This is a genomic window from Fibrobacter sp. UBA3629 (assembly GCF_002374005.1).
Taxonomy (GTDB): domain Bacteria; phylum Fibrobacterota; class Fibrobacteria; order Fibrobacterales; family Fibrobacteraceae; genus Fibrobacter.
This window is the reverse complement of the sequence record NZ_DFLC01000019.1, coordinates 1-57,671: the sequence shown is the minus strand read 5'-3', so window position 1 is coordinate 57,671 and position 57,671 is coordinate 1. Positions and strand designations below refer to the sequence as shown.

General features: G+C 55.5%; 49 protein-coding genes and 2 tRNA genes. 19 read left to right on the top strand and 32 right to left on the bottom strand.

What is annotated here, in order from left to right; all coding sequences use genetic code 11:
• Positions 1-101: 101 nt before the first annotated feature.
• Positions 102-2,363 (top strand): formate C-acetyltransferase, encoded by a 2,262-nt coding sequence (gene pflB, locus B2310_RS06750; protein ID WP_173382905.1) that lies wholly within the window; start codon positions 102-104, stop codon positions 2,361-2,363.
• Between the two features lie 91 nt (positions 2,364-2,454).
• On the opposite strand, the gene B2310_RS06745 is transcribed toward pflB, so the two are convergent.
• Genes B2310_RS06745 through B2310_RS06720 form a run of 6 tightly spaced genes read right to left on the bottom strand, consistent with a single transcriptional unit; the run spans position 2,455 to position 6,422 of the window.
• On the bottom strand, positions 2,455-2,913 hold the full coding sequence (locus tag B2310_RS06745) for a hypothetical protein (RefSeq protein ID WP_290729866.1): 459 nt from the start codon (positions 2,911-2,913) through the stop codon (positions 2,455-2,457).
• A 3-nt stretch (positions 2,914-2,916) separates the two neighbouring features.
• Complete coding sequence (locus B2310_RS06740) at positions 2,917-4,068, bottom strand: glycosyltransferase family 2 protein (RefSeq protein WP_173366089.1); 1,152 nt, start codon at positions 4,066-4,068, stop codon at positions 2,917-2,919.
• Entirely contained in the window at positions 4,065-4,556 is a 492-nt protein-coding gene (locus B2310_RS06735; protein WP_290729864.1) for a thioredoxin family protein, read from the bottom strand. Before B2310_RS06735 ends, B2310_RS06740 begins: the two co-directional genes overlap by 4 nt.
• On the bottom strand, positions 4,553-4,894 hold the full coding sequence (locus B2310_RS06730; protein ID WP_290729862.1) for a hypothetical protein: 342 nt from the start codon (positions 4,892-4,894) through the stop codon (positions 4,553-4,555). Before B2310_RS06730 ends, B2310_RS06735 begins: the two co-directional genes overlap by 4 nt.
• A 26-nt stretch (positions 4,895-4,920) precedes the next feature.
• Positions 4,921-5,841, bottom strand: a complete 921-nt coding sequence (ftsY, locus tag B2310_RS06725; RefSeq protein ID WP_290729860.1) for a signal recognition particle-docking protein FtsY — start codon at positions 5,839-5,841, stop codon at positions 4,921-4,923.
• On the bottom strand, positions 5,841-6,422 hold the full coding sequence (locus B2310_RS06720; RefSeq protein WP_072809322.1) for an ATP-dependent Clp protease proteolytic subunit: 582 nt from the start codon (positions 6,420-6,422) through the stop codon (positions 5,841-5,843). The genes ftsY and B2310_RS06720 overlap by 1 nt, the downstream gene beginning before the upstream one ends.
• A 96-nt stretch (positions 6,423-6,518) precedes the next feature.
• Between B2310_RS06720 and B2310_RS06715 the strand changes: the two genes are divergently transcribed.
• The 8 genes from B2310_RS06715 to B2310_RS06680 all read left to right on the top strand — a co-directional run bounded on the left by B2310_RS06715 (position 6,519) and on the right by B2310_RS06680 (position 14,584).
• The gene (locus B2310_RS06715; RefSeq protein ID WP_173381142.1) at positions 6,519-7,283 is read left to right on the top strand and encodes a type I 3-dehydroquinate dehydratase; all 765 of its coding nucleotides are present in this window, start codon (positions 6,519-6,521) and stop codon (positions 7,281-7,283) included.
• Between the two features lie 121 nt (positions 7,284-7,404).
• A complete protein-coding gene (locus B2310_RS06710; RefSeq protein WP_173366093.1) occupies positions 7,405-7,869 on the top strand; it encodes a PTS sugar transporter subunit IIA in 465 nt (154 codons plus the stop codon).
• A gap of 50 nt (positions 7,870-7,919) precedes the next feature.
• Positions 7,920-7,994 (top strand) — tRNA-Val (locus B2310_RS06705).
• Positions 7,995-8,097: 103 nt separating this feature from the next.
• Positions 8,098-9,390 carry a TolC family protein gene (locus B2310_RS06700; protein WP_290729858.1) on the top strand — a complete coding sequence of 431 codons (1,293 nt, stop codon included), beginning with the start codon at positions 8,098-8,100 and terminating at the stop codon, positions 9,388-9,390.
• Between the two features lie 204 nt (positions 9,391-9,594).
• On the top strand, positions 9,595-11,112 hold the full coding sequence (locus B2310_RS06695; protein ID WP_290729856.1) for an esterase: 1,518 nt from the start codon (positions 9,595-9,597) through the stop codon (positions 11,110-11,112).
• 192 nt (positions 11,113-11,304) lie between these two features.
• On the top strand, positions 11,305-12,828 hold the full coding sequence (locus tag B2310_RS06690) for a T9SS type A sorting domain-containing protein (protein ID WP_290726102.1): 1,524 nt from the start codon (positions 11,305-11,307) through the stop codon (positions 12,826-12,828).
• 310 nt (positions 12,829-13,138) lie between these two features.
• On the top strand, positions 13,139-13,519 hold the full coding sequence (locus B2310_RS06685; RefSeq protein WP_173381139.1) for an Hsp20/alpha crystallin family protein: 381 nt from the start codon (positions 13,139-13,141) through the stop codon (positions 13,517-13,519).
• 174 nt (positions 13,520-13,693) lie between these two features.
• Positions 13,694-14,584 carry a DUF58 domain-containing protein gene (locus tag B2310_RS06680; RefSeq protein WP_073115520.1) on the top strand — a complete coding sequence of 297 codons (891 nt, stop codon included), beginning with the start codon at positions 13,694-13,696 and terminating at the stop codon, positions 14,582-14,584.
• 3 nt (positions 14,585-14,587) lie between these two features.
• On the opposite strand, the gene B2310_RS06675 is transcribed toward B2310_RS06680, so the two are convergent.
• From B2310_RS06675 to rfbA, 11 genes are all read right to left on the bottom strand, one after another.
• Complete coding sequence (locus B2310_RS06675; protein ID WP_290729853.1) at positions 14,588-15,226, bottom strand: CatB-related O-acetyltransferase; 639 nt, start codon at positions 15,224-15,226, stop codon at positions 14,588-14,590.
• Positions 15,227-15,240: 14 nt separating this feature from the next.
• Positions 15,241-17,205, bottom strand: coding sequence for a GTP-binding protein (locus tag B2310_RS06670; RefSeq protein ID WP_290729851.1), 1,965 nt, complete (start codon positions 17,203-17,205; stop codon positions 15,241-15,243).
• Positions 17,206-17,275: 70 nt separating this feature from the next.
• Positions 17,276-18,193, bottom strand: coding sequence for a hypothetical protein (locus B2310_RS06665; RefSeq protein WP_290729849.1), 918 nt, complete (start codon positions 18,191-18,193; stop codon positions 17,276-17,278).
• Positions 18,194-18,313: 120 nt separating this feature from the next.
• Positions 18,314-18,982, bottom strand: coding sequence for a fibrobacter succinogenes major paralogous domain-containing protein (locus B2310_RS06660; protein WP_290729847.1), 669 nt, complete (start codon positions 18,980-18,982; stop codon positions 18,314-18,316).
• Between the two features lie 26 nt (positions 18,983-19,008).
• On the bottom strand, positions 19,009-19,668 hold the full coding sequence (locus B2310_RS06655; protein WP_173381133.1) for a TatD family nuclease-associated radical SAM protein: 660 nt from the start codon (positions 19,666-19,668) through the stop codon (positions 19,009-19,011).
• 11 nt (positions 19,669-19,679) lie between these two features.
• Complete coding sequence (locus tag B2310_RS06650) at positions 19,680-20,510, bottom strand: pyridoxamine kinase (protein WP_290729845.1); 831 nt, start codon at positions 20,508-20,510, stop codon at positions 19,680-19,682.
• Between the two features lie 20 nt (positions 20,511-20,530).
• Complete coding sequence (locus tag B2310_RS06645) at positions 20,531-21,778, bottom strand: cytosine permease (protein ID WP_290729843.1); 1,248 nt, start codon at positions 21,776-21,778, stop codon at positions 20,531-20,533.
• 140 nt (positions 21,779-21,918) lie between these two features.
• Positions 21,919-22,137 (bottom strand): hypothetical protein, encoded by a 219-nt coding sequence (locus B2310_RS06640; protein WP_173381130.1) that lies wholly within the window; start codon positions 22,135-22,137, stop codon positions 21,919-21,921.
• Complete coding sequence (locus B2310_RS06635) at positions 22,130-23,518, bottom strand: DNA methylase (protein ID WP_290729840.1); 1,389 nt, start codon at positions 23,516-23,518, stop codon at positions 22,130-22,132. Before B2310_RS06635 ends, B2310_RS06640 begins: the two co-directional genes overlap by 8 nt.
• Positions 23,519-23,596: 78 nt before the next feature.
• Positions 23,597-25,660, bottom strand: coding sequence for a family 43 glycosylhydrolase (locus B2310_RS06630; protein ID WP_290729838.1), 2,064 nt, complete (start codon positions 25,658-25,660; stop codon positions 23,597-23,599).
• Positions 25,661-25,825: 165 nt separating this feature from the next.
• Positions 25,826-26,713 carry a glucose-1-phosphate thymidylyltransferase RfbA gene (rfbA, locus tag B2310_RS06625; RefSeq protein ID WP_290729835.1) on the bottom strand — a complete coding sequence of 296 codons (888 nt, stop codon included), beginning with the start codon at positions 26,711-26,713 and terminating at the stop codon, positions 25,826-25,828.
• A 78-nt stretch (positions 26,714-26,791) separates the two neighbouring features.
• Here rfbA and B2310_RS06620 point away from each other — a divergent pair, with 78 nt between their 5' ends.
• Both B2310_RS06620 and ispD read left to right on the top strand, forming a co-directional pair.
• Complete coding sequence (locus B2310_RS06620) at positions 26,792-29,410, top strand: DEAD/DEAH box helicase (RefSeq protein ID WP_173381126.1); 2,619 nt, start codon at positions 26,792-26,794, stop codon at positions 29,408-29,410.
• A gap of 18 nt (positions 29,411-29,428) precedes the next feature.
• Positions 29,429-30,112: a 2-C-methyl-D-erythritol 4-phosphate cytidylyltransferase gene (ispD, locus tag B2310_RS06615; protein ID WP_290729832.1), complete on the top strand. Its 684-nt coding sequence runs from the start codon at positions 29,429-29,431 to the stop codon at positions 30,110-30,112.
• A 63-nt stretch (positions 30,113-30,175) separates the two neighbouring features.
• Here ispD and B2310_RS06610 read toward each other — a convergent pair whose 3' ends face one another.
• The 4 genes from B2310_RS06610 to B2310_RS06595 form a co-directional block, all read right to left on the bottom strand.
• Positions 30,176-31,630 (bottom strand): SO_0444 family Cu/Zn efflux transporter, encoded by a 1,455-nt coding sequence (locus B2310_RS06610; RefSeq protein WP_290729829.1) that lies wholly within the window; start codon positions 31,628-31,630, stop codon positions 30,176-30,178.
• 2 nt (positions 31,631-31,632) lie between these two features.
• Positions 31,633-31,998, bottom strand: coding sequence for an ArsR/SmtB family transcription factor (locus tag B2310_RS06605; protein WP_290729826.1), 366 nt, complete (start codon positions 31,996-31,998; stop codon positions 31,633-31,635).
• Positions 31,999-32,075: 77 nt separating this feature from the next.
• Positions 32,076-35,045: a glycosyl hydrolase family 95 catalytic domain-containing protein gene (locus B2310_RS06600; RefSeq protein ID WP_290729823.1), complete on the bottom strand. Its 2,970-nt coding sequence runs from the start codon at positions 35,043-35,045 to the stop codon at positions 32,076-32,078.
• Positions 35,046-35,058: 13 nt separating this feature from the next.
• Entirely contained in the window at positions 35,059-37,674 is a 2,616-nt protein-coding gene (locus B2310_RS06595) for a carbohydrate-binding protein (protein WP_290729820.1), read from the bottom strand.
• A 321-nt stretch (positions 37,675-37,995) separates the two neighbouring features.
• On the opposite strand from B2310_RS06595, the gene B2310_RS06590 reads away from it, so the two are divergent.
• The gene (locus tag B2310_RS06590; protein ID WP_290729817.1) at positions 37,996-39,876 is read left to right on the top strand and encodes a glycoside hydrolase family 9 protein; all 1,881 of its coding nucleotides are present in this window, start codon (positions 37,996-37,998) and stop codon (positions 39,874-39,876) included.
• On the opposite strand, the gene coaE is transcribed toward B2310_RS06590, so the two are convergent.
• Both coaE and B2310_RS06580 read right to left on the bottom strand, forming a co-directional pair.
• Entirely contained in the window at positions 39,854-40,423 is a 570-nt protein-coding gene (gene coaE, locus B2310_RS06585) for a dephospho-CoA kinase (RefSeq protein ID WP_290729814.1), read from the bottom strand. The two genes, B2310_RS06590 and coaE, sit on opposite strands and share 23 nt — an antisense overlap.
• Before the next feature lie 23 nt (positions 40,424-40,446).
• On the bottom strand, positions 40,447-41,319 hold the full coding sequence (locus tag B2310_RS06580; protein ID WP_290729811.1) for a DMT family transporter: 873 nt from the start codon (positions 41,317-41,319) through the stop codon (positions 40,447-40,449).
• Positions 41,320-41,405: 86 nt separating this feature from the next.
• On the opposite strand from B2310_RS06580, the gene mscL reads away from it, so the two are divergent.
• A complete protein-coding gene (mscL, locus tag B2310_RS06575) occupies positions 41,406-41,846 on the top strand; it encodes a large-conductance mechanosensitive channel protein MscL (RefSeq protein ID WP_290726144.1) in 441 nt (146 codons plus the stop codon).
• Between the two features lie 99 nt (positions 41,847-41,945).
• Here mscL and recF read toward each other — a convergent pair whose 3' ends face one another.
• The 4 genes from recF to B2310_RS06555 are packed head-to-tail and all read right to left on the bottom strand — an operon-like array spanning position 41,946 to position 46,373.
• Positions 41,946-43,064 (bottom strand): DNA replication/repair protein RecF, encoded by a 1,119-nt coding sequence (gene recF, locus B2310_RS06570; protein ID WP_290729808.1) that lies wholly within the window; start codon positions 43,062-43,064, stop codon positions 41,946-41,948.
• Positions 43,061-44,110 carry a hypothetical protein gene (locus tag B2310_RS06565; protein ID WP_173366034.1) on the bottom strand — a complete coding sequence of 350 codons (1,050 nt, stop codon included), beginning with the start codon at positions 44,108-44,110 and terminating at the stop codon, positions 43,061-43,063. Before B2310_RS06565 ends, recF begins: the two co-directional genes overlap by 4 nt.
• Complete coding sequence (locus tag B2310_RS06560) at positions 44,110-45,735, bottom strand: hypothetical protein (protein ID WP_290726148.1); 1,626 nt, start codon at positions 45,733-45,735, stop codon at positions 44,110-44,112. The genes B2310_RS06565 and B2310_RS06560 overlap by 1 nt, the downstream gene beginning before the upstream one ends.
• 2 nt (positions 45,736-45,737) lie before the next feature.
• Entirely contained in the window at positions 45,738-46,373 is a 636-nt protein-coding gene (locus B2310_RS06555; protein ID WP_290726150.1) for a LolA family protein, read from the bottom strand.
• Between the two features lie 107 nt (positions 46,374-46,480).
• Here B2310_RS06555 and B2310_RS06550 point away from each other — a divergent pair, with 107 nt between their 5' ends.
• The gene (locus B2310_RS06550; RefSeq protein ID WP_173366032.1) at positions 46,481-47,599 is read left to right on the top strand and encodes a hypothetical protein; all 1,119 of its coding nucleotides are present in this window, start codon (positions 46,481-46,483) and stop codon (positions 47,597-47,599) included.
• Between the two features lie 32 nt (positions 47,600-47,631).
• Positions 47,632-48,708 (top strand): OpgC domain-containing protein, encoded by a 1,077-nt coding sequence (opgC, locus tag B2310_RS06545; protein ID WP_290729805.1) that lies wholly within the window; start codon positions 47,632-47,634, stop codon positions 48,706-48,708.
• A gap of 49 nt (positions 48,709-48,757) precedes the next feature.
• Here the strand turns inward: opgC and B2310_RS06540 are convergent, their stop codons facing one another.
• Complete coding sequence (locus B2310_RS06540; RefSeq protein WP_290726153.1) at positions 48,758-49,819, bottom strand: hypothetical protein; 1,062 nt, start codon at positions 49,817-49,819, stop codon at positions 48,758-48,760.
• Positions 49,820-49,967: 148 nt separating this feature from the next.
• Between B2310_RS06540 and B2310_RS06535 the strand changes: the two genes are divergently transcribed.
• The 3 genes from B2310_RS06535 to B2310_RS06525 all read left to right on the top strand — a co-directional run bounded on the left by B2310_RS06535 (position 49,968) and on the right by B2310_RS06525 (position 53,289).
• The gene (locus B2310_RS06535; RefSeq protein WP_290729803.1) at positions 49,968-51,398 is read left to right on the top strand and encodes a glycogen synthase; all 1,431 of its coding nucleotides are present in this window, start codon (positions 49,968-49,970) and stop codon (positions 51,396-51,398) included.
• Positions 51,389-51,462, top strand: a tRNA-Ile gene (locus B2310_RS06530). Before B2310_RS06535 ends, B2310_RS06530 begins: the two co-directional genes overlap by 10 nt.
• Before the next feature lie 48 nt (positions 51,463-51,510).
• Positions 51,511-53,289, top strand: coding sequence for an ATP-dependent nuclease (locus B2310_RS06525; protein WP_173366028.1), 1,779 nt, complete (start codon positions 51,511-51,513; stop codon positions 53,287-53,289).
• On the opposite strand, the gene tsaA is transcribed toward B2310_RS06525, so the two are convergent.
• The 4 genes from tsaA to B2310_RS06505 form a co-directional block, all read right to left on the bottom strand.
• The gene (gene tsaA / locus B2310_RS06520) at positions 53,264-54,076 is read right to left on the bottom strand and encodes a tRNA (N6-threonylcarbamoyladenosine(37)-N6)-methyltransferase TrmO (protein ID WP_290729800.1); all 813 of its coding nucleotides are present in this window, start codon (positions 54,074-54,076) and stop codon (positions 53,264-53,266) included. The two genes, B2310_RS06525 and tsaA, sit on opposite strands and share 26 nt — an antisense overlap.
• 160 nt (positions 54,077-54,236) lie before the next feature.
• Positions 54,237-54,599: a winged helix-turn-helix transcriptional regulator gene (locus tag B2310_RS06515; protein WP_290729797.1), complete on the bottom strand. Its 363-nt coding sequence runs from the start codon at positions 54,597-54,599 to the stop codon at positions 54,237-54,239.
• Positions 54,600-54,750: 151 nt separating this feature from the next.
• Positions 54,751-54,990, bottom strand: a complete 240-nt coding sequence (locus B2310_RS06510; protein ID WP_106520534.1) for a hypothetical protein — start codon at positions 54,988-54,990, stop codon at positions 54,751-54,753.
• Positions 54,991-55,026: 36 nt separating this feature from the next.
• Positions 55,027-55,569, bottom strand: coding sequence for a Panacea domain-containing protein (locus tag B2310_RS06505; RefSeq protein ID WP_290729790.1), 543 nt, complete (start codon positions 55,567-55,569; stop codon positions 55,027-55,029).
• Between the two features lie 704 nt (positions 55,570-56,273).
• Between B2310_RS06505 and B2310_RS06500 the strand changes: the two genes are divergently transcribed.
• Positions 56,274-57,623: a hypothetical protein gene (locus B2310_RS06500; protein WP_290729787.1), complete on the top strand. Its 1,350-nt coding sequence runs from the start codon at positions 56,274-56,276 to the stop codon at positions 57,621-57,623.
• The last annotated feature ends 48 nt before the right edge of the window (positions 57,624-57,671 follow it).

Sequence of the window (57,671 nt, the reverse complement as noted above, 5' to 3'; positions counted from 1 at the left end):
ACCGAGAAGCAAGGCCCGTAACACCCCAGAACTGCCCTTTCTTTTTGGTAAATTTGGAAAAAACAAGGACTTTTTGAATAAGGATGCAAAGAAGGTAAAGCATGATTGTCAAGGAAGAATGGGATGGCTTCGTAGGCCAGCGCTGGAAAGAGGACATCAACGTCCGCCTGTTTATCCAGAAGAACTACAAGCAATATGACGGGGACAAGTCGTTCCTCGTAGGGCCGACAGACGCTACAAACAAGCTCTGGAACAAGGTCCAAGACTTACAGAAGCAGGAGATTGCAAAGGGCGGCGTGCTCGACATGGACACCGACGTGGTTTCCAGCCTCACGAGCCACAAGGCAGGCTACATCGACGACGCCATGAAGGACCTCGAAAAGATCGTGGGCCTGCAGACGGACAAGCCCCTGAAGCGTGCGTTCATGCCGTTCGGCGGCATCAAGATGGCCGAAGAATCGTGCAAGAACTACGGCTACACGCCGAGCGAAGAACTGCACCACATCTTCACGGACTACCACAAGACGCACAACCAGGGCGTGTTCGACGCGTACACCCCGGCCATGCGCGCGGCCCGCAAGGCGCACATCATCACCGGGCTTCCGGACACCTACGGTCGCGGTCGAATCGTGGGCGATTACCGCCGCGTGGCACTCTACGGCATCGACTACCTCATCGAGAAGAAGATGGCCGACAAGGCCCTCACCGACGAGACCGACATGTCCGAAGAAGTCGTCCGCCAGCGCGAAGAACTCGCCGAACAGATCAAGGCGCTCCAGGGCATGAAAGAAATGGCAAAAATCTACGGCTACGACATCTCGCAGCCCGCGAAGACCGCCCGCGAAGCCGTGCAGTGGCTCTACTTCGGATACCTCGCCGCCATCAAGACACAGAACGGCGCCGCCATGAGCGTGGGTCGCGTTTCCACGTTCCTCGACATCTACATCAACCGCGACATGCAGAAGGGAATCCTCACCGAAGAGGAAGCCCAGGAACTCGTCGACCACTTCGTGATGAAGCTCCGCATGGTGAAGTTCGCCCGCATCACGAGCTACAACGAACTCTTCAGCGGTGACCCGGTGTGGGCGACCCTCGAAGTCGCAGGTATCGGCCAGGACGGACGCCACATGGTAACGAAGACGGACTACCGATTCCTCCACACGCTCGTGAACATGGGCCCCTCGCCCGAACCGAACCTCACGGTGCTCTACAGCCCGCGCCTGCCCGAGAACTTCAAGAAGTTCGCCGCCGAAATCTCGGTGAAGACAAGCGCCATCCAGTACGAGAACGACGACACGATGCGCCCCATCTGGGGTGACGACTACAGCATCTGCTGCTGCGTGTCCGCCACGCAGACCGGCAAGGAAATGCAGTTCTTCGGTGCCCGTGCGAACCTCGCGAAGACGCTCCTCTACGCCATCAACGGAGGCAAGGACGAAGCGATTTGCAAGGGGCAGCAGATTGGCCCCGAGTACCCGCCCATCACGAGCGAATACCTCGACTACGACGAGCTGGTGCACAAGTTCGACCTCTACCTCGACTGGCTTGCCCGCCTGTACGTGAACACGCTGAACCTCATCCACTACATGCACGACAAGTACTACTACGAGGCAGCCGAGATGGCACTCATCGATACCGACGTGCGCCGTACGTTCGCGACCGGCATTGCAGGTTTCAGCCACGTGGTCGACAGCCTCTGCGCCGTGAAGTATGCAAAGGTGAAGGTCATCCGCGACAAGGAAACGGGACTTGCCCAGGATTTCCAGATCGAAGGCGATTTTCCACGTTACGGAAACGACGACGACCGCGCCGACGATATCGCCGTGTGGTTGCTCAAGACGTTCATGGCGAAAATCCGCCAGAACCCCACGTACCGCAAGTCCGAGCCGACAACCAGCATCCTCACTATCACAAGCAACGTTGTCTATGGCAAGGCGACTGGCACGCTCCCAGACGGACGCAAGGCAGGCGAACCGCTCTCCCCGGGTGCGAACCCGAGCTACGGAGCCGAAAAGAACGGCCTGCTGGCAAGCCTCAACTCGGTGGCGAAACTCCCCTATGAATACGCCCTCGACGGCATCAGCAATACGCAGACCATCAACCCCGCCGCACTCGGAAGCAATGACACCGAACGCACGGAAAAGCTCATGCAGGTGCTCGACGGCTACTTCGGCAAGAGCAGCCACCACCTGAACGTGAACGTGTTCGGCATCGAAAAGCTGAAGGACGCGATGGAGCACCCGGAGAAGGAAGAATACCAGAACTTCACTATCCGCGTATCCGGCTATGCGGTGCGTTTCATCAAGCTTACGCGCGAACAGCAGCTCGACGTGATCGCCCGCCAGGCTCACGGCGTGCTGTAATAACGCTTATCGCAATTATCAGGAAGCCCCCGAAAGGGGGCTTTTTTCGTGCAAACAGATTCCGGTTTGCAAAAATGGGAAGGCAATCTCGTTACAGCTCTATCAGGACACCTATCTGCAAGAAGGCGTACCCGTGCCCATCGTGGTTGAGAAATTCGTAACCGCCCATGACCAGGATGGAAGAATAGTCGCCGTTCTTGATATCGACGCCGCCGCCCGCACGCCAGAACATCTGGTGGCGCTCACCTATCATGTATCCGACATCGCCCGTCGCGACCGGGAGCACCTGCCGCCCGATGGGGAGGCGCACCCACAGACTGCCAGAAAGCGGAACGTAGCCCACGTTATCAAGCTCCTGGTAGCCGCCGCCAAACCCCACAAAGAGCATCTGGTCGATAGGATACCACAGGTGCCCGTAAAAGCTCATGTTGAACTTCGAGAGTTCACTCACATGGTTTACAACTCCACCCTGAACATCCATCGTGAAGGCGTTCGCCGGAATCGCGGCAAACGCAATCGCAAACAAAATAGCAGTCAGGAATTTTTTCATAAGCTACTCGTCGCTGCGGGCTTCGCGAGCCCAGCCGCCGCTCTTTTCGCGGGAGAACGAAAGGAAGAACCCCTTGAGGAGAGCGAAATTCATCGACATGAAATAATAGGCGCTGGGTACGGCCTTAGTGACGCAAATGAGGAACGCGAGCACAAGGAGACCGAACGACACCTGGTAAAACAAGCCCAGGGGTAGCAGCAGTGCATTCAGCACGAACAGGAGGATAATGATATGCGGGGAGAACCAGCGCAGAATCTTGTGCGAAAAGAAGAGGTAGGCAAGCAGCGGCCTGAACGGGTTCAGGAGCGGCAGGTAAGAAAGCAGGTAGTTGAAGTTCGCCCGCCCGATACGCACCTTGCGGCGGAACTCGCCGCTCCCTTCCTTCGACGTCTGCTCCGTTCCGATGGCGCTCGCGACAAACGTGCAGAAATAACCTTTCTGGAGAATCTTCGTCGTAATGAAGAAGTCGTCCATGACGCTCTTCTTTACGGGCAGTTCCGTATAGAGTTCCCGGCGGATGGCATAGAGGGCGCCGTTACCGCCGATGAGCCGGTCCAGGATCCCCTCGAATTTCTTGATTTCGGATTCCAGGTCCCAGTACGAACTTTCGCCCTGTCCAAGCATGGTCCCGCTCTTGTCCGAAAGAATCAGGTGACCGCAGGTGCAACCGATTTTCTTGTCCTTGAAGGGTTCCACCAACTTGCGGACCACGTTCGGGAAAAACATCGTGTTCGCGTCACAGAATACAAGGATATCGCCCTTCGCAATTTTCTGCAGACGGTTGAGCATCGCCGCCTTGCCCGCGTTCTTCGGCGCCTTCACGAGGGTAATGCCCTTGTCGGCGTAGCGCGCGACAATCTCCGCGGTGCGGTCGGCAGAGCCATCGTCGCCAATCAGCACCTCGAGTTTTTCCTTGGGATAGTCGATTTCGAGGATATTCTGGATTTTCCTCTCGATGACGCCTTCCTCGTTGAACGCAGATATGAGGAGCGAGACATTCGGCAATTCGAAATGTTCGTCTATGTGGCGACGGCGGCGTTTGAACAGTTCACTCACGAACGGGAGCGTCACCGGGAATATCCCGTAACAAAGCGCAAGCAAGAAGAACAGCACCCAGTAGGCAACCTGTATGTAAAAAAGGACCTGTTCGTTCATCGCTTGCTCCATTCCTCTTCCTTCGCCAAAAACTGGTACAGGAGAGACTGCATTTCCTGCGGACTCATGGAATCCGTCACTGTCAATATAGAAAGCCCCTTGGGAGCGAGCAGCACGAACGACGGCAAAGTGCTCAATTCCCACACCTGGGTCATGCAATCCTTCACAATCTTATGCTCGCCGTCACACGCAATCTTTTCCTTGGATTCCACGTCAAGCTTCACCGCATAGAACTTGTCGTTCAGGAGAGAGGCGACCGTCGAGTCGGAATAGACGTTCGCATCCATGACTCGGCAAGGGAGACACCAGTCCGCATACAGGTCCACGAAGATGAGCTTCGGATTCTGTTTCGCCTTTTCGAGGGCCTTGGAATAGCTCATCCAATGGACTTGGGGCTTCTGCATGGGCACGGCCGACAATGCCGGAACCGAAGGGACCAGCAGAACCGCACAGACGAGGCCAGCGATGGAGAGGCGGCGCGGGCTCACTTTTTCTTCCCCTTTTTCTTGTCATCCTTGGGCTGTTTCGGAATCCCAAGCAGGGAATCGACATGTTCCACCACGGCCTGCTGGAACGGGACCCAGCTTTCGGGATTTTCAAGCACCTTGTCGCAGGCAGCCGCAAACGACTCCGTGTCGTAGCCGTATTTCTGAAGGATAGTCCGGCGCGCCAGTCTCACGTTCGGAGCCTCCTTGCCATAGGCCTGTTCGGCCATCCGCACCTCGACGAACGCCTTCACCAGTTTCTTATCGACCGAAGGGGCATCGTCGGAGCAGCCCGCCAGGAGCGCAAATGCGCAGCATAGAGGAACAAGGAATTTTCGCACCGGCAACGCCATCGCAATCCGCTCCGTCAGTTTTTCTCTTCCAGCGCGTTCTCGAAAAGGCCTTCCACGTATTCGGCCTTGCTGAAGGGCACCAGCTGGTCGATGCGCTCGCCCATGCCAATCCAGCGGATGGGAATCTGGAGCGAACTTGCGATGCTGAGCACGGCACCTCCACGCGCAGTCCCGTCGAGCTTGGTGACCACGAGGCCCGTCAGGGGGAAGCTCTGGTTGAAAATCTTCGTCTGGTTGATGGTATTCTGTCCGGTGTTCCCGTCTATCACGAGCCACATGTCGTGCGGAAAATCCGGGTTCACCTTTTTCACCACGCGGACTATCTTCTTGAGCTCTTCCATCAGGTAGTCCTTGTTGTGCAGGCGGCCGGCGGTATCAATCAGCACCACGTCGCACCCGCGGGCGACGGCGGCCTGGCACGCGTCAAACGCGACGGCTGCCGGGTCACTCCCTTCCTGGTGCTTCACGAATTCTGCACCGCTACGCTCGGCCCAAGTTTCCAGCTGTTCGATGGCCGCGGCGCGGAACGTGTCGCAGGCCGCAATCATCACCTTCTTGCCTTCGCCTATCCAGCGGGCGGCGAGCTTGCCAATCGTAGTCGTCTTGCCGGCGCCGTTCACGCCAATCACGAGAACCACGTGCGGCTTGCCCTTGAGTTCAAACAGCGGCGGGTCCTTCAATAAGCGCTCCGCCTCGCTCCGCATGATGTCGAGCACCTGCTCGGTGGTGAGCGACTTGCCCAGCGCCTGTTCACGGAGGGCATCCGTCAGCAGGAACGCGGCTTCCACGCCCACGTCTGCCTTGATCAGGTGTTCCTCGAGTTCCTCGAGCGTGTCGTCGGTAATCTTGCCCGCGCCGACAATGCCCTTGAGTTCGCCCATGAGGGCGTCGCGCGTCTTTGCAAGACCGCTCTTGATGGCAGAAAAAAGTCCCATTATACCAAGCTCTCGACCTTGTCGACCAGGCCGTAGGCCTTGGCCTCTTCGGCACTCATGAAGTTGTCGCGTTCGGTGTCGCGGTCGATTTCCTCGATCGTGTGGCCCGAGGTCTCGGCAAGGATCTTGCCCGTGATGCCGCGGATACGCAGCATTTCTTCGGCCTGGATCTGGATGTCGCTCGCGGGAGCCACAATCTCGCCGTGAATGAGCGGCTGGTGAATCATGATGCGGGCGTTCGGCCATGCGACGCGCTTGCCCTTCGCACCGGCAGTGAGGAGGACCGCCCCCATCGAGGCAGCCTGGCCGCAGCAGACCGTAACCACGTCGCTCTGGATGGCGTTCATGCAGTCGTAGATGGCGAGACCGCTAGAAATCACGCCGCCCGGGCTGTTGATGAAGAACACGATGTCTTCGTGGTTCAGGGAATCCAGGTACAGAAGCTGCTTCACGATGCGTTCGGCGCTCTCGTCATCGACACCGCCCCACAAGAAGATGCGGCGTTTGGAAGCGAGGAACTCTTCCGCCTTCTTCATCATTTCCGGAGTCTGGTTTTCTTTCTTTTCGTTGCAATCGGCCATAATAAATCCTTTTTGTTCGGGTATAATTTAGAAATTTCATTTTATTATCGTCCCGGAAGCACGGATTGTAAAGCGCCAAATTCCTATATTTAACGCATGCCCGCGAGCAACGAAAAAATCCTGGTCGGCCTCATCGGCCCCGAAGTCCTCTCCGCCATCGAAGAAGACTCCATGAACCCCGTGTTCCTGGACATCGAGGCATGCAACGCGCTCGAAATCCGCTACGACTTCTTTCCCGAAAAGGAATGGCCCGCGCTTTCAAGGCGCGTGAAGAAGATTGCCCCGGGCGCCATGCAGGTAGGCACCATCCGCCTGGAACGGGACGGCGGCAGGTTCCCCGACAAGGACGCGTACTCGCGCATCCCGCTCTGGTCAAAGATTCTTGCCGAAGGCGATGTGCCCGAATGGCTCGACCTGGAGCAGGACTGCCTGTACGACTTCAAGAACCTCAAGAATCTCGCCGACCTCCGCAAGACAAAGATTCTCGTATCGCAGCACAATTTTTTGCGCATTCCGAACCTGCAGGAACTGGACGACTTCGCCCGCGACTGCCTGCGCATGAAGGCCGACGGCCTGAAGATTGCCGCCATGAGCAACAGCGAAACCGACTGCGAGCGCCTGTACAAGTTCGCGCGCATCCATTCGCAGAATTTCGAGCTCTTCGCCGCGTTCGGGATGGGCGAAACGGGCAAGGCGAGCCGCATCTGGTCGCTCAAGGAGGGGGCGAACCTCACGTACGGGTCAATCGGGCAGGCGCAGGCCCCCGGCCAGGTGGACGTTGCGCACATGGAAAAGGCCATCAAGGCGCTCGAAGACCTGAATTCGCCTTTCGAAACTGCAGATTTGCTGTCAAAATTCTAATAATTCGACATTTCGGCCCCTCTTCGCAGGGTCCAAAAATTATTTTATGAATACAATCTCGAAATTTGTGTTAAATTTTTCTAAAATATAAGTTTGGTGGGATAGAATAAGGAAAAACAAAATGCGACTTTCTGAAAGATTCGTAGACAACTGCATCTTGATCAACTCCGCGAGCAAGACGAAGGAGGACATCCTCAACGAGCTCGTCGACACGCTCTGCAGCGCCTACAAACTTGAACACCGCGACGAGATTTTCGAAGCCGTCTGGAACCGCGAGCAGAGTCGCTCCACCGGTATCGGTTGCGGGCTGGCCGTCCCCCATGCAAAGATCGACTACGTAGACCGCATGTGCATGGTGGCCGCCACTGTCGAGAACGGTCTCGACTTCGCTTCCTTCGACGGCGAACCGGTCTACCTGCTCATCCTCATCGTGAGCCCGGGCAACACCGTGGGCCCCCACCTCAAGGCGCTGTCTTCCGTGAGCCGCCTCCTGGCCGACGGCAACGTGCGCAAGGACCTCATCGCCGCCAAGACCCCGGCCGAGTTCCTTACCATCCTCCGCGGCGCCGAAGACAAGTACCTGTAGTCACCCCTTGACAAGGTCAAGCACCTTTTTTATATTTGCGCTACCATTTTGGACGGTTAGCTCAGTTGGTTTAGAGCGCTGCTTTCACACGGCAGAGGTCACTGGTTCAAATCCAGTACCGTCCACTCGAAGAGGTCCGGCATCGTCCGGGCCTTTTCCGTTTCTGTTTTTTTTATCTTATACACCCCGGACACGCAACGCACCGTTGCATCCGCGCATCTAAATGGCATGAACAACAGAAAGGCTATCATTCTCGCGACCCTCATGACGGCAACCCTCGCCCAGGCCGACACCTGGACGCTTGACGCATGCCTCAAGCAGGCGAAGGAAAAGAGCCTCTCGCTCGAGACCGCGAAACTCCGCGAACAACAGGCCGAAATCAACATCAAGCAGGCAAGCATCGGCAACCGCCCCACCGTTTCGGCCAGCATCCAGAACACGCTCTACGACCACCCCTTCGTCCACAACGAAGACCACTACCGCCTGAGCCTCGGAATTTCGGGCTCGTACACGCTATGGGACGGCGGGGTGAGCGGCGCCACCGTCGAAGTGAACCAGCTCAAGAAGCAGTCCGCCGCACTCGCCACAAAGCAGACCGAACGCAGCATCCAGGAAGGCGTGCTGAACGCCTACATGAGCCTGCTCGCCGCACAGGAGAACCTTCGTACCGCAGACGCATCCGTGGAACTCTCGCAGGCGGAATTCGAGCACTACGGCAAGCTTTTCGAGGCGGGCTCCATCACCAAGAAGGACCTCACGCAGAGCCAGTCCAACGTGTTGCAGAAGCAGGTGGCGCAACTCTCGGCGCAGCTTGCGGTAAGTACCGCGAAAACATCGCTCCGGCAGCTGCTGGAACTGGGCGACGACGCCGAATTCGACATCTCCGCACCGGAATCTTCCATCGCCTCCCCCGATTCTCTCGAACCGCTACCCGCGCTCGCCGACCTCAAGAAGGCGGTCAGGGAGCAGCACCCGGGCCTCAAGTCCGACAGCATCTCGGTTCGCGCGGCGAAGAAGAACACCGAGGTCGCGGGCAAGGGAAGTTCCATCACGGTAACGCTCGGGGCAAACTCCAGCACGGGCCTCCAGGCTTGGGAGTCGGGCGCATACGGCGACCAGCTCAAGTACGGCTGGCAGAATTCCGTATCGCTCGGCATCAACATCCCCATTTACGACGGTGGGTCCACAAGCAACAAGGTGCTCCTCGCGCAGGTCAGCGAATCGGAAGCGCAGCTCGGCATGCAAGAGACCGCAAAGAACCTCGAGAACAACATCGAGAAGCTCTACCTGAACGCGGTGAGCGCCGACATGCAGTGGAAGGCGGCAATACTCCAGGTGGAAGCCGAGAACGAGGCGCTCCTGGTGGCCGAGGAACAGCGGAACGCTGGCGCCCTCACCTACACCGACTACCTCACCCAGAAGAACAACCTCGAGAAGGCGCAGGTGACGCTCGTGAACGCGAAATACACAAGCCTGCTCGCCCGTAAGGTGCTCGACCTGTACCAGGGCAAGCTGGACTAGTTCCAAGGCACCGAAAAAAGTTCAGGAACGCCGGAAAAAGCGGCGTTCTTTTTTTCATGTTTTTCTTTTTTTCGCGTTTCGATTCTCAAAATAGCGTGGACAATTTATCCATAAACTAAAATTTACATGCAGTGGATTTAAACATAAATATGGGTAGATTTGAGGGTGGAGTATTGGGATATTCTAAAAAAAGGAGAGTTGAAGATGAAGAATCTTCTGGTTATTGGAGTAGCCCTCGCGGTATCTGCCGCATCCGCATACACCCTAAGCGGCACCGTCACCGACGGTAGTATAAACGGCCCCGCCATCAGCGGAGCCAAGGTCCAGCTTCTCAAGGAGAACAAGACCGCGACAACAGATGCGGAAGGCAAGTTCACCATTCACGAAGACGAACAGGATACAATTACCCCGCCGCCCGACGCGCTGCACCCCATGCAGGCCCCCGGCTACATCAGCATCAATTCGGGAATCCTCTCTTACTCCCAGAACGGGGGCAACCCCATCCAGGTCAAGATTTTTGACGCCATGGGCAACAACGTGTTTGGCCAGACCCTCTATGGCGCAGGCCAGGTGGACCTTTCCTCCGGAGTGAAGGCGAAAGGAACCTACTTTGCGAAGGTTTCCATGGGCAGCGTGAAGCAGACCATCCGCTTCAGCGCAAACGGAACCTACACCAATTCCTTCGATAGCAAAGGCCGTGCCCTGCTGAAGGAAGTCCAACCGGGAGAAAAACTCATCATCTCCGCCGACGGCTACGACACGCTCTCCATGGCGCTCAGCACGCTCGACACGAATCTCAACATTTTCCTCAACAAGATAACCAGCGGCGAAGAACAGTTCACCTTCGGCTACGCCCTGAAGAACGAACCGCGTCCGAGTAAAGGTTGCGGCACGACGTCAAAGCTGCAGAAGACCAAGAGCGTCGAAAACGGCGACCGCTTCGAAATGAGAGTGGGCAGCGACAACCGCGAATACTTCATCACGCTACCGAAGAACTACGACAACAAGAAACCTTACAAGCTGCTCTTCGCCATGCACTGCATGGGCTCTAACGCCGAGGACTTCGTCCACCACTATCCGGACCAGGACCATCCGTCTCCGTACTACGGCCAGCAGAAGCTTGATACGGAAGGCAACTACATCTTTGTCGCCCCGCGTGGCGATACCGATGGCATGCCGTGGAGTGTCAGCAGCGACAAGGACCACAAGTTCATTGACCAGCTGATTACGACTCTCGAAGAGAATTACTGCATCGATACCACCCGTATCTTCATGACGGGCTTCAGTTTCGGCGCCATGGTCACCAACTCCATGGCCCAGGACATGCAGCACCGCCTGCGCGCCGTGGCCGTGTATGCAACGGCCGACTACAATATCTACCTGCCGCAGAACAAGGGCAAGCCTATCGCCTGGATGGCCGTGCACGGCAAGAACGACGGCACCTGCCAATACAACCGCGCTCGTGACAGTGCACTCAAGCGCATCCTCAAAAACAACGGTAAGGCCGATGCAGATGGCAACTTCACCGATGCCAGCGCAGAAAAGCCGAAGGAAGTCGGCGGCGCCGGCCACCTCTGCTATGATTTCACAACCGTCGACGAACGCTTCCCGGTCAAGTTCTGCAGCTGGAACGGTCAGCACCAGTGGACCGCCTACGACAACGGCAACTGGCAGAACACCTGGGTGCCCGAAGAAGTCCGCAAGTTCTTCGAACAGTTCTAAAGAGTACCTCCATAACCAACCCAAGCGGTCCCCCTTCATCGGGGGGCCGTTTCTTTATCCCTGTAAATTTGTTTTTGTAGACAATTCATCCATGAATAGGGCGGGCGAGCACACGACATTTCATATGTCACGATTTAGATTAGTTTATTGCAAGGTGTAGTTCCTAATAGTTTTTTGGGAAAAGGAGTGTTCATGACAATCAAGGGTTTCAGTCTTTTCACGGCAGCATGCCTCTTCGCATTCTGCGGGACCGTTTCTGCATATACCGTATCGGGAACCGTTTCCGATGACCAGGGCAAAGCCATCAAGGGCGCCACAGCGAGCCTCCTCAAGGAAGGCAAGACCGCTACGACCGACGACCAGGGCAAGTTTACCATCCACGAGGACGAGGAAACGGGAATCAGGCCGGTTACAGGCGCCACCGCCGGCTACATCGGCATAAGCAACGGAATCCTCTCTTATGCGCAGAGCGGCAGCAAGCCCGTCGAGGTCATGATTTTCAACTCGCTCGGAAACCGGGTGTTCGCCCAGACCCTCTATGGCGCAGGCCAGGTGGACCTCACCTCCGGCGTGAAGGCCAAGGGCACGTATTTCGCCAAGGTGACCCTGGGAAGCGCGACACAGACCCTCCGCTTCAACGCGAACGGCTCCTACACCAATTCCCTCGACAGCGAAGGCCGCGCCCTCCTGAAACAGGTGCAGCAGAGCGAATCCATCCGCTTCGTGGCCGAAGGCTTCGACACGCTCACGGTCCCCCTCGGCACTCTCGACACCACGCTCGATGTCAAGCTCGTAAAGACCGCACCCCAGTTCAAGTTCGGCTATGCAATCGGTAACGACCCCACGCCCAGCAAGGGCTGCGGCTCCAATTCCAAGCTGCAAAAGGTCAAGAGCGTCGAGAACGGCGACCAGTTCCAGATCCGGGTAGGCAGCGACAACCGCACCTACTTCGTCACCCTGCCCAAGAACTACGACAACAAGAAGCCGCACAAGGTGCTATTCGCGCTGCACTGCTACGGCAGCAAAGGCGAAGACTTTGTGCACCACGACCCCGACTACGACCACCCCACGCCCTACTACGGCCAGCAGGTGCTCGACAAGAACGGCGACTACATCTTCGTCTCTCTCGATGCGATTGGCGGCCTATGGAGCAAGGGCCAGGCCGACCATGACTTTTTCGCCCAGACACTCACCACCCTGAACGAGAACTACTGTATCGACACGAGCCGCGTGTTCATCACCGGGTTCAGCTACGGAGCCATGTTCAGCTACTCGCTGATGCAGGACATGCAGAGCCGGGTCCGCGCAGCGGCCACCTACGCCGTGGCCGACTACAATATTTGGCTGCCCGAGGGTAACGCGATGAAGAACCTGCCTATCGCCTGGATGAACGTGCACGGCGTGAACGACGACCGCTGCGACTACAACCGCGCCAAGAACAGCGCACTGCCGAGAATCCTGAAGAGGAACGGCAAGGCCGATGCGAACGGCGACTTCACCGACGCGAGCAGCGAAAAACCGCAGGAAATCAGTGGGAACACCGGCCACGTGTGCTACGATTTCAAGAAAGTGGACGAACGCTTCCCCGTCAAGTGGTGCAGCTGGCCCGGAAACCACCAGTGGACCGCCCACGACACGGGCAACATGAGCATCGGCTGGAACTGGGAACAAACCTGGGTGCCCGAAGAAGTCCGCAAGTTCTTCGAACAGTTCTAAAGAGTACCTCCATAACCAACCCAAGCGGTCCCCCTTCATCGGGGGGCCGTTTCTTTTTTACTTCTGCGACTTTTCAAAATGATAAATGCCGGCGTTTCGCACGTGAAACCGGCATGTTTTTTTATGAAATAGGCTGCCATGGTTTTGGCACGGCTTTAGCGCAAAACTGTCGATTTTCTTCGAAAAATGGCAGATTTTCGTTTCCGGATGCATCAGTCACCCGTTTTGGCACGGAGTTCGCTTATAGTAGTGCGAAGACAAAAAACAATGGGTTCCCGCCAAAAGGGCCCGCAACAAAAGAGGTAAAATTATGATCAACGCACAGATTCTCCCGACCGCATTCTATGGCATCCAGAACTTCCTTGACAACTTCAACGCCGAAGCCGCCAAGGGCGAATGCACCTACACGCCGAAGGCCGACTACTACGAGACCGAAAACGGGTTCGCATTGGAAGTCGAGCTCCCGGGCGTGAAGAAAGAAGACATGGACATCCAGGTCGAAAAGAACATCATCACCGTCAAGGCGACGCGTGTCCGCAGCAAGGACGAGAAGTTCACCTTCGAGCGCAGCTTCCGCTTGGCCGACGACATCGACACCGAGAACATCAAGGTATCGCTCGAAAACGGCATCTTGAAATTCGACTTGTCGAAGAAGGCCCAGGCCGCAGCCCGCAAGCTGACCGTCGGCTAATCGATTAAGAATGTACTCCAATCGTTGTTCTCCTTAGAGGGCTCCCGGTTTACGCCGGGAGTTCTTTTTTTGGACTTTCGCGCACGAATTTTGTATATTCACATGAGAAAATGGAGATGCCCTGTCATCCTGGAGGCCAAAGGCCGATAGGATCAAGGCGGGCATGACAAAATAATGCTTGATAAAGAAGTTCTAAAGACCGTGAGCCGCATCGAACTCAGCGTTCGCGGCACGCTCGACACCGTGATGACCGGCGCCTACCACAGTTCGTTCAAGGGAAACGGTATGGAGTTCAGCGAGGTCCGCGAGTACATGCCGGGCGACGACGTGCGTACCATCGACTGGAACGTGACCGCTCGTACCGGCACGCCCTACGTGAAGAAGTTTATCGAAGAGCGCGAAATGACCATGCTTTTGATGGTCGACGCCTCCAGTTCTTCGGAATTCGGTTCCGGCAAGCAAATGAAGGGCGAAGTCATGGCGACCCTCACAGCGCTCCTTGCCTTTGCCGCCATCAAGAACAACGACAAGGTCGGCCTGCTCATCTACACCGACCAGGTCGAACTGTTCATCCCGCCGGAGAAAGGCCGCAAGCACGTATTGCGCCTCATCCGAGAAATCCTTTATTTCAAGCCGCAGCATCACGGCACCAACACGCAGGTGGCGCTGGAATATGCCGGCAAGATTCTGAACCGCCGCGCCGTGGTCGTGGTGATGAGCGACTTTCTGGACGAAGGTTTCGAGAACGCGTTCAAGATTTTGCGCAAGCGCCACGACGTGCTTGCGGTATCGGTGGTGGACCCGCGCGAAATGGAACTGCCTCCCGCGGGACTCGTGGAACTCGAGGACCCCGAAACCGGCGAGACGCTCCTGATTGATACCGGCGATGCGGCATTTCGCGAGGCGTTCGCCCGCGAGGCAAAGCGCCAGGGCAAGGCGACCAAGGAACTGTTCCAGCGCATGTCGATTGACTTCGTGCGCATCGAGACGCACGACGACTTCAAGGAAACCGTCGCCCCGCTTATCGAGCACTTCAGGCGCCGCGCGAAAGCCGCGAGAATGTAGGACTTACACCATCCTTTTTTTCAACTCCCGCTTTACGGCCTCCAAATCGCCGTTCGTCAGCAAGGGAATCAACGCGTTGATTTCTTCAACGGGTTTGTTCCACCATTTGAACTTTAGCAGCAGCGAAGTCAATTCGCCGTCAAAGCGGTGACGGATTGTTTCAGCAGGATTCCCGACCACGACCGCGTAGGGTTCCACGTTGCTGCCGACGACGCTGTTTGCACCAATGATGGCACCGTCGCCAATATGCACGCCAGGCAAAATAGTCGCGTTCTGCCCAATCCACACGTCGTTCCCAATGACGGTATCGCCCTTGAACGGCATGTCGCCAGCGGCAGGCGGTTTCATGTTCCAGCCTTCTAGCGTGTAGAACGGGAATGTGGAAACGGCGTTCATCTGGTGGTTCGCCCCGTTCATTACAAATTCTACGCCCGCGGCAATCTGGCAGAACTTCCCGATAATGAGCTTGTCGCCGATAAAGTCGTAATGGTGCGTCACGTGGCTTTCAAATTCCGAGTCGGCGATGTAGGTAAAATCCCCGACGATGATGTTCGGGTTCTTGATGGTAGGCTTGACGTAGATTTCCTTGTCGTAGCCAGCAATCGGGTGGACTGTATTTGGATTGGGGATTTTATTGTTCATAGTCTAAATATATATCAAACCGTCGCAGGCTTGTAACCAAGCAGTTTCATGCTGTAGAGCGCAGTGCCCTTGCTGATGCTGCGCACGCCGGTAGCGTAACCGAAGATTTTCCGCAGCGGCACATCCGCCTTCAAGAAGTGTATCTTGCCATCACCGCCGATTTCCTTCACCTTGCCGTCGCGGGCCTGGATATCGCCGGTGACAAGACCCGCAAAGTTCACGGGGCATTCCAGCGAAAGTTCCATGATGGGCTCGTAAAGTTCCACATCGGCAGGCTTGATTAGCTTGGTCACTGCATCGGCACACGCCTTCTTGATCATGGGCGGCAAGGCCCCCTCGGTCCATGTAAATTCATGGACTTCGAAGCAAACACCGACAAGGGCTCCCTTGCCAAGGATTCCCACCTCGGTTGATTCCAGGAGAGCCGAACGGACGCCCGCCAGAATTTCGCGTGGAGCCGTCTCAAGGAACTCAGCAGAAAGTCGGATGTCATGAGCATCGCCATCAAGCGGGGAAGCGGAAAGCTTGATGGAAATCCTGTGGGGGCCAAGCTGGAAGGTATTTTCGACAGGGCCCACGTTACGGCACAGGCGCTCCTGCCAGCGGACTTCGGGGCTACCTGCTTTGACTTCGCAACCGAATTCGCGCTTGAGGCGGGCAAGCAACACATCGAGCTGCACCTCGCCCACAGTATGCAGGTACCAGAATCCGCCATCGTCCTTCTGCACGCGGAAACTGGGATCCATGCGGCCAAGCGTATTGAGGCTCTTTTCCACATGGTGGTAGTCTTCAGAGCCGAGGCATTCCACGCGCGTCTGCAAAAGCGGCTGGTACTTGTCGCGGATGGAGGTCGGCATGTCATCGTCGGACGCCGCTTCGGCCTGCGGCGAGGGCGAAGTGCCATCCGCATAGATGACCTGTCCGAGTTCTGTCTCGAACGGGGTGCGCATCGCGTAAATATCGCCCGAACGGATTTCGTCGACAGGCTGCAGCAAGTTCGCCTTGAGGCGCGAGAACTCAAAACCCGCGGGCCACTCCTTGCGTTCCATGTCCGTATGGCTGCGGAATAGCGAAATTTCGCCCACGCCCTTGAAATGGCGCAAGCGAATCACCTGTCCGAGTTCACCATCGGCAAACACGGGCGGTTCGGGCAAGAAGAAAGAAAGCGCTGTGACAAGGCTCCGCACGCCGTAGCCTTCCATTGCAGAACCCGCATAGCAGAGCGCAAAATCATCGCTATTGGCAAGCGCCTTGAGGCCTCGCAGCAGCGTCTTGGGCGGAACGCGTTTACCATCAACGGCAAGCTTCAGCACCTCGTCGTCGAAATTGCTCGCGAACTCGGACGCTTCGACATAATGCTTTTTCAGTTCCTGGGAACCGTCCCATCCGTCTTCGACATTCCAACCGTCATCGACCACTTCCTCGCCCGTTTCCGAATGGACGAGTCTGCTCTGGCTGAGCACATCGAGCACCCCCGACATACGGCCGTTCTCGTATTGCGGAAGTGTCATCAGCACCGGACGCACGCCCAGGATTTCTTCGATGTTGATGAGAGTTTCGTCAAGCGAATAGTCGGGATTATCCAGCTTGTTCACGAACAGGATGGTTCGCACTCCCGCCTCGCGCAACTTTTTGAACGCGGCGACCGTCTGCGTTTCGACCCCGCTTGCCGCACTCACCACGAGCACGGCGCCTTCCACGGCCGAGAGCGCCATGTCGACTTCGGCACCGAAATCCACATGCCCCGGCGTATCGATAAAGTTGAACCAGGTGTTCTTCCACTCGAAGTGCGCGACTCCGCTCTCGATGGTGATGCCGCGTTCCTTTTCTTCGGGCATGTAGTCCATCGTGGCAAGGCCCTCTTCGACCTTTCCCGGCCTGCGCACCTCGCCCGCCGCAAACAATATACGCTCGGAAAGGGTCGTCTTTCCGGCATCGACATGCGCGAGTATAGCAATGTTGCGGACAGATTGCGGCATCGTTTCAAATCTAACAAAAAAAGAGATTCCCCATTCCGGGGAATCCCTTTATCAAGCTTTGCCGTTTAGACTACTTGCGGATCTTCTTCGACATCTTGTTGAGGAACTTGGCAAATTCCTTGCCGCTCCTCTTTTCGACCTTCTTGCCCTTGAAGAGCGGGGCGTCCATGTAGAAGTCGTCGAGGAGGTTGTCGAGGCAGCGGAGGCTCTCGGTTTCGAGGCTGTAGCTGTAATCGTTCATGTCGAAGCGGAGGCCCGGTTCGGCTTCTGCGTCAATCAGGAAGTCATCGTAAGCGGCCTTGCAGTCATCTTCATAGAAGGCAAAACGGAGCGTTTCGGTGAGGTCACACTTGTTGCCTTCGAACGAAATGGAGTAAGAAACGGAAGTCGGCTTGTTGGACACGAGCTTGATATCTACGCCAGCAGCAGTGACCGTATTGCAGTTGTAACTTACCTGGTCATTTGCGTTGATCTTGAGGAAGTCCATGATTTCGTCGGCGAAATCGAGATCTTCGACCGGGCATTCCGTGTTGATGAAGCCTACGCTAGCATAGGTGTCGTAGCCGATAACGAAACCGCTGATGGCATCCTTGTTAATCTGGTCGGCCTGGTAGATACGGCCTGCCGGATACGGATTGCTCATGTCGGCATCATAGTACATGCCGAAGCTTGCAGCACCAATCATCATTTCGAGAGAGTCACGAGAGGGGTAATCATAGAAGGTGACGACATATTCCTTCTGATTGTCGGCCTTCCAGACGAGTTCATAATTCTCTTCCTTACAGGTCGAGGAATAAACGGTTGCCTGACCAGCACCGTCAGACCAAGTGTAGGCCATCAGGTCCTTGATATAGTAATCCTTGGGAAGCTGACCAAGAGATACCGGAGTGTCAGAGGGTTCGCTAATTTCGGTGTTATCCGTTACCGTAATTTCACAGCCTGCGCAAAGCAGGAGGGAACCAAGGAGGGGGAAAAGTTTTTTCTTCATATGTTCTTCCTTTTTTTGTGTTTCCATAAAAATAAATAAAAAAAGAAACATTGCGATGCTTTAACCCAAAAAACGTTGTAAAAGCGATTGAAATTTTACAATAAAGCAAGGAAAAACGCTCTATTTGACGCAACGCACCGAAAAACCGAAAACTTTTGATTTCGAAGTGTAGCCGAAAGCCATCGACTTGTTCGTGAGGTACCAAACGCGGGCTTCGCCCTGCCCGATATCTTCCAGAGCATCGTCGGCACTCCAGAAAAAGGCGAACTTGGCAAGGTTGCCGTAGGTGGCGTCGTCAAAGCGATTGCCGGCAGGCATGGCACCGAACTTGAGCGTATCGTTGCCGTTGGTGTCGCCCTTCCATCCATAGTTTGTCTTGAGCAGGTAGCCTGCATTGTAGTCGCCACCGGCTGCGTTCCAGAGGCTCTCGAAATCTTCGTGCTTCGGCAGGCGGAAACCGGAAGGGCACGCACTGCGGGCGGCATCCCACGTGTAGAGGCGGCCATAAGCCATGCAGTTGTTGTCGTCGTCATCGAAGCAGAAACTGCCTTCGGACTCGAAATTCAGATTGTCGCCGAACCAGGTGCGGTCCCCGATTTTCACGAGGCGGTAGGTCTGCTTGTCGCGCGGGTCCTTGAACTCGAGAGCCTTGGATTTAGAGGCCGTTTTCGCGGGCTTCGACTTTGCGGACGATGCTTTTGCTGGTTTAGATTTTGCGCCGGACTTCGCCGCAAACGAATTCGTGCAGGCAAGCGCCACCGCCAAACACATTACAATCAAACGCAACATCAGCATTCTCCGCACCGAGTTAGCATTTACTCCTCGAACGGACGCACGCGTAGCGTGACGCCGAGTTCATCGCACAGTTTGCGGCAAATCTCGATCTTTTCTTCGGGCATCACCTTCTCGACGACGGTCATGACGACGTTCTTCACGTGGGCCTTCGCTAGCACGGCGAATTCCTTGAGCGCATCGTAAGACTTGATGCCGAACTTGGAGCGCGTGAGTGCGAGGAATTCTTCGGCGTTGGGGGCGTTCAGCGAAATGGAAACCGTGTCGAAGCGGCCTTCGAGTTCGGGCGTGATATCCTTGCCGTGGATCAGGTTCGCAAGGCCGTTCGTGTTCACGCGCACCTTGAGCTTCGGGTACTTCGCCTTGAGCCGATCAATCACCTCGCACACGTCGTGCAGGCGTTCGAGCGGTTCGCCGAACCCGCAAAAAACCAGGTCGTTGATTGCGTTCAGGTCGTATGCGTCGAAAATTTCCATCACGCGCTCGACGCTCGGTTCACCTTCCTTGAGCCAGAGCGAATTGCCTTCCATCATCTTCTTCGTCTGGCGCAGGCAAAACACGCAACTGCACGGGCAGCGGTTCGTCATGTTCACGTAGATGTTCTTGCCAGCAATGTCGCCGCTGTTCGCGATATCCAAATAGCCGGCCTGGCCGACTTTTCCTGTCACGGTATAAACTATCATTTGGCCCCCCTTTAATCTTCTATGAGGTCGCGAAGGTACATCTCGACGCTCAGGCCCCAGTGTTCGGGAACATTATTTTGTACACAATATTCAATACACTTGGACGCGAATTCGGCAGCCTTCTTCACCGACTCGTAAAAATCGTGGCCGTTCAGGTACATACCCGCGATTACCGCGCTTATCACGTCGCCCGTTCCGCTGCGGTCGCCACCGATGCGGTCGGCCATCACAATTTTCGGTTCTTCGCCCCTGCTATAAACGAAATTCATGATCTGCTTACTGCTGTAATGGACGCCCGTCACCACGATGTGTTCAGGACCCTGCTCGGCAAGTGTTTTGCACATGTTCTCGATTTCTACCGGAGTGAGTTTCCCGTCGCGGTAATCGGAACCTGTAAGCGAGCAGAGTTCGGTGAGGTTCGGCGTGAGGATGTCGGCGTAATGCACGAGCGCGCGCATCTTTTCGCAAAGTTCCGGCGTGTACGTGGTGTAGAGCCTGCCGTAGTCGCCCATCACCGGGTCGACAAGCGTGAACACGCCCTTCTTCTTGAAAGTCCTGATGAAGTCGATGACGATGTCCACCTGCTCTTCGGAGCCGAGAAAGCCCGTCGCGATGGCGTCAAAACTCATGTCCAGGTCCTTGTAGGTCTGGATGTAGTCGCGCATTTTGGAGGTGTAATCGTCAAAGAAATACTTGGGGAACTGCGTATGCGTAGAAAGTATTGCCGTAGGTACCGCGACCGCCTGGATTTTCATGGCCGAGATGACTGGCGCCATGACGGCGACCGAGCAGCGGCCGAATCCGGTGATATCGTTGATGAGGGCAATCTTCTTCTGTGGCATAGCGAGTTATAATTTAGAAATTATTGCCTGCCATGGATGCCGCGGAATAGCACGCGTGCATAGGCAAATACGGCCGATACGATAACGGCGAGGAGTGTGGGGCCGAGCGGCACGGAATCAAGGTGCTCGGCGACCTGATAGACAATGAAACCCGCAAGCCAAGAGAAAAGGTTCCAGAGCCAGAATCCGAGAGATGCGGCGCGTGCGCTGTTTTCGCGGGCATCGACTGTGCCAACCTTCCCGAAGTAGAACGAGACGAGCAACACGGCTGCCATGGGCGCGAATACCGAGGCAATCAGGTAGAGGAAGCTGATGTAGTGTTCCATGATTCCCGAGATGGCAAGCGCCGCACTCAAGAGGCTCACGATAACGCCTGCAATCTTCGGGTTGATTTTGCCGTAAATCGCCTTTGAGGATTCGCCTGCGGAATTGGCCGCAAGGAAGTTTGTCGTGACGGTAGAGAGCACCACGATGATGATTCCCGGGATGCCGAGGCCTGCAAGGAGAATGGCCTGCGCGATGTTGTTGTTCGCACCGATGCCCGCAATTTCGATGCCGAGAATGTACATCCAGAGGCTTGCGAACGTGTAGGCCGCCGCGGAAACCGCCGTCGCCTTCACCGGATTTTCAACATCCTTCGTATAGTCCGAAATCACCGGCAGCCAGGAGATGGGCATGGCGATGGAAATCTCGAAGATATTCCAGAAGCCGAGTAACGCTACGGAACCCGCGGCGGCCCCGGCGGCAGCGCCGGCGACGGTCGTGCTATCGGCGCCATTGAGCCCGAACAGTTTAACAGAAAGAATCGCAAGCAAAACCGCAAGCGCCGCCATCACGACCGTCGTCACGTTCGCGGAACGCTTGAGCCCGACAAACACCCAGATGGCGATAAACACCGCAAGAATGGCGCACGTAAGCGGGAAAGAAATAGGCAGGTTGAGCCCCGCCAAGGCGGAAGCGCCCTGCGCGTTCAGCACGGCCACCCACGCGAGCAGCTGGAAAACGTTCAGCGCGGCAAAAAACTTGGAGCCGTACTTACCGAAGGCGGAGGCGGTCGTTTCCATCGCGTTCACACGCACGCGCGCACCGATGAGGCCCACGAAAAAGAGCAGGATGCCGCCCAGCACATGGCCGAGGATTAGCGGGAGCCACAAGGAATCGCGTGCAGCCGCGGCACCGATTTCGATGCCCGCCTCGATTTCGGAAACAGAAATGGCGACACCGAACCAGATGATTCCATTCGAAAACAAGCCTGTACGTTTTTCCATAAAACGCCTCCATGTAGTTTAAAAGACGGCGCAAAAATAGAAATGCGGCCCCCGCATTACAAGGCCCCGCGACAATACTACTTTCTTATGCCAAGCTATAAATTATAACTATATCAATAGCGTTTTCACTATCTGTAAAATCACGCGCCAAAATCGTCATCGTAGCCAAACTCGTTTTCCACTGCATCCTGTTTCTTTTCGGCAGTCGCATCAAGCGCTTCCGCATGTCCGCGGAGAGCAGCGAAAGGATGAAAAAACTTTGCTCGGTCAACCACGGCCATACGCGGATGCTTCATGAGGAAGTTCCAATCGTCGCGCGGATACGGCAAGTTTATTATGTCGCTGTAGTCGTCACGCACGATGTCCTCCAATCTGCCCGTTCCGCTCGATGGTGGTAGCCCCCTCCTGCAAATCCATGCCCTTCACGATGGCGTTCTTGCCAAAGCGCTTCTTGATGAGGAGCTCCGCCTTCAGGCGCTTCTTTTCGCGCTGTTGTTTTTGCACGTCGGTAAACAGATCGTACTGTTCGTAGCTCGCATCCACAATGTCCGTCGCTACAAGGTTCAGACGTCGCACTGTCAAGTTCGGATCCACGATGCGGTCGAAGAGCTTCATCACGGCTTCCGCCATCACGGCCTGCGAACTCGTGTAGTAGCCGATATTCGCCGTCCCGTGAGCAGGCTTCGGGATTGTCCGTCCGTAGAAATCCACTACGGTCTCGCTGCGGTAAATTCCCTTGTCCACATTTTCGCGGTCGTAACCCACAGTAAGCACCATGGCATTTGTCACCAGGTCGTGCGAAACCAGCGCCATCGAGACTGTATCGACCATCTCGCGCACCACGAGCCTCGCCTTGTCAAAAGGGTACGGGTCCTGCAGCACCTGGCCCTCGCCGGTACTGCGACTCCGGGGTTTCGCCTTCTTGATGTCGGCAATCGTGCAGGGTTCGTAACCCCAGGCATGGTCTATCAATATCTCCGCATTCACACCGAGCATCTTGTAAAGTGCATCGGGATTCTTGACGCTCACACGGGCGATATCGCCCATCGTACGGATTCCACGCCCACCATTCAAGTAGCACTTTTCCAGGCGAGCAGCAATCCCGCGCCCCACCTGCCAAAAGCTCGTTATCGGCTGGTGCGACCACAGCTGCCTGCGGTAGCTCATCTCGTCAAGTTCCGCGATGCGCACGCCATCTTCATCAGCTTCCACATGCTTCGCCATCACGTCCATCGCGACCTTGCACAAGTAAAGGTTCGTGCCTATCCCGCCTGTCGCCGTAATGCCCGTAGTCGTGAACACATCCTGTATAATCGTCTTCACCAGTTCGCGCGCCGGTTTCTTATACAACTTAAGGTAGCGTGTCAAGTCCAAGAAACATTCGTCAATGGAATAAGCGTGGATATCCTCGGCGCTCACGTATTTCAAATAAACGTTGTAAACCCTCGTGGAAAACTCCACGTACTTGGCCATCTGCGGTTTTGCGATGATAAATTCTATCTTCTCGCCCGTCTTGCGTTCGACTTCACGAACCTTCTGGTTCACCTCGAAAAGGCGGGCACGCCCGGGAATCCCGTAGGCCTTCAAGGCTGGCGTCACCGCAAGGCAAATCGTCTTCTCGGTACGGCTCTCGTCGGCCACCACGAGTTTCGCCTTCAACGGGTCAATACCCCGGAGGATACATTCCACCGAAGCAAAGAACGACTTGAGGTCTATGGCTGCATAAGTTCGCGATTGCACGATGAAAATATAGGAAGCGACGGATGAAAAAAGACACCCCGCTATCGCTAGCGGGGCGCCATCCGTTATAAAAGACCTTTACTTCACCATCACGCGAAGGGGCCTGGAATGGTCGACACCGCGCATGATATAGATGCCGTTCGCAAAGCCCGCCTGCTTGAGGGTTGCGGAGAGGTCCGCACCCGCATTATCGATATGGCCGAGGAACTTGCCCATCGCGCTGAACACGTTATAGGCAGACGGATGCTGGGGAGCAACACGAATCTCCTGACCGAGAGCCACCGTATTCGGATCGGTAAACTGAATCCAGTCCACGTTCAGGTAGGCGCCCGTAATCAGGAGCTTGAGCACGTGTTCGCCCTTCTTGAGTTCCGCGGAGCCCACGTCAATTACCTTATACGTAGTCCACACGGAATCGACCTTCGGGGCAACCACCGATTCGGTGATTTCCTTGTCGTCAATGAACAGCTGCATCGCAGATGTTTCGAATGCGGTCGCCACATTCGCGGTGATATCGTACTTGGCATCGGCAGCGACATTGATGGTGTATTCCATCCATTCGCCGTCATTGGTGTAACCGATGGCATAACCCGTGCAGGCAGCATCACCGCACTTGGAATCGCTAATGTCGACCACGTCAACTTCGTCTTCGCGGTAGGCCTTGCCCTGATTTTCGCGGTCGTTATCGTAGAAAGCCTTGTTGTGGCCGCCTTCGTCATAGTTTTCAGCCTCGATCTTGCCCGGAACCGTAGCGGCAGTGCCCTTGTAAGGCGTCTGCGGAACGGCAGTCTTTTCGCTTTCCATGTACCAGTAGTCGAAATCGAACCCGCCCTGCTTTACCACAAAGAACAGATCGTCGACGCCGGCAGCATCGGTCACATCGAAGGTATGTTCTTCCCAAGCAGAACTTGCAGGGATATTCATGGACGCAAGGAGAGCGCCGTTTTCGGAACCGGCATGCAGTTCAAGCTTACCACCATTACCCCTGGTGCAAACGATAATGCGGTCGGCACCGTCGCCCATGTCAACAGAGCGCACCTTCGTGTAGAATCCGCTGTTCATCTTGGTGAGGAACACATTGCCGTATTCGGCACCGACATGCTCGATGATGGTGTAACCGCCCGACGTATTGACAGTCATGCCGCCAACCCAGGCCTTGGTTTCGGCTTCCACGCGCACGAACGGGTCAAGGTTCTTGATAGGCTTCACGACGCCATTGTTGGTGGCACGGATTGTGGGAATGGTACCGTCGGCATTCCAGGTGAATTCTTCGATGGCGGTAGAACGGCTGTAGCCGCCGCCCTTCACGTTCTTCTGGTTATGGTAGAAGAAGAAGCTGCGGCCCTTAAAGTCGACAATGCCGGAGTGGACGGTGAACGCGGAACCCGGTTCGCTACTCGGCATAATGACGCCCTTGTATGTCCAGGGACCCGTCGGGGAATCGCTCCAGGAATAGTCAATGGATTCGGGAATGCCACCGGCGGCGTAAATCATGTAATATTTTTTGCCGCGCTTGTGAATCCACGGGCCTTCGGTATACTTGCCGTTAAAGGTGCTCATATCGGAGACCTTGATTTCGCTTGCGCATTCGATCATGTTCTCCTTGAGGGGGCAGTAATAGAGCTTCGGGTTACCCCAGTAGAGCCATGCCTGGCCATCGTCGTCAATAAATACGGTGGGGTCGATGTAGTCCCAGTTGGGGCCCGCCAAGTGCTTGCCGTTCAGGGCATCCTTGAAGGGGCCTTCCTTCTTGTCGGACACACCCACGTTGATGGCGCGGCCACCTCGGGTGGATTCCACGGTCACGTAATAATAGTACTTGCCATTGCGGCGAATGCATTGAGATGCCCAGTCACCGTTCTTCTTGGCAGAGCCGTTAAAGTCACCCGCTTCCAAAATGAGGGTGTTCATGTCGGTCCAGTTCACCATATCCGTGGTGCACGATACGCGCCAGCCATGCATCGTGAAGAAGCTACCGCCCTCGTCGTTGCCGGAATAGGTGCAGAGCGTATCGCCGAACACGACAGGCGCCGGGTCCGGAGAATAATAGGTCTGGATAAGCGGGTTTTCGGCCATGGCTGCGGAACAAAGTCCAAATGCGGCCACGGCAGCGGCAATTTTTGCAGTTCTTGCAAACTTCATGATACATCCCTTTCGCCTCGAGAGGCATTTATATAACTCACCACTCTAAAATTATCCACAAATCATGAAAAAATTCCATGCGAAAAGCATGTTCGCATGGATAAGTTGTCAATAGCCAAACTGGCGATTTTGACTTAAAAAAGGGATTTTCGATTCAAATTTGGCCTAGTAACGGATTTTCCCTTCGGCGACCTTGCGCAGGTGCTGGCCGTAGGGGGATTTTCCGTACTTGGCGGCGGATTCGAGCAACTTTTCCTTGCTGATCCAGCCGTTCACGTAGGCGATTTCCTCGACCGCGGAAATCTGGATTCCCTGGCGGTTCTCGACCATCTTCACGAACTCGCCCGCTTCAATCAGGCTGTCCATCGTGCCGGTATCGAGCCATGCAAAGCCACGGCCCAGGAGTTTTACGTCGAGTTCTCCCCTGTCGAGGTACGTCTTGTTCAAGTCGGTAATCTCGAGTTCCCCGCGGGCGCTCGGCTTCTGGGCCTTCGCAAATCCACTCACGCGGTTGTCATAGAAATAGAGGCCCGTAATCGCGTAGTTGCTCTTGGGCTCCTTCGGTTTTTCTTCCACAGAAATTACTTTACCTGCATTGTCGAATTCCACCACGCCAAAGCGTTCCGGGTCTTCCACGTAGTAACCGAATACGCTCGCGCGGCCGTTCTCCTCGGCGTTTTTCACCGCAGCCTTCAGAAGCGGGCTAAAGCCGTTGCCGTAGAAGATGTTGTCGCCCAGCACCATCGCGCAGCAGTCGTTACCGATAAATTCCTCGCCCAGGATAAACGCCTGCGCCAGGCCATCGGGGCTCGGCTGCACCTTGTAACTGAGGCTCAGGCCCATCGCGGAACCGTCGCCCAGCAAGCGCTCGAAATTCGGCAGGTCCGTCGGTGTCGAGATGATGAGGATTTCGCGGATGCCCGCAAGCATCAGGGTCGAAAGCGGGTAGTAGATCATGGGCTTGTCGTAGACCGGCAAGAGCTGCTTGCTGGTGACCATGGTCAGCGGGTAGAGCCTTGTGCCGGAGCCTCCGGCGAGAACGATTCCTTTCATGCTAGGTTCCTTTTATTTTTTCAAAATAATAGAAATCTTAAAATTACAGCCGGGACAAAAGAACTATCTTTGCGCATTATGGCAGAGCAAAACAAGGCCACACTCAAGGATTTCATTGCAAGATTCGCCACAAAATCGGCAGGAGGCCGCACCGCGCCCGCTTCCGAGGACATCCTGGAAGCATTCATGGAATGGGCGCAGTCCCGCGGAACCACGCTCTACCCCGCGCAGGAAGAGGCCATCCTCGAACTTCTGGACGGAAAGAACGTTATCCTGAATACACCCACGGGTTCGGGCAAGTCGATGGTCGCCCTCGCGCTCCATTTCGACAGCATCGCGCATGGCCGCAAAAGCGTGTACACCTGCCCCATCAAGGCGCTCGTGAACGAGAAGTGGATGGCGCTCTGCAAGGAATTCGGGCCCGAGAACGTGGGGCTTTCTACCGGTGACGCGACCGTGAACCGCGACGCACCCATCCTGTGCTGCACCGCAGAAATTTTAAGCAACATGGCTCTCTGCGAAGGCGAGAAACTCACGATTACCGACATCGTGATGGACGAATTCCACTACTATTCCGACCGCGAGCGCGGCGTCGCCTGGCAAATACCGCTCCTGACGCTCCCGCAGTCTCGATTCCTCCTGATGAGCGCGACCGTCGGCGCAACTGAATTTTTCGAACGCGAGATGACAAAGCATACCGGGCGGGAGTCGGTTACCGTCCGTTCCTCGCAGAGGCCCGTCCCGCTCGATTTCAGCTACAGCACCACAGAGATTTCGACCGAGGTGCAGAAGCTCGTGAACGAGGGCAAGGCACCCGTATATGTAGTTCACTTTACTCAGGCGGCTGCGGCAAGCAATGCGCAGAACTTTATGAGTCTCGACCTCTGCACCAAGGAAGAGAAGGTCAAGATAAACGAAGCCATCAAGGAAGTGCGGTTCTCTAGCCCCTACGGTCCCGATGTCAAGCGTTGGCTCAAGCAGGGGATTGGCCTGCACCACGCGGGGCTACTCCCCAAGTACCGCATCCTCTGCGAAAAGCTCGCACAGCAAGGCTTACTGAAAGTCATCTGCGGCACCGACACGCTCGGCGTGGGCGTGAACGTCCCTATCCGCACGGTACTCTTCACGCAGCTCTGCAAGTACAGCGGCGACAAGACCGCGATATTAACCGCACGCGACTTCCACCAGATTGCGGGCCGCGCAGGGCGCAAGGGATTCGACAACATCGGATACGTGGTGGCGCAAGCTCCCGAACATGTAATCGAGAACCTGAAACTCGAGGCGAAGAGCCGCCAGACAGGGAAGAAGTTCCAGAAGCGCAAACCGCCCGAGCATGGCTACGTCCCCTTCGACGAGAGTACGTACAAGCGCCTGATTGACGCGCAGCCCGAACCGCTCACCTCGAGCTTCCGCGTAGATCACGGGATGCTCCTGAACATCCTGAGCCGCGAGACCGACGGCTGCAAGGCAATGCGCACGCTCATCAAGGATTGTCACGAGAGCGCGGCGAGCAAGAAGCAGTTACAGCACCGTTCCTTCCAGCTTTTCCGCAGCCTGGTGGAAAAGAACATCGTGGAGTTCGTGAAGCCCGTAGCCGAGGGCTACAGTCACCTGCGCGTGAACATGGACCTGCAGGACGACTTCGCGATGAACCAGCCGCTCTCGCTCTACCTGGTAGATACGCTCCCGAAACTGGACAGCGAAAGCCCGGATTACGCGCTCGACGTAATTACGTTATGCGAAAGCATCGTAGAGAACCCGGAGGCGATTCTGCGCATCCAGCAGAACAAGGCCCGCACGGCAAGGCTCGACGAGCTCAAGGCGCAGGGCATGGAATACAACCAGCGCATGGAAGAAATCGAGAAGGTCGAGTACCCCAAGCCGCTCCGCGAGTTTATCTACGGCACGTACAACGAGTTTGCGGAACAGCACCCGTGGGTCGACGTGAACGTGGAGCCCAAATCCATCGTGCGCGAGATGTTCGAGAACTTCAGCACGTTCAGCGGCTACGTGAAGCAGTACGGCCTGCAGCGCATGGAAGCGATCCTGCTCCGGCACCTGAACTACGTGTATAAAGTCTTGAGCCAGACGGTGCCCGATGGATACAAGAACGACGAGCTCCTCGAAATGCAGGACTACCTCGGCGACATGATCCGCCGCGTCGACTCGAGCCTGCTCGAAGAATGGGAAAAGATGGCCCATCCCGAGGATTACCAGAAGCGCCTGGAAGAAGGCCTCACCGAAGACGAGGCGGAGAAGGCATTCGGGGCCGACAAGGCCGCCGCCGACATCACCTACGACAAGAAGCGGTTCCTCGGCATGGTCCGCCAGCGCATCTTCCAGATCATGGGCAACCTCGCCAAGCAGGACTTTGCCGCAGTCCTCGACAGCCTTGCGGACGACCTCGAAGAAGGCCAGATGCTCGTGGACGGCGAAGGCAAGCCGTGGACCGAGAACATGCTCACCGAAATCATGGCCGCCTACACGGCAGAGCACCACAAGTTCCGTCTCGATGTGGAAGGTCGCGCACTCGCCCACACCATCGTGACCTACGAGGGCGACGTGATGCACATACAGCAGATGCTGCAGGACGAGGAAGAATTCAACGACTGGAGCATCGACTTCGAGATAAACCTCGCCGACAGCCGCGAAGCCGGAATCCCGCTCCTGAAAATGCTGCGCATCGGCGAAGCGTAATTTTATATCTTTACCGACATGCAGAACTTGAAAGGCAGATTCGCGGCAGTCCTCCCCGCAGGGGGACTCGGCAAACGCATGGGCGGCAACATTCCCAAGCAGCTGATGCTCCTGGGCGGCAAGCCCGTCTACCGCTACAGCCTCGAGACTTTCCTCGAGATGGAAGAAATCGCAGAAGTCGTGATGGCCGTACCCGCCGACTGGAAGGATCATTTCGAAAAGGAAATCTCGCACCCCAAGCTGAAAATCGTCGTGGGCGGCGCAGAACGCTGGCAGTCCGTCGAGAACGGCGTGAACGCACTTACAAGCAATGCGGAATTCGTTCTGGTCCACGACGTGGCACGCCCCTTCGTGAGCAGGGAAATCATCCGCGACGTGTGCGAAACGCTTCTAACCAAGGGCAGCTGCCTTGTGGCAAAGCCCGCCGTCGATACCATCAAGATTGCTAAAGACGGGCGCGTCGAATCCACCATCGACCGCAATACCGTCTGGATGGCACAGACCCCGCAGGCCGCCTCCATCGCGCTACTGAAAAGGCTCTACGCGCGCATCGCCGCAGAGCCCCTGAACTTCACGCCCACCGACGAGGCGAGCATCCTAGAATATTTTGGCGAGAGCGTCTACATCGTGAAGGGCAACGCCGCGAACGACAAGCTCACCACGCCCGAAGACTTCGAGATTTTCGCAAGCCGCGCGAAATAGTATAAACGTCTCTCCGCGCGAAATAGGTTCTCGTCATGCCCGGCTTGGCCGGGCATCTTTTCTTTAGACCTTCCCGTCGAATTCGAAGCCGGCTTCTTCCACCGCCTTCCTGAGCGCCGCCTCATCGACATCGTGTACGTCGTGCCATTCCACGCGAAGTTCCTTCTTCGAGACATCGGCCTCGGCAAATTCCACGCCGTCCAGCACGCGAACCGCCTTCTCGACGCACGCCTTGCAGTGGCTGCAGCTCATGCCGTTCACGCGGTAAGTCACGTGAACGCATTCATCGCATTCCTCTTCGTGGTCGTGGCAGCAGTTTCCTTCGTGGTCATGGCCGCACCCGCAATGTCCACCATGTTCGTGCCCACAGCCGCAGCCCTTGTGTCCGAACTTCGCGTAAATCATGAATGCTGCGAGCAAGCCCGCACATACATAGTCAAACACGCCAAGCGCACCATGCCCGTGACATTCCGCAGAGCCATGCGGGAGCATCGCCGCAAGGAACGTGTCCATGAAGAACGTATCGACAATCAGCCCGAAGCCAATCGCGCCGACCGCAATCGAGACAAGGTATGCCACGAGAGTCCGCTTGCCAAACGCCTTCCCTACCACAAGCATCGAGGCGATACTCGTCGCAGGGCCCGCCATGAGCAGCACGAGGGCCGCCCCCGGAGTAATTCCCTTCGCCACGAGCGCAAGCGCAAGCGGAATGGAACCCGTCGCACACGTGTACATCGGCATCGCGAGCATGAGAACGGCAAGCATACAGAGCAGCGGATATTCACGCAGGGCAAGGAAGAGCTCGTTCGGGACAAACGCCGAAATCAAGGCGCCCAGCAAAAGGCCAATGAGCAGCCACTTGCTCACGTCGCCCACCATGTTCACGAGCCCGTAGCGGAAAGTTTCCACAACCTTCTGGCCGAAAGACATGCGGTGCACATCGCGCGATTCGCAACCGCAGCCATGTTCGACGCATTCGGTTCCTGAGCCCGTCGAAGGGTCGCAGTGGCCACAACCGCAGTGGTGATCAGTATCGCAGTCGTCAAAGTCGATGGTTTCGGGGTGTGCCTCGCCGTGCACCGCAGCATCTTCCCCGCGAGACACGATGTTCGTGAGCACGCCTCCGAAAAGCGCCGTCACGAATGCCGCAATCGGGCGCAAAATCGCAAACGGGAGCCCGAGCAGCGAATACGTCGCGAGGATAGAATCCACACCCGTCGCAGGCGTCGAAATGAGGAAGCTCACGCTCGCCCCCTTGCTCGCCCCCTCCTTCCGGAGAGCAATCGACGTGGGAATCACGCCGCAACTGCAAATCGGGAGCGGCACACCGAACAGGGCCGCCCACAGCACCGACATGAAATTCGATTTGGAAATCTTGGGAACGTACAGATGGTTCGGCACCCACACGTGCAAAATGCCCGCAAGCAAGAAACCGAGCAGCAGGAACGGCGCCATCTCGGAAAACAGCGTGATAAACTCGTGTACAAAGACCTTAAAGATATCGACGAAGGAATCCATGTCTACTTTCCCTTCTTGTGGAGAATGTGCGTGAGGCCCGTATTGAAAATGAGCCCGATATGTTCGTCATCGAGCGAATAGAAAATTTTGCGACCTTCGCGGCGCGGCTTCACGAGATTCGCCGTGCGGAGGATGCGCAGCTGGTGGCTTACCACCGACTGTTCGAGGTTCAATTTTTCGGCAATCTCGTTCACCGAAATTTCACCCGAAAGCATCAGGTGGATGATGCGGATGCGCGTGGTATCGCCAAAAAACTTGAAGAATTCAGAAAGTTCGAAAAGGGTATCGAGAGACACGTCCATCTTTTGGATTCCCGTAACAGCATCGTGACGATGAGTTTTGTTTTTAATACATGAACAGTTATTCATATTTTCATATATACATTTTAAACAACGGTTTGTCAAGAGACAAACCGCCCTTTTTCTAAAAAATTTTCTATTTCTGCCTAAAAAGCGTGAATTTTTAGCGTTTTTTGCAGATTTCCGCTGGTAACGACAGCAATGTAGGTGCCCTGGAGCAGACGACCGTTCTTGCCGAATTCAACAAGCCCATCACCGCTACCCCGGCTTTTTGCGACCAGATTCCCGTTAGCCGTATACAGGCGCACTTCGAAATCCCCGTTCGACTGCACCATCAGAGCCACGGGCGCTCGCGCCATCCGCACCGGACGCACATCAAGCGTCGTGGCAACCCGGCGCGTCGCCGGTACCGCATCCGTCCCCTTCGCAATGCTGAACCAGTCAAAATTCAAGAGGTAAGTGCTTTCGCCGGAGTAATTGAAACGGAGTTTCTGCTCGCCCTTTTCTAGCGCGATTGTCGTCGAAGTTTCATACCAGTCGTTCCAGCCCTTCGTCTTTTCGGGGTCTACCGTAAGCGTCGCAAGCACCTTGCCGGTAGAATCGACCACCGTAACGGTAGATTTCGCTTCGGCGGCAGATGCCACGCGGGCCGTAAGCGTGTAGGCGCCAGCAGTCGGGACCTTCACCAGGTATTCGCTAAAGTCGCCGTCGTTAATCCACCCCAGGTTCGGCTCTCCCTCAGTATCATCTTCAATCTGCACGCCATCCATCGCGATGTAACTTTCGGCCTGAATCTTGCCCGGAACCGTTACCGGTTCGAACGGCTGGTTCGTGAGTTTCAGATTGCCGTCGAATTCGTAAATCTTGCCCGGAACTGTCGCGGTCGTGAACTTGTTGGAGCCGTTCACCAGGTTGAGCGTCTGGCCCACATCGGACTTGATGGCAACATACGTGAGCTTGCCGCCCTTCCAGGCCATGGAATCAATCTCGAAACCGCCGCGGGCACGGATACCCTTGACGCTGCCGTCCTTCCACTGCGAAGGCAATGCCGGCAACAAGTTGATTCTGCCGTTATGGCTCTGCATGAGCATCTCGTTCACGCCCGAAACCGCACCGAAGTTGCCGTCAATCTGGAACGGCGGATGCGCATCGAACAAGTTGTTGTAAGTCTTGTTCGGGGTGAGGAGCATGCGGATCATCGTGTAGGCGTGATCGCCGTCGTGCATGCGGGCCCAGAAGTTGATTTTCCACGCAAGAGACCAGCCGGTCGCATCGTCGCCGCGCTGTTTCAGCGTAACTCCAGCACCCTTGATCAAGTCGGGAGTTTCTTCGGGCGTAATCTGCGCGCTCGGGAAAAGGCCGTACAGGTGCGAAATATGGCGGTTCTTGTTGTTCGGGTCGTCCCAGTCCTGCAACCATTCCGTAATCTGGCCGTACTTGCCCGTCTTTGTGGGCGGGAGCCTCTTGACGGTCGCCTCCATCTTGGCACGAACATCCTCGTCGACGCCAAGAATCTTGGACGCCTCGATGGTGTAGTTCAACACGTCGCGAATAATCTGGTTATCCATCGTGGGGCCAAAGCAGACGTTGTAACCGCCGTGGTCGTTTTCCGGAGAATCGCTCGGAGCCGTCACCAGGTACTTGTGGCCGGTTTCAGGTTCTTCCACAAGGCTGTTCACGAAGAAGAGCGCAGCCCCCTTCATGGTGGAGTAGACGTCCTGCAAGTAAGCCTTGTCAGTCGGGTTGAACAGGAAATGTTCCCAGAGGTGCGTGCTGAGCCAGCCTGCGCCAGAGGGCCACAAGCCCCATGCGCCGTCAATCGGGGCGGTACGGTTCCAGAGGTCGGTATTGTGGTGTTCCACCCAGCCCTCGTCAACACCCCAGTGCACCTTCGCAGTCTTTTCGCCCTGCGGGACCATGCTCTTGATCTTGTCGATGAGCGGCCACACGCACTCGCCGAGGTTCGCCGTCTCTACCGGCCAGTAGTTCATTTCGAGGTTGATGTTGGTCGTGTACTTGCTGCCCCAAACCGGGTTCGTGTCCTTGTTCCAGATGCCCTGCAGGTTAGCCGGCTGGCCGCCCTTGCGCGAACTCGCGATAAGCAGGTAGCGACCATACTGGTAATGGAGTTCCACAAGCGAGGGGTCGTTCGTGGAATTGAAGTTCTTCACGCGGGTGCTGGTGATGTCGCCGGCGCTCGCATCGGCAGTACCCAAGTCGATACTCACGCGGTTGAAAATCGTCTGGTAGTCCTTCAGGTGCGCCGCAAGCAGGTCGTCGTAAGACTTGCCCTTCACCTTGCTCATGAGGCTTGCCGCGATGGCGCCCGGGTCGCCGCTCACGTCGTTATACGCCTTGAAGTTTGTCGCAATCGTGAGCACGAGCATCGCCTCGTTGGCGCCCTGCACGTTGATATTCCCGTTCGCGACAGAAACCGTGCCGCCGTTGGCAACCACGTTCAGGCGGTTCTGGAACTTGATGGAATTGACGGTCACGTCGTAGATGAGCGTGTTCCCGCTATTCGACATCTTGTTGTTGCGATGTGGAGTTGTCATGGTCGCCCCGAAGCTCACCGAGCCGCTTTTGTCTGCAGACAAACGAACAACAATCACGTGGTCCGGATAGCTCGCGAAATATTCGCGCGTGTATTTTACGCCGCCCGCCGTATAGGTAGTCTTTGCAAGGGCCGTCTTGAGGTCAAGTTCGCGGCGGTAATTCGTGGCCCCCGAATGCGACGTGGTAATCACGAGGTCACCCACCGGCTGGAAGCTTGCCGGGCCGGGACCAATCATGTAGTTCGACACGATGGATTCGGCAGTCCTGTAGTCGCCACGCCACAGGGCGTCGCGGGCATCTTTCAGGTGGCTTGCCGCCCCCTGCTTGTTGTTGTCGCCCGGGCCGCCCGACCAGACCGTGCTCTCGTTCAGGCCGATGATATCCTTGGCGACGCCACCGTAGACGATACCACCCATGTAGCCGTTCCCGATGGGGAGCGCGTTCGTGAATTCGGTACCGGCATCGCTGTTGTACCAGAGGGTAAGCGGGTTATCCGCCGACGCGAAAGTTAGCGAGGATACACAGGCGAAAGCGCCCAGCATTACTCCAAACGATTTCATAGTTAACCTGCTTTCACTTGACCGTATTTATTTTAATGGCCTTCTTGCTATCGAGACCGCGAATCACGTACATGCCGGGGTTCACTCCCTTCGCGGAGAGAGCCGCCTTGATGCCGCCCAGCGCCTCTACGCCTTCGATTCTACAGACAAACTTGCCGTCCATGCCGAACACGTCGTAGCCGCGTTCGCCGAGGCCCAGGCGCATATCCGTCTGGCGAATGGGAGAAAGTTCCTCGGCAGTGAGCGCAAACTTTATCCAGTCCAGATTCACATAGCTTCCCGTAAACTGAATACGGAGAACGTGGTCACCCTTCGCAAGTTCAGTAGTCTCGCCGTCAATGGTGGCATAGGTATTCCAGTCTTCGCCCTGCGGCACAGGAATAGTATCCGAAACGGCCTTGCCGTCAAGGAACAGGCGGAAGCTGCCGCCTTCAAGCCCGGTCGCCACGTTTGCACGGAACACGTACTTGCTTGCCGTAACAACATTCACGCTGTATTCAAGCCATTCGCCCGCCTGCGTGTAACCGATGGCATAACCCATGCAGTTCTGCGTCATCGCGGAATCGGCACAACCGAATCCCACCACATCGACGCCGTCTTCGCGGTAGGTGTTGCCCTCGTTCACGAAGTCCTTGTCGCTATACGAAACGCTCTGACCACCCACATCGTAGTCTTCGGCCTGCACAATACCCGGAACACTCATCACGGCCTTGAACGCGGCCTGCGTCACGGTGTTGCTGAAGTCCGCCACAGGAATATCCTTGATGTCACGGATGTAGCGGAATTCCTTTTCGATACCGGCGTTGTTCACGACTTCGTCGCTGTAATAGTTGTTGGACTGCTGGAGATTATTCTGCCCCGCCTGATTCTGGCCCACACCTGCAGGGGAATTCTTGAACACGTTTTCTTTCACGGTAAAGCCGCTGGAGCCTTCGTCCAGGTAAATAGGCACGTTCCAGTAGTCGGCCCACTTGGAGGTTCCATTGTCATGGATATAGTTGTGCTGGATTTCGCTACCGGTGCCCTGGTTACTCAGCGTGTAAATCGGGCCGGAGTCGCAAAGCAGGCGGGCAATATGGTGAATTTCGTTCCAGTTCACATGGTTGTTGGTCATGGCGGTCTGAGCCTTTGTCCAGCCAAAACCGATGGAAATGCCGGAGTAGTAGGTATAAGAGACTTCGTTATGCTCGATCACCACATAGCGGGGGTAACCGGCGCCAATACCCACGGCACCCTGATGCTCATTCGTCACGTTGGTGACCAGGTTATTCTTGACCGTATCGCGGGTGCTGATTTCGTCCTTGTCGCTGGGATTATAGGCGATGTGGATTTCGGTCGTGGAGTCCTGATAGAACTTGCCGAGCATAATGCCCGCTGCACCGATTTCGAAGAAGGCGTTGCCCTGAATCATGTCGTCGTTGGTACCAGAGACAAAGTCCAGGCCCGTAGCCGCAATCTGCGAGAACACGTTACCCTGCACCAAGAAATGATGCGCATTTTCAACGCGGAACGCCGCATCGGGGCGCCACAGCAAATACTTGTTACTATTCAGCTTTTCCCAGTTTCCGCGACTTGGATCCGGAAGCACGTCTACGTTGAAGTTTGCCGCCTGCAAATCCAGGAAGCCTTCTTCGCTAGGGCGTGTAAAGTTGGAATGGGCGAAGGTCAGGCCTTCGAAACTCATGTAGCCCACCTTGTTCTTGGTATCCTTACCCAAGACGCTGAACAAGGTATTGAGGCGGGGAGCAACCACGTGGGCAGTCGCCATGCTTTCGCCTTCACGGGGCTTGTAATAAAGCGTTTGATTCTTTTCGTCCAGGTACCATTCACCCGGAGCGTCAATCAAGTCGTAGGAATTTTCGAGATAGAAAACCTGTTGCTTGGGCGGATTACTCGCAAAAGCGGTACCGAGCATCGGGTAAGCGCGGTGGAACAGTTTGGTACGTTCAGGATCCTTGGGAATGAGCTTTGCGGTACCACCGTTCACCTGGGCTTTTTCAAGACGCAGGATGTTTTCGGACCAGGCAATCATCAAGTGAATTTCGACATCTTCGATGTTCTTGATATTCTTGACGTAGTCGGCAGAGACATCGAAGGCGCGGCCCGTAGAGTCCACCTTCGTGAGGCGCACGAAATCGTGGTCGAAACCGCCGTTGCCTTTTTCTTTTGCATCAATCACGTTGGGGAAGCAAGCACGAACCGCCTTGCGGTTGTTCACGTAAAGCTGGCGGAATCGGCCTTCCACGCCTTCGGCTTTCCAGATGTTTTTCGCTTCGTCGTGCAGAGTCCAGCCCGTAATGGGCATACCGCCGGTAATCAGCGGGCGTTCACCTTCAGCGGCCTTGTAGCGCACATAGTGGCCGTCCTTGCCGCCATCGGCTTCCGTGAAGTTGACGGTTGACGGAAGCACGTAGGTGCCCTCGCGTAAAACCACCTCGATGTCGCCCGTCATGGAGCCGTTTATGGCACGCACAGCCTTTTGGGCCTGCGTAATCGTCTTGAAGGGAGCATCCTTCGAGCCGTCTGCGGCATCATTGCCCGAAGGGGACACGTAGAAGGTTGCCTGCGTCGCGGCCAGAGACATGCCCGACATCACCAAACAGAAGGATAGTAACGACTTCGTTCCCATAATTTCCTCTTTTTCCCGTTTTTACACCAACAATATCATCCCTTACCCAAAAATACCCCCTAAAAGCCCGATTTTTCACCCTAATAAAGGAATTTGCATGGATAAGATGTCCACAATTCCCCAAAATTTTGCAAAAAAAGAGAGTTTCCTATAACATTTTTCTTCAAATCGCAAGGGTCCTTACAATACATTTCAACACTTTCCGGACACCCCCGTAAACAAAACTCATTTTGTTTTCAAGCGAAAACACTTTTGCTCGAGAAAAACATTCCCTGCACTTCGAGAGGGATTTAATTTTAGGACAAACCAAGGTATGGATGTATGGATTCAAATAAAATTCTTCTCACTTCGATGCTTGCCGCAACAACGGCTTTCGCAGCAACGGCCTACCAGAACCAGGTCGGCTTCTTGACCAACGGCCCCAAGCACATCGCCGTCACGGATGCCGCAGGCAAAGAAATCATCTTCAAGGATGCGGACGGGAAAACCGCATTGACCGTGACCGCACCCGACGCCATCCTATGGGAAAGCGCCAACGAAGAGGCCTCCCTCGTAAACTTCTCCGAACTCACGACGCCGGGAACCTACCAGGCCTATCTCGACGGAGAAGCAATCGGGCACCCGATTATCATCAGCGACAACGCCCTGGAAGGCGTCACCAAGGCTTCGCTCAAGTTTTTCTACTTCCAGCGTTCCTCCACGGAGCTCACCGAAGAATTCGCAGGCAAGTACGCACGTGCCATGGGAACCCCGGATACGGCAGTCATGTACCACCCTTCTACCGGGCGGACGGACCTCACCTCCACATTCAACGGAGCCAAAGGATGGTACGATGCAGGCGACTACGGCAAGTATATCGTGAACTCCGGCATTTCCACCTACACCCTGCTGCAACTCTACCAGCATAACAAAGACTATTTCGACACCCTGGACCTGAACATCCCCGAAAGCAAGAACGACGTTCCCGACATCCTCGACGAAATTCGCTGGAATATTGAATGGATGCTTACGATGCAGGACAGCGACGGAGGCGTATTCCACAAGCTTACCACGAAGCAGTTCGCCGGCATGGTGCTCCCCGAAAAAGTGGTCAAGCAGCGCTATGCCATCGGTAAGAGCGTCACTGCGACTTGGGATTTCGTAGGCGTAACCGCGCTCGCAGCCGACATCTACAAGCCCTTCGACCCCGAATTTGCAGAAAAATGTGCCAAGGCCGCCGCCGGAGCCCGCTGGTGGGCCACGGAAAATCCCCGCGTCTACTACTCCCAGCCTAGCGACGTGGGAACAGGCACCTACAGCGACGGCAACGCCATCGACGAAAAAATCTGGGGCTCCGCCGAACTCTACCGCATCACCGGCAACCCGGTCGCGCTCGAGGATGTCGAACGCAATCCCATCTCGAAGCAACGCAGCAAGCTTCCCGCCTGGCAGACCGTATATGCGCTCGCCGCATTCACCATCGCCACGAATCCGCACCTCTTTGGCGAAGCGGAGGTGGATTCTTCGAGAAACCTGATTTTCACGCTTGCCGACAGCTATATCGACATGCCCGACAACGGCTACGGCCTTGCCATCGACAACGCGGACTTTTACTGGGGTTCCAACAGCGTAGTGGCGAACAAGGGAATGGTGCTCATCCATGCCTACATCCTGAGCAAGGAAAAGAAATACCTCGACGCGGCGCAGGGCATCCTCGACTACCTCCTCGGCAGAAACCCGCTCGATATCTCGTACCTCACGGGGTGGGGCGTAAATCAGGTCTTGCACCCGCACCACCGCCCGAGCGAGGGAGATACGATCGAAATGCCTGTCCCCGGGATGCTCGTGGGCGGCCCGAATTCCTCTGCAAACGACTGCGCCAAGAGCCACATCGATGCCGACGCGCCAGCAAAATCCTACTACGACAATTCCTGCAGCTATGCGACAAACGAAGTGGCCATCAACTGGAACGCCCCCTTCGCCTACCTCGCAGGTTCCCTGCAGGCGATTGCCGCAACAGGCAAGGTTTACGAAGTCGGAGCCTCCAAGCCCGAGCCCTACGACCTCGACGCCATCGCCGTCACGAAGCCGGGCGCCAAGATTCGCGCCGCAGGAAACAGGCTTATATTCAAGAACGGAGCCGTCCAAGTCGAAAAGACCCTACGCGACGGCAGCATCCGCTACTTCAATCTGAAAGGCGCTATTTCAAAAGGGAATCGATAACGCTTTTGTCCTCAATAATGCGGACAACTTTGCCATTAAACCGCGCGGGTTCAAAAAGCCCGCGCTGATTGTCTATGCGGCGCAAGGCTTCTTCACGCGTCATTCCGCGGGTCGCGAGCCTCTCCAGGCGAATCTCCTCGGCAGTCTCCACAATCCAGACTTCATCGAGCATTTCGACTATCGCAGGCGCACGAGAAAGGACAGCCGCCTCCACGAACCGATATTTTTCGTTCATGGATTCCGCAGGCGATCCGAAAAAATCCGTAACCTTTCGCGCCAAGTACGGATAGACAACGCTTTCGAGGCGTTCACGCGCCTGTGCGTCCTTGAATACGACATTCGAAAGGAACCGCCGGTCCACTCCGTCTTCCGTTAGGCATTCCTTCCCGAATGCTTTTGCAAGTTTGTCGCGGAGGTCCTTGTCGTGCGCATAGAGTTCATGGACGGCGATATCGGCATCGAGCACGCGGAACCCGCGCGCCACAAGCATCTTGCCCAGGAAGGACTTCCCGGCACCGATGCCACCCGTAATGCCAATCTTTTTCATGCCATGCATTATAAAAAAATTTTCTAACCCTTGCCAAGGGAGATGAGGCAGAGCCCGAGCACCACACCCAGAAGCGCAACGAACTTGAGCTTGCTCTTCCTTTCACGGAAAATGAGAATTCCCGCCAAGAAGCTGATGAACACGCTCGAACGCCTGAGCACCGTGATGATCGAGATGAGGGCTCCCTCGTGGCTTACGGCGAGGAAATAGCAGCGGTCCGCAACAATCAACAGGGCTGCCACAGCGATAAAGCTCCAGCGGAACTGGAACGGGGTCGTCTTTTTACGGGTCGGGTACCATGTGAAGGCGGTCGTGATGAACTGGACTGCAAGCATGTAGATACTGAACCACACCTGCACCGTCATCGGCTCGAAGTTCATGCGCTGCAAGATAAACTTGTCGTAGATCCCGCTGCAACTGGCAAGGATCGTCCCGATGAGCATCGACACCACCCAGCCATTGCTGAAGAAATGTCCCATCTCCTTCCTGCCCGCAAGGCTCAGCCCGATGTAGGAAAAAATGCAGACGGCAATCCCCACCCACTGGAGCGGGAAGGGGCGTTCGCCCATGAAGCCTACCGCAATCATGATGGTAAAGAGCGGGGCCAGTGCGCGTATCGTGGTCGAAATCGAAAGCGGCATATGCGCGATAGCATTGTAGGTAAAGAGCCAGCTAAGGCCCACGATGACCGCCTTCGCCATCAGCAGCAGGTGGTCGTGCAGCGAAAGCGGCTCGCAGAAGCCCAGGGGCAGGAGCGGGAGCATGAACAGGGCGTAAAAGGCGCTACAGAGGCAGAGAACCGGGCGGACGGCATTGTCCTGCACCGATTTTTTCTTCGCAAGATCATAAAGGCCCAAAAAAACAGCCGAGGCGAAAGCCAGAATCAACCATGACATAGCGCGCCAAATTTAGAAAAATGAGTTGCCAACACGGGCCACAATACTATTTTTTAAAATAGACAACAATCAACAAAGGAGCCCATATGGGTATCAAAGGTAAAGCAACGTCCCTTCTCGAAGAGTTCAAGGCCTTCGCGTTCAAGGGCAACATCGTCGACATGGCCATCGGTGTTATCATCGGCGGCGCATTCGGTAAAATCGTCACCTCCTTCGTGAACGACATCGTGATGCCGAGTGTCACGGCCATTATCTCCATGGCCGGTGGCAAGGACGCGGGCGAAGGCCTCAAGGCTCTCGCCTACACCACCGCTAACGGCGTGACCATCCCGTACGGCAACTTCATCGGCGGCATCATCGACTTCCTCATCGTCGCCATCGTGGTGTTCATCGTGATGAAGAAGTTCCTCGGATTCATGCAGAACATGCGCAAGAAGGAAGAAGCCCCGGCTGCTCCTCCGGCCCCTCCTGAGCCGAGCGCCGAAGAGAAGCTCCTCACCGAAATCCGTGACCTGCTGAAGAAGTAAAAAAGTTCGCGCGAACCTTTCCAAATTCAAAACAAAGACCGCTGCAAGGCGGCCTTTATTTTTGTTTTAGGGAGGGTCTTAGGGAGGAGGAACTCCTCCCTAGTCGCTTAAAGAAATTTCCGAATCCGCCTTAAAAGGCAGTTCCTCGAACTGCGGGGTGGCAATCAGCACCTGGCAATCCTTCTCGCGAACAAGCGCGGCGACCGCATCGCGGCGGTTCACGTCGAGTTCCGCGAAGATATCGTCCAGCAAAAGGACCGGCTTCGCTAGATAGCGGGAAGCAACATCGACCGCGGCAAAGCGCATGGCGATAGCCGCCGAACGGCATTGTCCCTGCGATCCCACCGAACGCATCTCATATCCCGAGGCGCAAAGCGCGAGATCATCCTTGTGAGGTCCCGACATCGTGATTCCCTGCAGTTTTTCTACAAGTTCAAGCCCCGCAAGCTTTTCCGCGAAGGCATTCTTCAGCATATCTTCGTTCGGGATTCCGGACGCATCGAATTCCCTAAGAATCGAGCTCTTGTAATCGCAGGTAATCTCGTCTACACCACCGGAAAGGCGCCTGTAGTAACCCGTGATGATGGGAGAAATTTCCTTGGAAAGTTCCAGCCGTATCGACCAGAGTTTCGCCCCGAGTTCCACCAGCTGGCCCGTCAGCACCTGGAAAAGGTCTTCGCCTCCGACCGCATTCCCATCCTTCTTGAACTGCCTGAGCCACTGGTTCCTCTGCTGAAGCACGCGCTTGTAGTTGCGCAGCACGCTTGCGTTCGCCGCCGAACGGAAGCAGAGGATTTCATCGAGCCAACGCCTGCGCACTTCGGGCGCACCGCGCAAAAGTTCGATATCGGACGGCTGCATGATTACCGCGGGCATCTTCCCGAAAAAAGACGACGCCGTTCGAAGCGGCGAGCCGTTTTCCTTTACGACCGTTCCGGCATTTCCCACCTGCAACGCACGGTTCCATTCGTGGGATTCGTCATAGAACGACCCGCGTAAAATCATCTCGTCGGCATTCCAGGCAATCAGTTCTTTCAGGTCCCGCGCCCGGAACGAGAACCCCTGCAAAAGCAGGTGCACAGCCTCAAGCACAGTCGTCTTGCCACAGCCGTTCGGCCCATGGATAACGTTCACCCCATGCGAAAAGGCGAACTCGCGAAAATCGGAAGCGCCTCCAGACAGGCTTCGAACGTTCCGGACCGACAGCGAACTTATCACGGGATAAATCCCCTCACGCCAAAACTCAACGGATTAAAGAGCCCGGCGCTAGATTCGTAAGTCAAGGCATAGTTCACGTCGAACAGGTAGCGTTTCTTGCCAATGCGCACATCGAACTTGTATCCGAGGCCAAGCATCGCATTCAAATCATCCATGCCGATACGCACGGTTCCCGCGGGAATGATTTCGCATTCGAAACCCACACGGCCCGTCCACACGTGATGCTGCGGGTCGAACACGAGAAGCGTATCCGCCACCTGGTAGTCAAGCGCTTCCATCCATGCATACACGGGCTTGCCCATGATTTTAGAACGGTAGCCAAGGCCTACCTGCAGCACCTTGGGGCGCACGCCCTCCGTCGACGGGATGCGGTTATCGGAACTCGGGCTGCGAGTCCAGCGCGCCGAAAGGTTCTTGCTAAAGCTGATATTCCGGATGACGACGGACGACGACCACTTTTCGTTCCACTGGCGAAGCCACCCGAAATTGAGCGCCATCGGACTCGTGAACCCGTCGGTCATGTCCAGGTCATCATAATACTCCGCGATGTCCATGTTGTCATAGCCAAACGAAAGCGACACGCCAAAGGCATCCCGACGCGTTGCCCTGAAGGAGAACCCGAGATACATCATCGAGAAGAACGGGGTCGCCGATCCAAGAGTCTGGTCATCCTCGTCAATCACCTCGAAATCGATATCGCCGCGGTAGAGCATGGCAAAGCCAATCCCCATGCGGTTTCCGACGGAGGTTTCAAGTCCAAGCGAACCGCCCGTGCGGTCCAGGCTGCGGCGTTCTGCATTGAGCGTGTAATTGAAATTCTGCCGGAATCCGAGAATGGCCGGGTTCCAATAGGCACCGGGCATGGCAGATGTATCCGCAGAACCCGTATTGCCGCGGCCGAGTTCGCGGGTTCCCGCCCCCATGCGTTCCACGAATCCGTCGTAGCCGCCAAGCGCAGCCTTCTTGTCCACGACTCCAGCGACAGCCGAAGACGCAAACAGGGCAAGGGCAAACAAGGCACCAAGGGAAATCTTACGCATAAGCATCAGCGACCCCCTCCGAGCGACATGACCTTGCCCCAGCCCACATGCCCATGATTGTCCTTCACGCGCACGTAATAGACGCCCATGGTGCAGGGATTGCCGTAGTCGTCAAGGCCGTCCCACACGTCTTCCCTCGCATTCGTACTGCGAGACTTGTCCGCAAAGCGCGGAGCCGACTTCACGATCTTGCGCACCTTCCGCATGTCGTAGCTGAACACCTCGATGGTAATCTTCGAGTCCTTGCTTACCTTGTACGAAACAAGCGATTCCGAGCCCGCCGTGATGACCGAAGGCACCATACGCACCGTCCCCAGGTCGCCGCCCAGCTTGGCTCGGTTCAGGACCGGAGTCCAGGTCTTGCCCGTATCGGCCGAAACGGAGACGCCGTTCCCGTCCGCAGCGACAGCAAGCCCCGTCATCCCCTTCGCCAGCGGGAACGAAGTAACCGACCAGATAACCACGTCACGGTCGGTGACGCCCATCTCGAACCCGTAAAGCCAGGCGAGTTCGTCCTCGTCGACTTCGTAGGCCCGGAATCCAAGGGAATCGAGCTTCAGCAACCCGCTAACGGAGCCGCCCACCGTCCGGACGCCAACGAACGCCATGCTTCCGACAAACGCGATGTCGCTCACCGTGTAGTCGGCATTGTCATAGACATCCTTTTTCTGGGCCTTGCCGTCAAGGTCAAGGAACGGGATCTTCGCAAAGTCACCGGAGGCGCCGGCCTTCTTGCGCCAGAGCGCACCCACGACCGGATCCTTGCCCTTCGACTGCGTTTCCGCAATCACCTGCAGCGGCGAGCCCCCGACCCAGACACCCGTCACCCGCATGGTATCGAGCGCTTTGGAAGCAAGCGAGAGCTTGCCGTCACGGGCCATTTTCCAGAGTCCGCGCGAAGTCGCAAGCCACAAGTCTCCCGCATCGTTATCCATGGCGACATCGAGCACCTCCGTATATTTCGAGAGATCCTTCGTCGCATTCAGTTTGAGCGTATCGAGCGATTTGGAGTCTCGGTCAAAAATCAGCCGGAACTCCTTCGGGTCGTTCGCCCCCTTCGAAATGTTGTAGCCCGTAAGCCCCAGGATCCCGCGGGCAATCCACAATGTCGAACTCGAGGAATCGAAGGCAAGCCCGCTCACGGCATAGTCCATCGCCGATTCGACATCTTCCGCCGCTACCGGAAGTTCCAGCGGAGTCTCGACAACGTTCCCGATCCCGCGAACCGAGATGAACCCCTTCGGCTGAAGGAAGCTGCTGTCGCGCTTGAGCCCATACATCGGGAATACGGTCCCGAGCCTGCCGGCAGATGCGACCGGGATGCGCCTGCGTTCCGCATTGACATCGATAAAGATTCCGTCCTGGACAGCCGTCGTGGAATCCGAGACCGCATCCTGGACGGCATCGTCCACCTGGACCTGTCCCGAAGCCGACACCTTGAGACTCAGAAGCGTCACGCCACTATTCACGTTTCCGCGGGAAAACACCCACAGGGCGCCATCCGTTCCGCCGGGAGCGACAGAATAGGTCCAGTTGCTGAAAAGCGTCTGGTTTGCGGCGAGGGCACCGGCCGAGGCCAGCGTCACGGCAGCAAGAGAACGCCGCAGCGCCTTGTACAAGTTTACATCCATCGTCACCTCATGTCGATTTCGTCGACGCCCTTTACGGGCTTGTACCTGAAGTCATCGGGCGAAACCTGCTTCACCACCTTCAGGTTCATAATGTTGTACCAGGTCGCGTTCCCGGACGGGTCGACCGTAAAGAGCCTCACCGGCGAAAAATCCTTCTGCGAAAGCCAGACTTCCATCTGGTCGAACTGCCCCGCGTACTTGGACGGGTCGAGCTTCAGCACCCAGAGTTTCTGCTTGTTGAACTCGGCTTCCTTCAGCTCGCGCGCCTTGCAGCCAAGATACTTGAACAGGAGCTCCGACGGGTGGAACGCCGACGACAGGTCCTCAATCGCCTTGATGAGCACCTGCTTCTGTTCCGGATTGTACTGCCACATGCTCTCGCCATCGCTATAGAACTTGATTCCAGCGACATCGAGCGTGAAGCGGTCCCCGTCGGCCACCAGAAGCTTTCCCTTCTGGCTTACGATGTCGGGAGATTCCGAATAGAACATCTGCACCTGGAACTCGAGTTTCCACGCCTTGCCCGACTTGAACCAGGTTTTCGACTTTTCCATGGCCTCGTCGGCGGTCAGCGCGAACGCCTGCGCACAAAGGAACGCAAGGACACCCATTGCAAAAAAGAATCTGCGAAATTTCATAAAGCTCCTAAATATCCACAAAAATACAAAACAAACGGCTTCTGGACATTGGGTTTTTCAAAGATATATTTCTATCTTTTGCCAAGAAACTTTTTTAGAAGGATTTTATGCGCAAACTCATTCTGCCCATCGCCCTCATGTCCGCAAGCTTCGCGCTCGCCGTTGATGTCGAACTGCACGGATCCGTCAACTTTGACTACGGTAGCTATTTCGACGAGCATTTCAGCCCCATCAACGCCGCAAACCAGGACATCGACCTTTCCGCCAAGGCGAACATGGACGAGAACGTTTCCGTGACCGTCAAAGCGAACACCCACACGAGCTACCAGGACACCCTGGGCAACTACCAAGCCTCCGAAACCAGGCGCCACTTCTACGCGCACTCGACCGCCATGGGCGACGGCGGCAAGTACACCGAGTTCAATTTCGACGGTGTCGAGCTCCGCTGGGACATCACCCACGACATCGGCCTCGTGTTCGGCGACCTCACCTATAGCGCAGGCGCCTTCAACTACTACTACTGGCGCGACCCCGCCCGCTACGCCGTCATCGTCCGCGAACAGAACCTGCGCGGTGCCGGTATCGAAGTCGGCAACGAAAAGTACGGCTCGGGCAAGGTCTACTTCGGCGCTTCCGAGAACAACGAACATTCCGCGGCGCTCTTCGCCACCTATTCCTACCCGCTCGTCAACCACGTGGACCAGCACCTCGTGCTCACCCCGAGCGTCGACTGGGTATTCGGCAAGGACATGGGCCGCAGCCACACCTACGTGTTCGGTCTCGAAGTCGACTACACCAAGAGCCTCGAGAACATGAACTACGGGGTCTACGCCGTATGGGGAATCCACCCCTACAAGGGCAAGGGGGTCCACTCCTTCCTCGTCGAACCGAGCTTCAACTACGACTTCTTCAACCTGGGAGCTAGCTTCTTCGTGGCCCTGGCCGACGACCGCTACGATGCCGACGTGCAGATTTTCACCGAAGACCAGATGATGTTCGCCATCGAACCCAGTTTCATCATCCACAAGAAGTTCAGCATGGGCGTGGGCTACGAATACCACAACAAGGACCTCGAAAAGGAGGACGACGACTACCATTACCTCGGCCTGAACCTCTACCTCTATCCCACAATGAAGACCGAACTCGTGTTCTGGGGTGGCTACAACTTCGCCGACCAGATCGAGACCGACTTCGCGATGGGTATCAGCGCAAAGGCGAGCTTCTAGCCTCCGGCAGGCGCAACGCCACGGGATAATCCGTGAGGATAAGGGCACTAGATTCCATCCGCGGCCTGCTGCTCCTGCAGATGACCCTCGACCATTTCGGAAGGCCCATCTCCTATTACCTTTACCAGTGCTTCGGCTTCTTCAGTGCGGCCGAAGGCTTTTTTTTCCTCTCCGGATTCGTGGGGCTGCTCGCCGCCGCAAGCAAAAGCGCAAAGGACCCGGGCCAGCGCTGGATGTTCGCCCGCGCCTTCAAGACCTGGCGCTACCACATCGCAACGCTTGCAGCCCTCGCCATCGCCGGGCTTGCCATAATGCCGCAGACCGCCACGCTGTTCAAGTCCATCTACGGGCACCCCGTCGCAGGTAGCTTCTGGAGCCTTACGCTCGTAAACACACCCGAATGGCTCGACGTTCTGCCGCTCTATGTCATCTTCCTCATGCTCGGTCCCGTCGCCATGCCGCTGTTCCTGAAGGCAAAACGCAAGCGCGAAGTTTTCGCGCTCTGGCTTCCGTCGCTTGCCGTCTGGATTGCCGCACAGTTCGGGCTCCGCGACCTGGTCAATTCAGCCTTCCCGCAGTGGATCCACCACGGGGACTTCGACCCCTTCGCCTGGCAATGCGTCTACTTTTCGGGAACGGCCGTCGCCGCCTGGTGGAAGCTCGCACGCAAGGACGAATCCGCCGGTCACCCGCGTACCGTCGCCCTGGTCCGCTCACTTTCGCCGGCCATCGTCATAGCGCTCGTCTTCTGCTTCCTGTGGTCGCACCAGTTTATCGCGCTCCCGCTTCCCGCAGAAGCGTTCACGAGCAAGGTCCACGTGGGGCCGCTCCGTTTCGCAAACTTCTTTGTCTTTATGCTCGGCATCTGCGCCATCGTCCGTAAGTGGCCGAACCTGCTGGACTTCAGGCCCACGAACGCAATGGGCCGCTGCAGCATCGACATCTACACCGCCCACATCGTGTTCGTCTATATCTGGATGAATATTCCCGGGAGCATCCGCTACCACGGACCGTGGAACATACTCGTCCCGATTGCAGCCTGCGTTTTGCTGTGGGCCCTCGCTAAGATACGATTAGGGAGGGCTTCGCGGGCGCCTTCGGTACAATGAAAAACCCCGGCGGAGCCGGGGTCTTGTGCAGTTTCTGTCGCGTCGTCGATTACTGACCGAGGAACTTCTTGCCTTCGCCGAAGTCATCCTTGTAATGGATGTAGTCGGGGACAAATCCCTTCTCGAAGGAGAACGAGACATTGAGGCCGCACTGGAATTCGTTCATCAGCTTGCCCTTTTCGCCGCTCTTCAGGTTCTGGCGCTTCTTCTCGATCTTCTCGTCGCCCTTCTTGCCCACGAGCACTTCGGCTTCGCACCAGCCGGTGCCAGCCTTGGCCGTGACGGTCTTTCCTTCCGTAGAGACGAGCGTGATCTTTTCCGGGTCGAGCACGGTGTTGTTGCCGGTCGAGGCCCAGAACTGGAGTTCGCCGCTCAGGGAGGTCGGGGTAATCTTGATGGTCGGGAGGGCCATCACGTAGCCCCACTTGTCCACGCGGTGCTTGCCGGACGGGTCGGGAATGTTTTCACCGAAGATGAGGAAGTAGCCACGGGTGCTCTTGCGGCTCTTGTTGAGCGCCGCCTTCACGTCGGCATTTTCGGGAGCGACTTCGGCAATGCGGAGGAGCATGTATTCGCAGACCACCGGATCGCTTTCGTCGTTAGCTTCGGGGAGGGCCTTCGAAACGTAAAGCTTTTCGGCCTCGTTACGGATGGTCTTCACGGCAGCTTCGGCAGTGTTGGTACGCTTGGCCACGGAAAGCGCGGTATCGATTTTTGCGAATGCCTGAAGGATGGTGCCGTAGTCGATACCTTCCTGGGCGGCCTGGACCTTGCCCACGTTCGCGTAGCTTGTCACGAATTCTTCGATGACTTCCGGCTTGGTGACCTTGGGCACGTTGGAAACGGCACGGTCGAAGTAGCCGCTCAAAAGGCTGCTGTTGATGTCGGCCTTGGCTTCCGCATTGGCGGCACGCACGAGGGCGAGGGTAAAGTTGTCATAGAACTCATCGGAAACCTTACCCTTCTTGAGGGCGTCCAGGTACTGGTTGATGGCGTTCTTGTAGCGGTTGGCCTGCAGATGCTCGTCACCGCGCTTTTCGTTGGCGCCCTTACATCCGGTCAGCGCGAAAGCGACCGATACGGCCAGAGCAGCAAGAAAGAGTTTCTTCATTTTTCAAAACCTCGTGGATTTTAGTTCAAAAATGACCCGATTACCCACCCTTATAGGCAAGGGGGTCTTACAAAATGTAATTTAAATAAATAAATTTGTCTTATATTGCCTTTAATGGTAAATTTTTATTTGGAGAGGTGTTCAGGGAATGGAAATCCTAGTCGTAAGCCCCGAAGCTGGCAACTGGCAAACGCCAAGCCCACTCGCTACGGCAGTCAACCGGCTGACCGACGCTTTCGCCCGTGCCGGGGTGAACGTCGTCACCTGTTCCCCCTTCTACAAGAGGCTCTTCCAGGACACGACCGACTACCACTGCGTATTCCGGGGCACCGAGCGCCTCCAGGGCAAGCCCTACGAGGTCTGGAAGTCGGAATCCGACCCCCTGCACACCTACATCTACAACGACGAATATTTCGGCCGGCCCTACGTCTACGGCCCGCCCAAGGACCTCCCCTACAGCGACAACCACCTGCGGTTCGCCTTCCTCGCGTCGGCGACCCTCGCCTATGCCGAAGAAAGCGGCTTCAAGTGCAGCGCCATCCTCGGCCACGAATGGGGCGGCGCCCTCGTCGGAGCGCTAGCGCGCACCACCTACACGAACTACGCAGGCCGCACCCCCTTCTTCTTCAACGTCCATAACATCACCTACGACTTCCATATCCCGGCGAGCGAAATCGAGAAGATTGGACTGCCCCCGCAGGACTTCAACATGGACGGCTACGAATTCTGGGGCAAGGTGAGCCTCCTGAAGGCGGGCATCTGCTACGCCGAGAAGGTCCTGTTCCCCTCGCCCGGCTACCGGGACGCCATGCTCAACACGAACCTGCCCGGCGGACTCAGCGGGTTCCTGAACTACAACGCCGACAAGCTCATCGGGGTGCAGTTCGGCGTGAGCTACAAGGTGTGGGACTTCAACCGCGAAGAGAACCTCCCCATCAAGGAAGCGAAGCACAAGGCGAAGCTCGCCCTCCAAAAGAAGTTGAACATCGACTTCGACTCGAAGCTCGCCCTCTACGTCCACCTCGACGAAGAAGCCGGCAAGACCTCCGAGACGCTCGCCACCATCCTCGCCGACATCACCAAGCAGGACGTGTTCGTCATCGTCGGCATGTATCCCGACGCCCCCGAATGGAACTACTACCAGGACTTCGCGCACCAGTACCCCGACATCCTGCACGTGTGGCCGCTTGCCAAGGGGGCCGAGAACACCGGACCTCTCCGTGAAGTCCTCGCCGCATCCGACATCCTCTTTGCGGCCAACATCCGCGAGCCCTCCACCTCCATCATCCTCAAGGCGCTTGCCGCGGGGACACTCCCGCTCACCGGCAGCAACATCGGCGTCGCGACCATGCTCGACGACTACGCCCCCGAAACCGCCGGCTGCGCGAACGCGTTCCTCGTCGAGGATGCGAACGCCCCGCACCAGATGCTGCGCCGCCTCAAGGACGCGCTGCACGTCTACCGCAACGAAGTCGCCGACTGGGACAAGGCCGTGGTCAACGCCTACAGCGGGTTCCATTACGAATGGGACCGCACGATTTCGAAATATTTGCTAATATTGGGCGAACTGGGACTTTAGCTCAATTGGTTAGAGCAGCGGACTCATAACCCGCGGGTTCCGGGTTCAAGTCCCGGAGGTCCCACGAAAACGCCATCCTTCCAAGGTGGCGTTTTTTATATATATTGAAGACATGCAGCCCCAAGCACTCAGACTTTCAGAGATTACGATTAGCAACCTTCGTTCCATCCAGCGGCAGACATTCCCGTTGAGCGGATTCACCGCCCTCATCGGCTACAACAACGCCGGAAAGACGAACATCCTGATGGGCATCCGCTGGCTCCTGTCCAAGTTCTCGCTCGACATTTCCTTCTTTGACGACCCGAACCAGCCCGTCGAAGTCGAAGGTGTTTTCGAAGGCATCACCGAAACCGTCCTCAACCGCCTGGGCGAAGAGAAGGCCGCCGAGATCAAGCCGTTCCTTTGCGCCGAAAGGCTCCGCATCAAGAAGATGCAGCGCGTCCCCGGCGAAAATCCCGAAAACGCCGAGATGTGGGTATTCACCCCGAGCAACCACCGGAACGAGAAGCGCAAGGAATGGACGCGCGCGACGGAAGAATTCCGTCACGCCTTCCGGCGCATGTTCCCCGAACCCATCGCCATCTGGGACTTCGAAGGCAACCGCGTATTCACCAAGCTCCTGCACGAAATCTTCAAGCCGCTCGAAAGGCGATTCGGCGGCGAGTTCAACGACATCCTCAGCCGTTTCAGCGAGATGCTGAGCCCCCACAGCGAGAATCAGGCCGCCGAAATCCAGAGCTTCGACCACGACGTGAACGAGATGCTCAAACCGCTGTTCCCGAGCGTTCGCGTGGAACTCGACATCCCCATCCCGACCCTCGAGACCTTCCTCAAGACGGCGACCCTCAAGGTCATCGACGAGGACGACGGGTTCGAACGCGACATCAACCGCATGGGCGCAGGCTCCCAGCGCGCCATCCAGATGGCCCTCGTGCGCTACCTCGCCGACATCAAGAAACACCACAACAACCATTACCTGAGCCGCACCATGCTGCTCATCGACTCGCCCGAGCTCTACCTGCACCCGCAGGCCGTGGAACTCACGCGCGTCGCGCTCAAGAACCTCTCGAACGAAGGCTACCAGATCATCTACGCGACGCATTCCGCGCAGATGGTGACAAGCGAAGACGTGAGCACCTCGCTCCTTATACGCAAGAACAAGGAGAAGGGAACGTTCATGCGGAAGCGGATGGAAGACGCCGTGCACCAGGTCATCCAGGATGCGCCGAGCCAGCTGCAGATGCTCTTCAGCCTTTCGAACAGCAACGAGCTCCTGTTCGCCGACTACGTGCTCCTGACCGAAGGCAAGACGGAATGGCGCGTGCTCCCGGCACTTTTCGAACGCATTACCGGCAAGAGCTTCGCTCTCATCAAGTGCGCTCTCGTGCGCCAGGGAGGCGTGAGCAACACGCGCAAGAGCATGCAGGTCCTCTCGGCGATGGACATGCCCGTGCGCGCCATCGTGGACCTCGACTACGCATTCACCACGGCGACCCGCGACGGCTTCCTCGATTCAAACGACCCCGATCTCAAGACCTGCCGCAACCTCTTCCGCGAGCTGGCGTTCCACCAGCACCTGCGCCTCGTGAACGGCGTCCCCGTAAACAAGCACAGCAACATATCGGCCGCGAAGGCGTATGCCATGATGGCCGCGATGCCCGAGGCGGAGAAGCCCATCAAGAGCATCCACATGAAGCTGCGCAACCAGGGAATCTGGGTGTGGACAAAAGGCGCCATCGAAGAACACCTCGGGCTCGAAGCCAAGAACGAGGCGACCTGGAGCGGGTTCATCGAACGCTGCAAGGGCCAGAACTTCGTCAAGAACCTCCCCGACTACGACGGGATCATGGCGCTCTGCCAGTGGATTATCGACGGGAGTCGGGATACCTAACTAGAAAATCCCGATGTAACTGCTTGTCGCCGTACTTGTCCTCGGCGCCTTCTTTCAAATCGCCGGCGGTATAGCCGCTCGACACGCGCTGCAGGCAAACCAGGCGGCTCGATTCGTCGTAGGTAAAATGGATGCGGAAAGTGCGGTAGGCAAGCACTCCCGTTTTTGCATTTTCGTCAACGGTCAGGCGCCGGCGCGAACTGTCGAACACATCCTTCGAGAAGTTCCCGCGGGAAAGCTGCACGCGCGCAAAGCTTTCCAGGTCGAATTCGCTATGTTCTGCAATCCAGCGGTTCTGTCTTGCAAAATCTTCGGTTGAGGTGACGGTCCACAGGTCGCCTTCCTGTTCCTCGACCCAGCCCGCACGCGCATCCGGGAAGGCGTCCGCCATAGGGATATACGGCTTGATGTCGAGCACCGGGGTGCCGTTCAGCAAATCCGCCTCGTCTACATACAAAGTAAGACCTTCGATTTTAAGCAGACGTACACAGCTAAGCCCGATAGGGTTCGGGCGGTAAGGGCTACGGCTGGCAAAGGTTCCCACGCGGTCCTTCCCCTTGGGCGGTACCGGCGGTCGCGTCGTCGGGCGCCAGCTCTCGTTCTCGTGGAACTGGAATATGACCCAGATGCGTTCGAACCCGTCCAGGTCGCGGAGCGCCATCTCGAAGTTCTGCCCCGCATTCAGCTCGATGCGGCCAGGATGCCCCGCGAACAGGCGCCCCTGCCGAGGGGCGTCGTACTTATAAACGGCATCGCCGTAGAATGTACCGATCGGGATGAACCGCATAGCAGAAAATATAGATTTTGCACATACTGAAATTTCTTCCAACTCGTTGGTTTCAATCTTCCATGGGAGCATCGCAAAGATACTCCATGATGTTTTCGACAGCCAAAAGTGGGCGTTCCCCGACCGAGGTAGGAAGCGGGCTTTCACAACATTATCGCCATTACTTACCATTACCCAAAATCTCCCAGTAGCCGCCGTTGTCGGGGCCAATGCGTTTTAGTAGTTCCGCATCAACGAGGTATTTAAGGTATGTGGCAACCGTTCGACGGCTAAGATTTAGCGATTCAGCCAATTCTCCCGATGAAATATTCGGATTTTGGTTTACAAATTCCATCAAGCGGAAGCAACCATCACAAGCCTTTTTGAAGGACGATTCCTGTTTGAATCTGGAACGGATTTTCTGTGCAAAAGTCTGCGCAAAAGTCTGTGCAAAAGTCGTAGTTGCCGCAGCATTCATTGGATTCGCCACCGATACAAGAAACGGATTCCGGTACACCGATTCAGGTGCATCAGATTCTATCACATTTTCAATAGAACCCGGAATAAAGTCGCCCGAGTTCCTTGGCTATATGGTTTGCGGACTTTTGCAGAAAATCCTGCATAGTCCGCTATCAATTCGCAGCTCTTCTTGCTCGCCGCATACAAACTAAACACGGCTGTCAACCCAGTCCGCGCTACAACGCAGAATCAAAGAATTTTTTCTGAAAGACGTTCAAGTGCCTACTATCAGCCGCAGCCAAAACGACCTTATCCATTGTATCAGAATCTAAATTTCCAATTAGGCTTACTTGGCCGTTTTGCATCAGCACCTTAAAATCGGCCACGCTCTTGACAAAAAGAGCCGAACAATCCACAAACGAATCATGCTCCAAGAAAGCGAAATCCGAGGCACAAATCTTCAACTGCGTTTCCATTCCCTTCTTTGGATAAGGGCGGGAACGAGATTGATTTCAGCCATTCTTTACACTCAGGGCAGCCAGGGTTTCGCGCTCGTTCTTCACGATTTCGCGAATTTCGTCATCGGCATCGATTTCGTCAAGGATTTCGCTCATGCGGATTGAGGTGTTCTCGCCCTCTTTCCACGCAGAGTTCCAAGCAGAGGCATGCGACTTTTGCACAAGCCCGTCAAAACTTAATTTGGCATTCTCGTCAAAAGCCCTCTGCAAGGTTTCCACATCCGATTCCGACAGGTAATCCGTATTACACTTTTTCGAGATGTCAAAAAAGCCCTTGTCGTACTGCGTAAACACGCGGAGTTCAGGCGAACAGTTACCCTTAATCATGTCGTAAAGGGCCGACGGGACCGGGCCATAATTCATGGCAATATACGTATCCCCCGTCACGGAACGACCGTACTGTTTGAGATGCAGCAAGTCCGCGAACCACAGGATCTTGAACAGCTTATGGATGCATCGATCCTGTTCCGGAAGACGCTCCGCAACCCAAAGTGCTGCATTCAGCAAAACATCTGTACCATATATGGGATTAATCATAAGCCATCACCCTTTCGGCCCAATATACATATTCTTTTATGCATCTGACAACATACACGCTCATAAATGCCGCCTTTTTTCACCGATTGCACATTTGTTCACTATCGAATATAAACAAATAGAAAGTGGTTGTCAATACCCTGGCTTCATTTTTCTAAAAAAAACACATCTTCCCGATGATGCACGGGGGAATCAGCCTGGCATTGTGAATGGAATCCCGCTGGTCGCCGGCGGCGCGGCTGATATTGTTGAGTTCAGGGCGTTCCCCGGCCAGGGCCGGGGGCGGGCTCTCGCGGCATAAAATTGCGGCCTCACGCCGCAATTTTTCCGCCTAGAGGGCCGAGTGCCAGATACGGGCGGCCCTCCCAGCCCTACGGGCTTCGATCTCTAACGCGAACGCAAAAAAAAACAACATCTCTCACTAGTAAGACACAGACGAAGGCGAAGATACTCGCCTCGTTCATCACGTACAACATGTTCAGAATGATGGCGCTAGCACGGCCGAAATAGGCCTAACCCGCACAGCGAGTACCCCCGGGGCGAAAATCCGGACCGAAAGGCCCTGAAAAAAAAGAGAAAACAGACGCAAATTGGACATTTTAAAGTCGTGGAAACGAAAGGAAACCTATTTTCACGAAAAAGATGTATTTTATAGGTACCCATAAATGAATAAAAGAAAGTTTGTTATCAAAAGGACGTACAATATGTCTAACATTTCATTTGACTTTTTGAATGAGAGTATTCTTTTTCAAAAAGCTGAAGATAACTATAAAAATATTTCTCTTGAAGAATTAACACAAGCGTTAGATAAATATAAATCTTATATCAAAGAAAAAAAAGAAGACATAGAAAAAGAATTAATAGATGGAAATCTAAAAATCATCCAATCCTTACAGCAACATCCTGAAAAACCTTCAATGGCTGAAATTTTACAAGGCTCCCTTTTTTTAGATAAATACTTAATTGACGATCCTCTTTTTTCATATAATTTAGCGGATGCTGAGTTAATAAATGCGAATAATCGCATTATGGGGTTCAAGGAGAAAACCGATGACGATTTTAAAAAAGAACTAAGTACCAATGCTTTATATATGAAAAACTTAGTTGATGGTGTAAGGTGCGATACCGCATATATAAAGTTTTACCCTTTTAGTTTGGGCTTTCAATCTGAGCGAATTCCACACATGAGAGTTCCTGATTTGTCCATTGATGATATAGATAAAAACATCTATAATTGGTTTAATGAAAAAATAGAAGTCATGAATTTTGATAATCAAAATCGATCAAACAACGCTTTGTCTATTTCTAATCATATCGGCATGCGATTTAATGGAGATTTTGGCTCAAAATGTAATTTTGCACGTTATCAAAAACCCACAAATATTTTTGAACAAGCAGGGAAATTGTATATGGTAATTGATCCGAACTATATCCCTGAAAAGGATGAGTATGACAACTGGGTTCATCAAGAAGTGATAACAACAATAAAAGAAAAATTTAATTTCTTTATATATAGACATAATATTTGCTCCAAATTGAATTCTCCGGTGATTTTGAATAATGAATTTGAGAAACAGTTTTATGAGATGCAGTTTTCAACAAAAAAAAGTAACGTGCATACACTTGGTTTTGATTTAAACATCCCAGGATTACAGAATTTGAATTTTAAGGAGGCCATGGAAGTTAGACGGTCTTCTTTTGAAAGTTTTCGTAGTTTTCAAAATGAGCTGCAAAATGATTCCATTTTGTTATCTTCAGTTAACGATGAAAAACAATATGACGAATTGATCACTGAAATTCAACATAAATATGAGAATGCTTCAAAAAACGTAACTAGTAAATTAGGGATGACAAAATCAATTGCATCTGATAATATTATAAATATTGCTATTGCCGCTATTTCTTACTATAACACCCCCTTACTTGCTACAGGAGTGATTTCTGGACTATCTTTACTCGATGCAATAAGAAAAGGTCGGAAAGATTATTTAAATACTGTTAAAAATCCTTTTTATTTCTACAAGAAAATCAAGCAGAGTTCTTCTAAAAATTAATTTCGTAGATTCAACAAAATTATTGATTATTCCGGAGCGGCGGAGCCG

Bases quoted from the DNA above. Each gene is read 5' to 3' on its own strand.
- B2310_RS06680 (WP_073115520.1), top strand. From the start codon at position 13,694: ATGCTTGATAAAGAAGTTCTAAAGACCGTGAGCCGCATCGAACTCAGC.
- B2310_RS06560 (WP_290726148.1), bottom strand. From the start codon at position 45,735: ATGGATGTAAACTTGTACAAGGCGCTGCGGCGTTCTCTTGCTGCCGTG.
- B2310_RS06700 (WP_290729858.1), top strand. From the start codon at position 8,098: ATGAACAACAGAAAGGCTATCATTCTCGCGACCCTCATGACGGCAACC.
- ispD (WP_290729832.1), top strand. From the start codon at position 29,429: ATGCAGAACTTGAAAGGCAGATTCGCGGCAGTCCTCCCCGCAGGGGGA.
- B2310_RS06525 (WP_173366028.1), top strand. From the start codon at position 51,511: ATGCAGCCCCAAGCACTCAGACTTTCAGAGATTACGATTAGCAACCTT.
- B2310_RS06630 (WP_290729838.1), bottom strand. From the start codon at position 25,660: ATGAAGTTTGCAAGAACTGCAAAAATTGCCGCTGCCGTGGCCGCATTT.
- coaE (WP_290729814.1), bottom strand. From the start codon at position 40,423: ATGAAAAAGATTGGCATTACGGGTGGCATCGGTGCCGGGAAGTCCTTC.
- B2310_RS06665 (WP_290729849.1), bottom strand. From the start codon at position 18,193: ATGAAGAAAAAACTTTTCCCCCTCCTTGGTTCCCTCCTGCTTTGCGCA.
- B2310_RS06715 (WP_173381142.1), top strand. From the start codon at position 6,519: ATGCCCGCGAGCAACGAAAAAATCCTGGTCGGCCTCATCGGCCCCGAA.
- B2310_RS06655 (WP_173381133.1), bottom strand. From the start codon at position 19,668: ATGATAGTTTATACCGTGACAGGAAAAGTCGGCCAGGCCGGCTATTTG.
- B2310_RS06740 (WP_173366089.1), bottom strand. From the start codon at position 4,068: ATGAACGAACAGGTCCTTTTTTACATACAGGTTGCCTACTGGGTGCTG.
- B2310_RS06600 (WP_290729823.1), bottom strand. From the start codon at position 35,045: ATGAAATCGTTTGGAGTAATGCTGGGCGCTTTCGCCTGTGTATCCTCG.
- B2310_RS06595 (WP_290729820.1), bottom strand. From the start codon at position 37,674: ATGGGAACGAAGTCGTTACTATCCTTCTGTTTGGTGATGTCGGGCATG.
- B2310_RS06590 (WP_290729817.1), top strand. From the start codon at position 37,996: ATGGATTCAAATAAAATTCTTCTCACTTCGATGCTTGCCGCAACAACG.
- ftsY (WP_290729860.1), bottom strand. From the start codon at position 5,841: ATGGGACTTTTTTCTGCCATCAAGAGCGGTCTTGCAAAGACGCGCGAC.
- B2310_RS06500 (WP_290729787.1), top strand. From the start codon at position 56,274: ATGTCTAACATTTCATTTGACTTTTTGAATGAGAGTATTCTTTTTCAA.
- B2310_RS06510 (WP_106520534.1), bottom strand. From the start codon at position 54,990: ATGGAAACGCAGTTGAAGATTTGTGCCTCGGATTTCGCTTTCTTGGAG.
- B2310_RS06605 (WP_290729826.1), bottom strand. From the start codon at position 31,998: ATGAATAACTGTTCATGTATTAAAAACAAAACTCATCGTCACGATGCT.
- B2310_RS06690 (WP_290726102.1), top strand. From the start codon at position 11,305: ATGACAATCAAGGGTTTCAGTCTTTTCACGGCAGCATGCCTCTTCGCA.
- B2310_RS06620 (WP_173381126.1), top strand. From the start codon at position 26,792: ATGGCAGAGCAAAACAAGGCCACACTCAAGGATTTCATTGCAAGATTC.
- B2310_RS06685 (WP_173381139.1), top strand. From the start codon at position 13,139: ATGATCAACGCACAGATTCTCCCGACCGCATTCTATGGCATCCAGAAC.
- B2310_RS06670 (WP_290729851.1), bottom strand. From the start codon at position 17,205: ATGCCGCAATCTGTCCGCAACATTGCTATACTCGCGCATGTCGATGCC.
- mscL (WP_290726144.1), top strand. From the start codon at position 41,406: ATGGGTATCAAAGGTAAAGCAACGTCCCTTCTCGAAGAGTTCAAGGCC.
- B2310_RS06540 (WP_290726153.1), bottom strand. From the start codon at position 49,819: ATGAAGAAACTCTTTCTTGCTGCTCTGGCCGTATCGGTCGCTTTCGCG.
- pflB (WP_173382905.1), top strand. From the start codon at position 102: ATGATTGTCAAGGAAGAATGGGATGGCTTCGTAGGCCAGCGCTGGAAA.
- B2310_RS06745 (WP_290729866.1), bottom strand. From the start codon at position 2,913: ATGAAAAAATTCCTGACTGCTATTTTGTTTGCGATTGCGTTTGCCGCG.
- B2310_RS06710 (WP_173366093.1), top strand. From the start codon at position 7,405: ATGCGACTTTCTGAAAGATTCGTAGACAACTGCATCTTGATCAACTCC.
- tsaA (WP_290729800.1), bottom strand. From the start codon at position 54,076: ATGCGGTTCATCCCGATCGGTACATTCTACGGCGATGCCGTTTATAAG.
- B2310_RS06675 (WP_290729853.1), bottom strand. From the start codon at position 15,226: ATGAACAATAAAATCCCCAATCCAAATACAGTCCACCCGATTGCTGGC.
- B2310_RS06645 (WP_290729843.1), bottom strand. From the start codon at position 21,778: ATGGAAAAACGTACAGGCTTGTTTTCGAATGGAATCATCTGGTTCGGT.
- B2310_RS06650 (WP_290729845.1), bottom strand. From the start codon at position 20,510: ATGCCACAGAAGAAGATTGCCCTCATCAACGATATCACCGGATTCGGC.
- B2310_RS06535 (WP_290729803.1), top strand. From the start codon at position 49,968: ATGGAAATCCTAGTCGTAAGCCCCGAAGCTGGCAACTGGCAAACGCCA.
- B2310_RS06505 (WP_290729790.1), bottom strand. From the start codon at position 55,569: ATGATTAATCCCATATATGGTACAGATGTTTTGCTGAATGCAGCACTT.
- B2310_RS06550 (WP_173366032.1), top strand. From the start codon at position 46,481: ATGCGCAAACTCATTCTGCCCATCGCCCTCATGTCCGCAAGCTTCGCG.
- rfbA (WP_290729835.1), bottom strand. From the start codon at position 26,713: ATGAAAGGAATCGTTCTCGCCGGAGGCTCCGGCACAAGGCTCTACCCG.
- B2310_RS06695 (WP_290729856.1), top strand. From the start codon at position 9,595: ATGAAGAATCTTCTGGTTATTGGAGTAGCCCTCGCGGTATCTGCCGCA.
- B2310_RS06580 (WP_290729811.1), bottom strand. From the start codon at position 41,319: ATGTCATGGTTGATTCTGGCTTTCGCCTCGGCTGTTTTTTTGGGCCTT.
- B2310_RS06720 (WP_072809322.1), bottom strand. From the start codon at position 6,422: ATGGCCGATTGCAACGAAAAGAAAGAAAACCAGACTCCGGAAATGATG.
- B2310_RS06555 (WP_290726150.1), bottom strand. From the start codon at position 46,373: ATGAAATTTCGCAGATTCTTTTTTGCAATGGGTGTCCTTGCGTTCCTT.
- B2310_RS06610 (WP_290729829.1), bottom strand. From the start codon at position 31,630: ATGGATTCCTTCGTCGATATCTTTAAGGTCTTTGTACACGAGTTTATC.
- B2310_RS06565 (WP_173366034.1), bottom strand. From the start codon at position 44,110: ATGCTTATGCGTAAGATTTCCCTTGGTGCCTTGTTTGCCCTTGCCCTG.
- B2310_RS06660 (WP_290729847.1), bottom strand. From the start codon at position 18,982: ATGTTGCGTTTGATTGTAATGTGTTTGGCGGTGGCGCTTGCCTGCACG.